59 protein-coding genes and 1 pseudogene are annotated in these 45,244 nt (G+C 38.2%); 44 read left to right on the forward strand and 16 right to left on the reverse strand.

All coding sequences use genetic code 11. From position 1 onward, the window contains the following. The 6 genes from O970_RS07470 to O970_RS07495 form a co-directional block, all read right to left on the reverse strand. On the reverse strand, window positions 1–546 hold a 546-nt coding region (locus O970_RS07470; RefSeq protein ID WP_036563037.1), incomplete at its 3' end, for a contractile injection system protein, VgrG/Pvc8 family. Between the two features lie 429 nt (window positions 547–975). Beyond that, window positions 976–2,421, reverse strand: coding sequence for a serine-type D-Ala-D-Ala carboxypeptidase (gene dacB / locus O970_RS07475; protein WP_130575735.1), 1,446 nt, complete (start codon window positions 2,419–2,421; stop codon window positions 976–978). A 254-nt stretch (window positions 2,422–2,675) separates the two neighbouring features. Then, window positions 2,676–3,983 (reverse strand): Na+/H+ antiporter family protein, encoded by a 1,308-nt coding sequence (locus O970_RS07480; RefSeq protein ID WP_024496497.1) that lies wholly within the window; start codon window positions 3,981–3,983, stop codon window positions 2,676–2,678. A 77-nt stretch (window positions 3,984–4,060) separates the two neighbouring features. Further along, on the reverse strand, window positions 4,061–5,335 hold the full coding sequence (gene rsmB / locus O970_RS07485; protein ID WP_024496498.1) for a 16S rRNA (cytosine(967)-C(5))-methyltransferase RsmB: 1,275 nt from the start codon (window positions 5,333–5,335) through the stop codon (window positions 4,061–4,063). A gap of 23 nt (window positions 5,336–5,358) precedes the next feature. Then, window positions 5,359–6,321 (reverse strand): methionyl-tRNA formyltransferase, encoded by a 963-nt coding sequence (gene fmt / locus O970_RS07490; RefSeq protein WP_024496499.1) that lies wholly within the window; start codon window positions 6,319–6,321, stop codon window positions 5,359–5,361. Between the two features lie 487 nt (window positions 6,322–6,808). Beyond that, a complete protein-coding gene (locus O970_RS07495; RefSeq protein ID WP_036563040.1) occupies window positions 6,809–7,462 on the reverse strand; it encodes a LexA family transcriptional regulator in 654 nt (217 codons plus the stop codon). Between the two features lie 68 nt (window positions 7,463–7,530). On the opposite strand from O970_RS07495, the gene O970_RS07500 reads away from it, so the two are divergent. From O970_RS07500 to rplQ, 31 genes are all read left to right on the forward strand, one after another. Beyond that, window positions 7,531–7,773, forward strand: a complete 243-nt coding sequence (locus tag O970_RS07500) for a transcriptional regulator (protein WP_024496500.1) — start codon at window positions 7,531–7,533, stop codon at window positions 7,771–7,773. Window positions 7,774–7,834: 61 nt separating this feature from the next. Next, the gene (locus tag O970_RS10205) at window positions 7,835–7,957 is read left to right on the forward strand and encodes a hypothetical protein (RefSeq protein WP_275055010.1); all 123 of its coding nucleotides are present in this window, start codon (window positions 7,835–7,837) and stop codon (window positions 7,955–7,957) included. 221 nt (window positions 7,958–8,178) lie between these two features. Next, window positions 8,179–8,328 carry a hypothetical protein gene (locus O970_RS10085; protein WP_202976372.1) on the forward strand — a complete coding sequence of 50 codons (150 nt, stop codon included), beginning with the start codon at window positions 8,179–8,181 and terminating at the stop codon, window positions 8,326–8,328. 689 nt (window positions 8,329–9,017) lie between these two features. Next, window positions 9,018–9,329 carry a 30S ribosomal protein S10 gene (gene rpsJ / locus O970_RS07510; RefSeq protein ID WP_001181005.1) on the forward strand — a complete coding sequence of 104 codons (312 nt, stop codon included), beginning with the start codon at window positions 9,018–9,020 and terminating at the stop codon, window positions 9,327–9,329. A 31-nt stretch (window positions 9,330–9,360) separates the two neighbouring features. After that, the gene (rplC, locus tag O970_RS07515; RefSeq protein WP_024496501.1) at window positions 9,361–9,987 is read left to right on the forward strand and encodes a 50S ribosomal protein L3; all 627 of its coding nucleotides are present in this window, start codon (window positions 9,361–9,363) and stop codon (window positions 9,985–9,987) included. 16 nt (window positions 9,988–10,003) lie between these two features. After that, on the forward strand, window positions 10,004–10,606 hold the full coding sequence (gene rplD / locus O970_RS07520) for a 50S ribosomal protein L4 (protein ID WP_024496502.1): 603 nt from the start codon (window positions 10,004–10,006) through the stop codon (window positions 10,604–10,606). Further along, the gene (gene rplW / locus O970_RS07525; protein ID WP_024496503.1) at window positions 10,603–10,905 is read left to right on the forward strand and encodes a 50S ribosomal protein L23; all 303 of its coding nucleotides are present in this window, start codon (window positions 10,603–10,605) and stop codon (window positions 10,903–10,905) included. Before rplD ends, rplW begins: the two co-directional genes overlap by 4 nt. An 18-nt stretch (window positions 10,906–10,923) precedes the next feature. Then, window positions 10,924–11,748, forward strand: a complete 825-nt coding sequence (gene rplB, locus O970_RS07530; protein WP_024496504.1) for a 50S ribosomal protein L2 — start codon at window positions 10,924–10,926, stop codon at window positions 11,746–11,748. Between the two features lie 17 nt (window positions 11,749–11,765). Beyond that, window positions 11,766–12,044, forward strand: coding sequence for a 30S ribosomal protein S19 (gene rpsS, locus O970_RS07535; RefSeq protein ID WP_024496505.1), 279 nt, complete (start codon window positions 11,766–11,768; stop codon window positions 12,042–12,044). 13 nt (window positions 12,045–12,057) lie between these two features. Next, window positions 12,058–12,390, forward strand: coding sequence for a 50S ribosomal protein L22 (gene rplV, locus O970_RS07540; RefSeq protein WP_024496506.1), 333 nt, complete (start codon window positions 12,058–12,060; stop codon window positions 12,388–12,390). A gap of 17 nt (window positions 12,391–12,407) precedes the next feature. Further along, on the forward strand, window positions 12,408–13,106 hold the full coding sequence (gene rpsC / locus O970_RS07545; protein ID WP_024496507.1) for a 30S ribosomal protein S3: 699 nt from the start codon (window positions 12,408–12,410) through the stop codon (window positions 13,104–13,106). 15 nt (window positions 13,107–13,121) lie between these two features. Beyond that, complete coding sequence (gene rplP / locus O970_RS07550; RefSeq protein WP_024496508.1) at window positions 13,122–13,532, forward strand: 50S ribosomal protein L16; 411 nt, start codon at window positions 13,122–13,124, stop codon at window positions 13,530–13,532. Beyond that, window positions 13,532–13,723 (forward strand): 50S ribosomal protein L29, encoded by a 192-nt coding sequence (gene rpmC / locus O970_RS07555; protein ID WP_024496509.1) that lies wholly within the window; start codon window positions 13,532–13,534, stop codon window positions 13,721–13,723. Before rplP ends, rpmC begins: the two co-directional genes overlap by 1 nt. Then, the gene (rpsQ, locus tag O970_RS07560) at window positions 13,723–13,977 is read left to right on the forward strand and encodes a 30S ribosomal protein S17 (protein WP_024496510.1); all 255 of its coding nucleotides are present in this window, start codon (window positions 13,723–13,725) and stop codon (window positions 13,975–13,977) included. Before rpmC ends, rpsQ begins: the two co-directional genes overlap by 1 nt. 178 nt (window positions 13,978–14,155) lie before the next feature. Continuing rightward, complete coding sequence (rplN, locus tag O970_RS07565; protein ID WP_024496511.1) at window positions 14,156–14,527, forward strand: 50S ribosomal protein L14; 372 nt, start codon at window positions 14,156–14,158, stop codon at window positions 14,525–14,527. A 10-nt stretch (window positions 14,528–14,537) separates the two neighbouring features. Continuing rightward, entirely contained in the window at window positions 14,538–14,849 is a 312-nt protein-coding gene (gene rplX / locus O970_RS07570; RefSeq protein ID WP_024496512.1) for a 50S ribosomal protein L24, read from the forward strand. A 17-nt stretch (window positions 14,850–14,866) separates the two neighbouring features. Continuing rightward, window positions 14,867–15,406, forward strand: a complete 540-nt coding sequence (gene rplE / locus O970_RS07575; RefSeq protein WP_024496513.1) for a 50S ribosomal protein L5 — start codon at window positions 14,867–14,869, stop codon at window positions 15,404–15,406. A 14-nt stretch (window positions 15,407–15,420) separates the two neighbouring features. Then, the gene (rpsN, locus tag O970_RS07580; RefSeq protein ID WP_024496514.1) at window positions 15,421–15,726 is read left to right on the forward strand and encodes a 30S ribosomal protein S14; all 306 of its coding nucleotides are present in this window, start codon (window positions 15,421–15,423) and stop codon (window positions 15,724–15,726) included. Window positions 15,727–15,744: 18 nt separating this feature from the next. After that, on the forward strand, window positions 15,745–16,137 hold the full coding sequence (rpsH, locus tag O970_RS07585) for a 30S ribosomal protein S8 (protein WP_024496515.1): 393 nt from the start codon (window positions 15,745–15,747) through the stop codon (window positions 16,135–16,137). A gap of 11 nt (window positions 16,138–16,148) precedes the next feature. Continuing rightward, on the forward strand, window positions 16,149–16,682 hold the full coding sequence (rplF, locus tag O970_RS07590) for a 50S ribosomal protein L6 (RefSeq protein ID WP_024496516.1): 534 nt from the start codon (window positions 16,149–16,151) through the stop codon (window positions 16,680–16,682). Between the two features lie 9 nt (window positions 16,683–16,691). Next, entirely contained in the window at window positions 16,692–17,045 is a 354-nt protein-coding gene (gene rplR / locus O970_RS07595) for a 50S ribosomal protein L18 (RefSeq protein WP_024496517.1), read from the forward strand. A 14-nt stretch (window positions 17,046–17,059) separates the two neighbouring features. Continuing rightward, window positions 17,060–17,560: a 30S ribosomal protein S5 gene (rpsE, locus tag O970_RS07600; protein WP_024496518.1), complete on the forward strand. Its 501-nt coding sequence runs from the start codon at window positions 17,060–17,062 to the stop codon at window positions 17,558–17,560. A 6-nt stretch (window positions 17,561–17,566) separates the two neighbouring features. Beyond that, the gene (gene rpmD / locus O970_RS07605) at window positions 17,567–17,746 is read left to right on the forward strand and encodes a 50S ribosomal protein L30 (RefSeq protein ID WP_024496519.1); all 180 of its coding nucleotides are present in this window, start codon (window positions 17,567–17,569) and stop codon (window positions 17,744–17,746) included. 3 nt (window positions 17,747–17,749) lie between these two features. Further along, on the forward strand, window positions 17,750–18,184 hold the full coding sequence (rplO, locus tag O970_RS07610) for a 50S ribosomal protein L15 (protein WP_024496520.1): 435 nt from the start codon (window positions 17,750–17,752) through the stop codon (window positions 18,182–18,184). Window positions 18,185–18,192: 8 nt separating this feature from the next. After that, on the forward strand, window positions 18,193–19,536 hold the full coding sequence (gene secY / locus O970_RS07615) for a preprotein translocase subunit SecY (protein WP_024496521.1): 1,344 nt from the start codon (window positions 18,193–18,195) through the stop codon (window positions 19,534–19,536). 28 nt (window positions 19,537–19,564) lie between these two features. Continuing rightward, the gene (gene rpmJ / locus O970_RS07620; protein WP_081685290.1) at window positions 19,565–19,678 is read left to right on the forward strand and encodes a 50S ribosomal protein L36; all 114 of its coding nucleotides are present in this window, start codon (window positions 19,565–19,567) and stop codon (window positions 19,676–19,678) included. Window positions 19,679–19,854: 176 nt separating this feature from the next. After that, window positions 19,855–20,211: a 30S ribosomal protein S13 gene (rpsM, locus tag O970_RS07625; RefSeq protein ID WP_024496522.1), complete on the forward strand. Its 357-nt coding sequence runs from the start codon at window positions 19,855–19,857 to the stop codon at window positions 20,209–20,211. 15 nt (window positions 20,212–20,226) lie between these two features. Then, a complete protein-coding gene (rpsK, locus tag O970_RS07630; RefSeq protein ID WP_024496523.1) occupies window positions 20,227–20,619 on the forward strand; it encodes a 30S ribosomal protein S11 in 393 nt (130 codons plus the stop codon). A 32-nt stretch (window positions 20,620–20,651) separates the two neighbouring features. Then, complete coding sequence (gene rpsD / locus O970_RS07635; RefSeq protein ID WP_024496524.1) at window positions 20,652–21,272, forward strand: 30S ribosomal protein S4; 621 nt, start codon at window positions 20,652–20,654, stop codon at window positions 21,270–21,272. A gap of 25 nt (window positions 21,273–21,297) precedes the next feature. Beyond that, window positions 21,298–22,287, forward strand: coding sequence for a DNA-directed RNA polymerase subunit alpha (locus tag O970_RS07640; RefSeq protein WP_024496525.1), 990 nt, complete (start codon window positions 21,298–21,300; stop codon window positions 22,285–22,287). A 31-nt stretch (window positions 22,288–22,318) separates the two neighbouring features. Further along, a complete protein-coding gene (rplQ, locus tag O970_RS07645; protein WP_024496526.1) occupies window positions 22,319–22,702 on the forward strand; it encodes a 50S ribosomal protein L17 in 384 nt (127 codons plus the stop codon). A 358-nt stretch (window positions 22,703–23,060) separates the two neighbouring features. On the opposite strand, the gene O970_RS07650 is transcribed toward rplQ, so the two are convergent. Then, window positions 23,061–23,285, reverse strand: coding sequence for a SlyX family protein (locus O970_RS07650; RefSeq protein WP_024496527.1), 225 nt, complete (start codon window positions 23,283–23,285; stop codon window positions 23,061–23,063). Window positions 23,286–23,332: 47 nt separating this feature from the next. Next, entirely contained in the window at window positions 23,333–24,004 is a 672-nt protein-coding gene (gene radC / locus O970_RS07655; protein WP_024496528.1) for a RadC family protein, read from the reverse strand. 219 nt (window positions 24,005–24,223) lie between these two features. Here radC and coaBC point away from each other — a divergent pair, with 219 nt between their 5' ends. The 3 genes from coaBC to slmA are packed head-to-tail and all read left to right on the forward strand — an operon-like array spanning window position 24,224 to window position 26,493. Continuing rightward, the gene (coaBC, locus tag O970_RS07660) at window positions 24,224–25,438 is read left to right on the forward strand and encodes a bifunctional phosphopantothenoylcysteine decarboxylase/phosphopantothenate--cysteine ligase CoaBC (RefSeq protein ID WP_024496529.1); all 1,215 of its coding nucleotides are present in this window, start codon (window positions 24,224–24,226) and stop codon (window positions 25,436–25,438) included. Beyond that, a complete protein-coding gene (gene dut / locus O970_RS07665; RefSeq protein WP_024496530.1) occupies window positions 25,422–25,880 on the forward strand; it encodes a dUTP diphosphatase in 459 nt (152 codons plus the stop codon). The genes coaBC and dut overlap by 17 nt, the downstream gene beginning before the upstream one ends. Before the next feature lie 25 nt (window positions 25,881–25,905). Beyond that, window positions 25,906–26,493, forward strand: coding sequence for a nucleoid occlusion factor SlmA (gene slmA / locus O970_RS07670; protein ID WP_024496531.1), 588 nt, complete (start codon window positions 25,906–25,908; stop codon window positions 26,491–26,493). 236 nt (window positions 26,494–26,729) lie between these two features. On the opposite strand, the gene gpsA is transcribed toward slmA, so the two are convergent. From gpsA to O970_RS07685, 3 genes are read right to left on the reverse strand one after another with little or no spacing between them, the layout of a single operon-like run. After that, complete coding sequence (gpsA, locus tag O970_RS07675) at window positions 26,730–27,749, reverse strand: NAD(P)H-dependent glycerol-3-phosphate dehydrogenase (protein ID WP_024496532.1); 1,020 nt, start codon at window positions 27,747–27,749, stop codon at window positions 26,730–26,732. A 7-nt stretch (window positions 27,750–27,756) separates the two neighbouring features. Beyond that, entirely contained in the window at window positions 27,757–28,242 is a 486-nt protein-coding gene (gene secB, locus O970_RS07680) for a protein-export chaperone SecB (RefSeq protein ID WP_024496533.1), read from the reverse strand. A 20-nt stretch (window positions 28,243–28,262) separates the two neighbouring features. Then, entirely contained in the window at window positions 28,263–28,697 is a 435-nt protein-coding gene (locus O970_RS07685) for a rhodanese-like domain-containing protein (RefSeq protein ID WP_051318616.1), read from the reverse strand. 490 nt (window positions 28,698–29,187) lie between these two features. Between O970_RS07685 and glnA the strand changes: the two genes are divergently transcribed. The 5 genes from glnA (at window position 29,188) to O970_RS07710 (ending at window position 34,886) form a co-directional block, all read left to right on the forward strand. Continuing rightward, complete coding sequence (gene glnA / locus O970_RS07690) at window positions 29,188–30,597, forward strand: glutamate--ammonia ligase (protein WP_024496535.1); 1,410 nt, start codon at window positions 29,188–29,190, stop codon at window positions 30,595–30,597. A gap of 69 nt (window positions 30,598–30,666) precedes the next feature. Continuing rightward, window positions 30,667–31,716, forward strand: coding sequence for a nitrogen regulation protein NR(II) (gene glnL, locus O970_RS07695; RefSeq protein ID WP_024496536.1), 1,050 nt, complete (start codon window positions 30,667–30,669; stop codon window positions 31,714–31,716). A gap of 9 nt (window positions 31,717–31,725) precedes the next feature. After that, on the forward strand, window positions 31,726–33,270 hold the full coding sequence (gene glnG / locus O970_RS07700; RefSeq protein WP_024496537.1) for a nitrogen regulation protein NR(I): 1,545 nt from the start codon (window positions 31,726–31,728) through the stop codon (window positions 33,268–33,270). A 453-nt stretch (window positions 33,271–33,723) separates the two neighbouring features. Then, window positions 33,724–34,248, forward strand: a complete 525-nt coding sequence (locus tag O970_RS07705; RefSeq protein WP_024496538.1) for a Dps family protein — start codon at window positions 33,724–33,726, stop codon at window positions 34,246–34,248. Window positions 34,249–34,337: 89 nt separating this feature from the next. Then, window positions 34,338–34,886 (forward strand): NADPH-dependent FMN reductase, encoded by a 549-nt coding sequence (locus O970_RS07710; protein ID WP_024496539.1) that lies wholly within the window; start codon window positions 34,338–34,340, stop codon window positions 34,884–34,886. Window positions 34,887–34,974: 88 nt separating this feature from the next. On the opposite strand, the gene O970_RS07715 is transcribed toward O970_RS07710, so the two are convergent. After that, window positions 34,975–35,760, reverse strand: coding sequence for a TerC family protein (locus O970_RS07715; protein WP_024496540.1), 786 nt, complete (start codon window positions 35,758–35,760; stop codon window positions 34,975–34,977). Window positions 35,761–35,880: 120 nt separating this feature from the next. Between O970_RS07715 and mutH the strand changes: the two genes are divergently transcribed. Beyond that, the gene (gene mutH, locus O970_RS07720) at window positions 35,881–36,573 is read left to right on the forward strand and encodes a DNA mismatch repair endonuclease MutH (RefSeq protein WP_024496541.1); all 693 of its coding nucleotides are present in this window, start codon (window positions 35,881–35,883) and stop codon (window positions 36,571–36,573) included. On the opposite strand, the gene argA is transcribed toward mutH, so the two are convergent. Beyond that, window positions 36,557–37,894: an amino-acid N-acetyltransferase gene (gene argA / locus O970_RS07725; protein WP_024496542.1), complete on the reverse strand. Its 1,338-nt coding sequence runs from the start codon at window positions 37,892–37,894 to the stop codon at window positions 36,557–36,559. The two genes, mutH and argA, sit on opposite strands and share 17 nt — an antisense overlap. A gap of 302 nt (window positions 37,895–38,196) precedes the next feature. Beyond that, a complete protein-coding gene (gene glmU, locus O970_RS07730) occupies window positions 38,197–39,561 on the reverse strand; it encodes a bifunctional UDP-N-acetylglucosamine diphosphorylase/glucosamine-1-phosphate N-acetyltransferase GlmU (protein ID WP_036563044.1) in 1,365 nt (454 codons plus the stop codon). Between the two features lie 485 nt (window positions 39,562–40,046). Here glmU and hemE point away from each other — a divergent pair, with 485 nt between their 5' ends. The 3 genes from hemE (at window position 40,047) to O970_RS07745 (ending at window position 42,166) form a co-directional block, all read left to right on the forward strand. Then, complete coding sequence (gene hemE / locus O970_RS07735; protein WP_024496544.1) at window positions 40,047–41,138, forward strand: uroporphyrinogen decarboxylase; 1,092 nt, start codon at window positions 40,047–40,049, stop codon at window positions 41,136–41,138. Then, window positions 41,135–41,725, forward strand: coding sequence for a YjaG family protein (locus tag O970_RS07740; RefSeq protein ID WP_024496545.1), 591 nt, complete (start codon window positions 41,135–41,137; stop codon window positions 41,723–41,725). The genes hemE and O970_RS07740 overlap by 4 nt, the downstream gene beginning before the upstream one ends. Before the next feature lie 168 nt (window positions 41,726–41,893). Next, the gene (locus O970_RS07745) at window positions 41,894–42,166 is read left to right on the forward strand and encodes an HU family DNA-binding protein (protein ID WP_024496546.1); all 273 of its coding nucleotides are present in this window, start codon (window positions 41,894–41,896) and stop codon (window positions 42,164–42,166) included. Window positions 42,167–42,430: 264 nt separating this feature from the next. Here O970_RS07745 and O970_RS07750 read toward each other — a convergent pair whose 3' ends face one another. After that, complete coding sequence (locus tag O970_RS07750; protein ID WP_024496547.1) at window positions 42,431–42,829, reverse strand: RnfABCDGE type electron transport complex subunit B; 399 nt, start codon at window positions 42,827–42,829, stop codon at window positions 42,431–42,433. Further along, window positions 42,829–44,538 (reverse strand): formate--tetrahydrofolate ligase, encoded by a 1,710-nt coding sequence (locus tag O970_RS07755; protein ID WP_024496548.1) that lies wholly within the window; start codon window positions 44,536–44,538, stop codon window positions 42,829–42,831. Before O970_RS07755 ends, O970_RS07750 begins: the two co-directional genes overlap by 1 nt. 140 nt (window positions 44,539–44,678) lie before the next feature. On the opposite strand from O970_RS07755, the pseudogene O970_RS07760 reads away from it, so the two are divergent. Next, window positions 44,679–45,244, forward strand: a pseudogene (locus tag O970_RS07760) (protease SohB); the annotation flags it as partial.

Genomic DNA, 45,244 nt, shown 5'->3' on the forward strand with positions numbered 1-45,244 from the left:
GTCGCTCTCTTGCCATTGGGTGATAAATTCACGCATTGGGTAGGTATTACGTAATTCTAAGCGGTAGTCAATGCCGGTAAAGCCGTGTTTACGTAATATCTGCTCCACCACTGCAATCACACTTTGATGTTGGTAAATGGCACTATAGCGATGTAAGCCCAGTAACGCTAGGCGCGGCGCTAAGATCACTTTATATTGCGCTTGCTGTTTATTGACTGATAGCTGACTAAATTCAGTTATCACCCCATGCAAAGTACGGGGTAAGGTGGGCAGCGTTAAAGTGCTAAGTTGCATAGATAAGAGATGATGGGGTTTTGGTTGAAAAGTAAGGCTGGCTTTTTGAGTGAGAATGGCATCTGTGGCTATCTGTTTGTCACTAGAGGTGAAAATAATTTCATATCGCCATGGTTTGTTTAGTGTTTCCTGTCCTGTTACGGTATGCATAAACAGTAAAGAAGTAATGCCATCTATCTGTAATGTGTAATTATTACTGTTAGTCAATTGCTGGTTAAGTAATTCCTGAGCAAGGTCAAATGGCGCAATCATATTACTGCCTTTTCTTTTTTACATAAAAATAATTATCTTTACATATTATGTAAAAAAGATAATCAAAACAAGTGATAAGTGAGGTGGTTTAAGCTACTTCTCGGCTAAAAAATATTTACCTGTTGATTTTATTGAATAAAGGTAAATTAGTGTTTGTAAAAATACGGTTAATTGTTATTGAAGGGTTAGGTTGGATTAGGTTGAGGGGATATAGTTTTACTTAATTAGCTAGCTATTGTATAAAATGCCAAATACCCTTTACGTAATAAGACATTAATAAGATATTGATTAGGTGAGGGTGCATGTTTATGACACGATTTTTTTCTAATAACCGTAAATAATACGAGCAAACGCTGTATTTAATTCATATAACCATATATACAACCAAATTCATTGTTGATAACGAATTTGGTTGTATAGTTTTATAGGTTAATTTATTTTATTCAGACATTGTGTATATAGTGATTCTTCAAATTTCATCACCGCTTCTTTTTTAGGTCTATTTTTATTTAACATTTGATAGCCAGTTAAAAACTGTACAAATGCAATATAACGATTTGATTTAGTTTTAATAAAACCAGCCAAATTATAAGAGCCCTCAAGGTGACCAGTTTTGGCAAATACTGTCTGTTTAAAAGGAACTTTATTTAAACTACGACGATATTGTAATGTGCCGTCAACACCCGCAATAGGGAACATATTAATCATATTTAGTTGTTTATCATGATTAGCAATAAATTGTAGAATTTTTAACATGGTTTCAGCATTTAATAGATTGAGTCTAGATAAGCCTGAACCATCGATAACGACATTATTTTTTAAATCAATATTAGCTTTTTTCTTTAAAATTTGTCTAACTGCATCGCTACTGTTTAGCCAAGTGCCTGGCATATTAAAATAATGGGCGCCAATGGTTCTAAAAACCGCATCAGCAATTAAATTATTAGAATTCTTTAACATGTCAGTTAGTAAAGACGAGAGTGGCGCGGAGGTATTCGTCGCTAATACTGTAACTTTATTGCTATTTATTGGATGTTTTGATTCTATAATTTTACCATTAAAAGTAATGCCTGCTTGTTTAAGATAATTACGTAATAGTTTGGCTACATAAAGCGAACCATCCATAACCGCAAAATGGAATGAGCGTTTTTTTTCTGTGATTTTCATGCAACCAGTTAATTGGTAATTATTATTATCTCTAACCAAAATATCTAAATTACAGTAGCGATTATCACTATCTTTTTTAGTTGTCATTACATGACTGTCAATTTGCACTGGATGTTGCGATGCGACGGTGGCAATGGCTGGTTTTCCTACTTGCGTTGCTGGCGTTAAAGTGGCATAAAAACAATTACCATCAATAATGCTTGCTGATGGCGCTGTATTATAACAGAATGTTAGGTTATTCCATGACCAGCCTTCGGCTTTATCATGACCTGAAAAAATACTGGTATCAATAACGATATTACCTGTTACATGACTGATTCCTTTTTGTTTTAATTTTGTTACCATAGCCGTTAGCTGTTGACGAGTGAAGGTTGGATCCCCATGCATTGATAAGATAAGATCGCCGTTTAGCGTGTCGTTAGTAATTGAGCCTTTGGTCATAAATTGGGTGGTGAAACGGTAATCAGGACCTAATTCCAACAAGGCGGCTAAAGCGGTAACAATTTTCTGCGTACTCGCTGGAATTCGAAGTTGCTTAGTTTGGTGTGATAATAGAACTTCTTGTTTGCCACTGGTATATTGGGCGAGTAAAGAAACATTGGTGCCTGGAGGCAGTAGACTAAAATCTGGGGTTATCTTAGCGATAGTTTCACTTGAGATACTACATAGCAGTATAATGGTCATCATGACACAAAGTATCCTTTTCACAATAATATATCCTTTATTTTTCTTAATTAGCAATAATGTTAATTTTTGTTACTACAAGATAATCAATAGTTATTAATACAAAATGACACAACATGCTGGCTATAAAATATAGTCATTTATCATTGAGATATTCTTAATCGTTTGAGAATAAACACCATAATTTTCTATCAACGCTAAATTATGGTGTTATATATCATATAACGTCATCTCTTTTATATAAATAAGCAGTTCAGTCTTAAAAGTGATAATTTCTTTTAAAGAATTAATGAGCCTACCCAACCAGCCAATAATAATGGAATATTGAAGTGAATAAAGGTTGGGATCACACTATCACGCATATGATCATGTTGACCATCGGCATTTAAACCAGCGGTTGTTGCGAGTATGGTATCAGATGGCGGAGAACCAGCATCGCCAATCGCGCCAGCCGCGCCGATTAGACAAACTGTTGCCATAGGAGAGAAACCTAATTCAACACAGAGAGGAACAAAAATAACGGCAATAATTGGCACGGTTGAAAATGATGAACCAATACCTAAAGTAATAATTAGACCAATGATCATTAATGCTAATGCTGCAATGGCTTTACTACCTGAAAATAATTTAGCACTATGTTGTACTAATGTCGCTATTTCATTCGTTTCTTTTAATACTTCAGCAAAACCTTGGGCTGTGATCATCACAAATCCGATCATTGCCATCATTTTTATGCCATCATTAAACACCGTATCGGCTTCATCCCATTTAACAACACCCGTTACGATAAAACAGATAAAGCCAATTAAAGCACCTAAAATCATCGATCCGGTATAGAGTTGAATACTAAAAGAGATCAGAATCGCACCTAATGAAATGATTAGTGAACGTTTAGTCATCTGTGGTGCATGTTTTTGTGTGATGATTTCTGCTTGGTAATGTCGAGGTTTACGATAGCTAAAAAAGATCGCTATTAATAGACCCGTAAACATCCCCGCTGCTGGAATAGCCATTGCTTCCATGACATTAATATGCTCAACATTTAAACCTGCGCTGGTAATATTTTTGAGCAAAATCTGTTTAAGGAAAATGTCGCCAAATCCAATAGGTAAAAACATATAAGGTGTCACTAAGCCAAAGGTAATAACACAAGCAATCATGCGGCGATCTAAATTTAATTTAGACATTACATATAATAAAGGTGGAATCAAAAGGGGAATAAATGCAATATGAATTGGAATCAGATTTTGCGATGATACGCTAACACAACCAATAATAATAATTAAAAACCACTTGATCCGAGTTTTATTATTTGGTTCTTCGAGTTGTTTAATGGCGATATCCGCAAGAGCTTGAGGTAGACCCGAGCGAGAAATTGCCACAGCAAAAGAACCTAATAAAGCATAAGATAAAGCAATTGAAGCACCATTTCTAATCCCAACATCAAAAGCATCAATAGTTTGTTTAAGCGATAAATCACTGCATAGGCCGCCGGCAAATGCACCGATAATAAGGCTGATTACTACATGAACTCTCATCAGTGAGAGTATCAACATAAGAAAGACAGCAACAAGAACAGCATTCATAATAAATATTATCTCTTATAATTTTTTACATTAATCGTTATTCATAAAATAAACTTAGTCTATTTAAGATTACTATATCAGGTTTCTTTTTTCAGTACAGCATAAAAGAATCCATCACCACCATTCTCACTTGGTAGCAGTTGTAACATGTCACTTTGCAATGTAGCGTTACTCACCGTATTTAAGAATTGTTGTATCTGTAATTTATTTTCTTCAGGTAAAATAGAACAAGTTGCATACACAAGGGTACCCCCAGGTTTTAAATGTGCCCAAATAGCAGATAATATTTGTTGCTGTAATATCGCCAATTCTTCAATATCGCTATGACGACGTAACCACTTAATATCTGGGTGGCGACGAATAACGCCAGTTGCTGAGCAGGGGGCATCAAGCAAAATACGATCAAACAATGTGTCTTGACACCAGATTTCGGGATAGCGACCATCTCCACTTTTAACTGTGGCAGATATATTTAAACGGGTCAAATTTTCCTTGAGTCTTTTTAATCGACTACTATCAATATCGACGGCCCAAACGTTGGCTTGAGGGGCTATTTCTAATATATGGGTTGTTTTTCCACCTGGTGCTGCACATAAATCTAATATGGTTTCGTTATCTTTTGGTGCAAGTAACGTGGCGGCATATTGTGCTGATAAATCTTGTACGGTAACCCAACCTTTATCAAAACCTGGTAGCTGATTGACCGATACGGGGGTAATAAGACGAATCGCCTCTTTTACCTGATCGCAATGAATGGCTTCAATATTATTTTTCGCTAATAACTGTAAATATTCCTTGGTTGAATGGTAGCGCTGGTTTACTCTTAACCACATTGGGGGTTTTTGATTATTCGCCGTCACTATAGCTTGCCAGTTATCTGGATAATACTGTTGCCACCGTTTTATTAACCATGTTGGATGAAGGTGAGTATTGCCTTGTTGGTCAAATTTCTGTTTTAAAGATAATTGTTGGCGTTGACATTCCCGTAATATAGCATTCACTAATCCTTTAAATGGGCGTTTAGCTAGACTGGATACCGCATTAACGGTTTCCGCTACCGCTGCATGAGCAGGAACCCGGGTATAAGTGAGTTGATAAATCCCTACCATTAACAAGTAATGGACAATGCGATTTTTTCCTGTCATCACTTTATCCATTAACTGCTGAATCATAAACTCTTGTTCAGGTAAAGTACGTAAGATACCAAAACAAATTTCAGCGGTTAATGCTTTATCTTTGTCATTTAATGGTGTTTGTAGCACAGGTAATACATTACTTAATGAACGCCCTTGTTCTACTACTTCATAAATAGCTTTTGCGGCAATTGCTCGCAGATTAATTATTTTTTTCATTAACTTACTCAATAGGAATTAAATTATTTGAGCATATTACCAATAGTAAACCAATCGCGGCGGGAATTCAGTAAATCTTGGGCAGACATTCTTTTCTTTCCCGCTGGTTGGAGACTTGTCATCACTAAGATACCTTCGCTCGTTGCAACGGCAATGCCATTTTTATCCGCACTGATGATGGTGCCTGGCAAAGCTGAGGTTTGTTTATCAATAACGTAACTTTGCCATACTTTTATTGGCTGCTCTGCTATTTCAAAATAGCTCACTGGCCAAGGGTTAAAGGCTCGAGTACAACGTTCAAGTTGCTTTGCTGATAACTGCCAATTTAAGCGCGCTTCTTGTTTGGTTAATTTGTGTGCATAAGTAACAAGATTTTCATTTTGTTTTTGTGGTGTTAATTGATGCTTAATAAGTAAAGATAACGTCTTTAATAAAGCTTCTGGTCCTAATACGGCTAATTTATCGTAAAGTGTCGCACTAGTATCTTCTGATGTTATTGGACAGGTTGCCTTGTAAAGCATATCACCCGTATCTAATCCCTCGTCCATTTGCATAATGGTTACCCCTGTTTCGGTATCGCCTGCCCAACAAGCACGTTGAATCGGTGCTGCACCACGCCAACGAGGTAATAAAGAACCATGGACATTAAAACACCCATATTTTGGCATTTCAAGTACTTCTTTAGGTAAAATCAAGCCATAAGCAACCACAATCATAATATCCGCTTTTAGATCGGCAATAATTTGTTGATACTCACCATGTTTTAAACTGGTGGGCTGAAAAACGGGAAGTTGATGTTGCTCAGCCAGTTCTTTTACAGGGCTAGCCGTCAATTTATTACCTCGACCAGCAGGACGATCAGGTTGTGTGAAAACGGCTACGATTTCATGCGGTGAGTCAATTAATGATTGTAAATGTTTAGCTGCAAAATCTGGCGTTCCAGCAAAAATTATTTTAAGCAATGTTTCAGGCGCAGTTGCTGACATAAATTACCTTATTAAATATTAAATACTTATTTGAATAAAATAATACTGTATATTTGTCGAATGATATAGATTCTTTTAAAAAGAAATTAACTTATTATGTTGATTGAGCTATTTATAAAAATGATAAGATATGGAGATAGAAAGTGAAATAATCATTATTAATTCGTTATAACAATATTGCTTAATTGTTTTGTTGTTTCGGTTGGTTTGTTTTGATGTGTGTAATGATAACCAAAGCTATCGAATTAGTTAATAACAAAAGTTTTCAAATTAAATGAAAAAATTATCTCGTTTATTTTTTAAGCAAAAAAGGCAATTTTAAAATCATTAAAATGGAACAAGAAAGAGTTAATTACTCTTATTATAGATAAACAGTTGAAATCAATTTGAAATTATCAGAAAAAATAAAGGAAGTTATAGCTAAATATTAGCGCATAACTTCCTTTTGATATAATTAGAGATAAAAGAATTATTTTAATGTTGATTGTTAATTTGTAACACTATTAACATCAATGTATCTTGATGATTTAACAATAGCCGAAACGTACATGACTTTATCAACCAGTTCGCTGGAAATTGTTATTGGCGGATGATCTTGGTTAATGCTTGTGAAGCGATATTCGCGATTGCGAAGGTACTCAAGTTTTTTAATCATATATCTTCCATCTTTTAATTTTACAAACACTTCATCTCCTGAAGCTGGTACGAGCTCTGGTTCAATCACAACAAATTCTCCGGAATTAATCCTAGGAAACATAGAATCCCCTTTTACACGTAAGCTAAAAGCTACAGGATCGTCGCTATAAAATTTCAAATATCCGCTTAAAGATTCATCCATTTCAAAAGCTCCATTAGCTCCCATTACTGCTTCTCCTTTTACTTTTACTGCTCTTGATTTAACCGCACCCATAAATTCAAATTGAGGAACGTCAAGACCTGAATCTCCTTGACCAGATGACAACCATTCAACATTAACTTTTAAGGCTTGAGCTAACTCAGATATTTTTCTAAAACTTTTTGTATCCCCAGCTACTAATTTTCTGATTGCTGGCTGAGAAACATTAACCGCTCTAGCTAAATCGTGTTGGGATAAACCAGATTTATTAAACGCAATTTTAAAACGATCATTAAATGTATTCATAAAAACTCCTCACGAATCAATTATATAACTTTAGTTATTATTATTAGTTTTAACTAATACGGAAAAAAATGAATTATTTGAAAAAGGCTATAAATAAAGTAGGAAGCCAAAAAGAGTTTGGACATATCTATGGCGTGAGTCAAGTAGCAGTAAGTAAATGGTTGAATGGTAATAAAATTGGTGAAGATAAGGCAATTTTAGTGGAGCAAGCTTTAAATGGATTTGTGACCTGCGAAGAGCTTCGTCCAGACGTCAACTGGTCTGTTGTGAGAAAAGGTGTGCCGCCAGTCGCTTTAAATGACAAGAAATAAGACTGGAAAAATAAACTCACCTGCGGTGCTTAGTGAGTTTAAAAATTGAAAGGAATAAAACATGAAACAAGATAAATCATATTGTAGAACCTGTCAACAGGAAGATGAGCCAACATCACAACAGGAGCCGGTAGTCGCAGTGTGCTGTGATGGTAAATATCGAACTTTAGACGATATACAGTGAGAGATTAAGGGGGTGCTTTAATCAATTTGATACTACACCAGCAATTAGCGCAAAACTGCGAGAAAAAGTTCGGTTATGCAAATATGGTTACGTGAAAGACAAGTATCACATACTCAATCAAAAAACCAAGAAAACTTGTTATTACTACACGCTAAAGAGAGTTACTAATGTGAGTAACATCTTTTATCAATAATTCAAAATGCATTGAATGGGGATTGAACATGCAACAAGGTGCGCTGTTTGATTTGATTAATCAGCTTCACTGCTGGGCTGAGCCGATTTCCATTGACGGTGAAATTTATTACTGGGCGTCAAAGCAAATGATTTGCAATGAAATTCCGCTTGCTTACAGCAAAGTTGACACTTTTTAGCGCGCATTGAAAACGTTATGCGAAAGAGGATTAATTAATTACAAAAAACATGGTGAAAAAGACTGCATTTCGCTAACTGCAAAAGGTAAAGAATGGAACTCGGAAACAAATCCGGAAGTCGGAAATAAATCCGAGGAAACTCGGAAATAAATCCGAAAAACCTCGGAAATAGATCCGACATATAAGAATACTAAGATCAATAATACTAAGATCAATAATAATAAAAAAATAAATAAAAAAAGATTTAGATTTATCGGTATTCATTCAGCAACCAACTGAGCAGGTTTGGAATGATTATCTTGAGCACAGGAAAAACAAAAAAGCGAAGTTAACATAATATAATATATTTATTAAGTCATATAGTGGCGCAGCTTTTGATAATGCGCAGCTAGGTATATTTCACTCAATGCCATTATCAGAATGATAGCAAATAGAGTAACGCACAATATTATCCATTTTAAATAGGACATCGTGATAATAAACCCTTGCTTAAGTAGCAAATTTGCGTATAATATGCACTACTTTGCCAATTAGGTAAGGATTAACGGCGTTAAAGATTTGAAGTGACGCTCACAATACTCCCGATCTGGGGGTTATGATAAAGAACGGATTACCCTCTCCTGTCAATCGAAACAGGGAAAGAGGAGTGGTCTTTTGTTATAACTTTTTTATAGTGGAGCTCTGGTCTCATGCAGAACCAAAGAATCCGTATCCGTCTAAAAGCGTTTGATCATCGTTTAATTGATCAATCAACTGCGGAAATCGTAGAAACTGCGAAGCGTACTGGTGCGCAAGTTCGCGGTCCTATCCCATTACCGACGCGTAAAGAGCGTTTCACAGTATTGATTTCACCACATGTTAATAAAGATGCGCGTGATCAATATGAGATTCGTACTCATAAACGTCTAGTTGACATCGTAGAACCAACTGAGAAAACAGTTGATGCATTGATGCGTCTAGATCTTGCTGCCGGTGTTGATGTGCAGATCAGCTTAGGTTAAGCCTAGGCTGAATGATTGAGAGGTCGAAACAATGATTGGTTTAGTCGGTCGTAAAGTAGGAATGACGCGTATCTTCACTGAAGACGGCGTTTCAGTTCCTGTCACCGTAATTGAAATTCAAGAAAACCGTGTTACTCAAATTAAGACAATTGAGAACGACGGTTATCAAGCTATTCAGGTTACTACTGGCAGCAAAAAAGCAAGCCACGTAACTAAACCTGAAGCAGGTCATTTTGCTAAGGCTGGTGTTGAAGCTGGTCGTGGTTTATGGGAATTCCGTTTTGAAGAAGGCGAATTCACTGTAGGTCAAAGCATTAACGTTGATTTATTCACTGACGTTAAGAAAGTTGATGTAATTGGTACATCTAAAGGTAAAGGTTTTGCTGGTGTAACTAAACGCTGGAATTTCCGTACTCAAGATGCTACACATGGTAACTCTTTGGCGCACCGTGGTCACGGTTCTATCGGTCAGAACCAGACTCCAGGTAAAGTGTTCAAAGGTCGTAAAATGGCAGGTCACTTAGGTAATGAACGCGTAACTGTTCAAAGCCTTGAAGTTGTGCGTGTAGATGCAGAGCGTAAACTTTTATTAGTTAAAGGTGCTGTACCTGGTGCAACGAACAGTGATGTAATTGTTAAACCAGCTATTAAGGCTTAACGTCAAGGAGATAGAAATGGAATTAGTAGTAAAAGACGCGCAAGCGCTCTCTGTTTCCGAAACTACCTTCGGACGTGAATTTAACGAAGCATTAGTTCATCAAGTTGTTGTTGCTTATGCAGCAGGTGCTCGTCAAGGAACTCGTGCTCAAAAAACTCGTGCTGAAGTTGCTGGTTCAGGTAAAAAACCATGGCGTCAAAAAGGAACTGGTCGAGCTCGTTCTGGTTCAGTAAAAAGCCCAATTTGGCGTAGTGGTGGTGTTACATTTGCGGCTCGTCCACAAGATCATAGCCAAAAAGTTAACCGTAAAATGTATCGTGGTGCGTTAAAAAGTATTTTTTCTGAATTAGTGCGTCAAGATCGTTTAGTGGTTGTTGAAAAATTTACTGTAGATGCACCAAAAACTAAGTTATTAACTCAAAAGTTAAAAGAGATGAATCTTGAAGATGTATTAATTATTACATCTGAATTAGATGAAAATCTTTTCTTAGCTGCGCGTAACTTATATAAAGTTGATGTGCGTGATGTAGCAGGTATTGATCCAGTAAGTTTAATTGCATTCGAAAAAGTAGTAATCACTGTTGATGCAGTTAAGCAAGTAGAGGAGATGTTAGCATGATTCGTGAAGAGCGTCTGCTGAAGGTCCTGCGTGCACCGCATGTTTCTGAGAAAGCATCAATTTCCATGGAAAAACACAATACATTAGTATTGAAAGTTGCTAAAGATGCTACTAAAAAAGAAATCAAAGCCGCAGTTGAACAACTATTTGAAGTTAAGGTAGACGATGTGAATACTTTAGTTGTTAAAGGTAAAGTAAAACGTCGTGGTCAACAAATCGGTCGTCGTAGCGACTGGAAAAAAGCTTACGTTACTTTAGCTGAAGGTCAAAATTTAGACCTTGCTGGCGTCGCTGAGTAATTCGGAGGAGTAAGAACAATGGCAGTTGTTAAGTGTAAACCTACATCTCCGGGTCGTCGCCACGTTGTTAAAGTGGTTAACCCAGAGCTGCATACCGGGAAACCTTATGCACCGTTGCTTGATTCAAAAAGCAAAACTGGTGGTCGTAATAATAATGGTCGTATTACTACTCGTCATATTGGCGGTGGTCATAAACAACATTATCGTTTAGTTGATTTTAAACGTAACAAAGATGGAATTCCTGCAATTGTTGAACGTTTAGAGTATGATCCAAATCGTTCAGCTAATATTGCTTTAGTTTTATATAAAGACGGTGAACGTCGTTATATTTTAGCTCCAAAAGGTTTAAAAGCCGGAGATCAGATCCAATCTGGTGTTGATGCATCAATTAAAACAGGTAACTGTTTACCTATGCGTAACATTCCAGTTGGTTCTACCGTGCACAATGTTGAAATGAAACCAGGTAAAGGTGGCCAAATGGCTCGTTCTGCCGGTAGTTATGTTCAAATCGTCGCACGTGAAGGTTCTTATGTTACCCTACGTCTTCGTTCTGGCGAAATGCGTAAAGTGTTAGCGGATTGCCGCGCCACTATTGGTGAAGTTGGTAATTCAGAGCATATGCTTCGCGTATTAGGTAAAGCTGGTGCAAGTCGTTGGCGTGGTATTCGCCCAACCGTTCGCGGTACGGCAATGAACCCAGTAGATCACCCACATGGTGGTGGTGAAGGTCGTAACTTTGGTAAACATCCTGTGTCTCCATGGGGTCAAAAAGCCAAAGGATTGAAAACGCGTAGCAACAAACGTACTGATAAGTACATTGTTCGCCGTCGCAATAAGAAATAATAAATAGAGGATAAGCTATGCCACGTTCTCTCAAGAAGGGTCCTTTTATTGACCTACACTTGCTGAAGAAGGTAGAGAAAGCGGTGGAAAGCGGTGACAAGAAGCCTATTCGCACTTGGTCCCGTCGTTCAACGATCTTTCCTAACATGATCGGATTGACCATCGCTGTCCATAATGGTCGTCAGCACGTACCTGTTTATGTATCAGATGAAATGGTTGGACATAAATTAGGTGAATTCGCGCCGACTCGTACTTATCGCGGCCATGCGGCTGATAAGAAAGCTAAAAAGAAATAAGTAGGAGATAGAGATGGAAACTGTAGCAAAATATCGCCACGCTCGTTCTTCTGCACAAAAAGTTCGCTTAGTAGCTGATCTTATTCGCGGTAAGAATGTGTCTCAGGCTTTAGATATTTTAACGTACACCAATAAAAAAGCGGCTGTATTGGTTAAGAAGGTGCTTGAGTCTGCCATTGCTAATGCAGAACATAACGACGGTGCTGATATTGATGATCTGAAAGTTGCGAAAATTTTCGTAGACGAAGGTCCTAGCATGAAACGTATTATGCCTCGTGCTAAAGGTCGTGCAGATCGAATCTTGAAGCGTACCAGCCACATCACTGTGATTGTGTCTGATCGCTAAGGCTCTGGAGAATTGCAATGGGTCAAAAAGTAAATCCAAATGGTATCCGATTAGGTATTGTCAAACCTTGGGCATCTACCTGGTATGCAGATACAAAAGAGTTCGCTGATAATTTAGATGGCGATCATAAAGTTCGCAAATTCTTGACTAAAGAATTAGCACAAGCTTCGATTTCTAAAATCGTGATCGAGCGTCCGGCTAAAAGCATTCGTGTTACTATCCACACTGCACGTCCGGGTATCGTTATCGGTAAGAAAGGCGAAGATGTAGAAAAATTACGTAATGCCGTAGCAAACATTGCAGGTGTTCCAGCCCAAATTAACATTGCTGAAGTTCGTAAGCCTGAACTCGATGCTAAGTTAGTTGCTGATAGCATCACTTCGCAATTAGAACGTCGTGTTATGTTCCGTCGTGCGATGAAACGTGCGGTACAAAATGCAATGAAAGCAGGTGCTAAAGGTATCAAAGTTGAAGTTAGTGGGCGTTTAGGCGGTGCCGAAATCGCTCGTAGCGAGTGGTATCGTGAAGGTCGTGTACCTCTACATACTTTACGTGCTGATATTGACTATGCAACTTCTGAAGCACATACAACATATGGTGTTATTGGTGTTAAGGTGTGGATCTTCAAAGGGGAGATCCTTGGTGGTATGGCTGCCGTTGAACAACCGGAAAAACCGGCTGCTCAACCTAAAAAGCAGCGTAAAGGCCGAAAATAATAAGGAGCGTCGCTGATGTTACAGCCAAAGCGTACAAAATTCCGTAAAATGCATAAAGGCCGCAACCGTGGTCTGGCTGCAGGTGCTGACGTTAGCTTCGGTACTTTCGGTCTGAAAGCTGTTGGTCGTGGTCGTTTGACTGCGCGCCAAATCGAAGCGGCACGTCGTGCTATGACTCGTGCAGTTAAACGTCAAGGTAAAATCTGGATTCGTGTTTTCCCTGATAAACCAATCACAGAAAAACCACTTGAAGTGCGTATGGGTAAAGGTAAGGGTAACGTAGAATACTGGGTTGCTCTTATTCAACCAGGTAAAGTTCTCTATGAAATGGATGGCGTACCTGAAGAAGTTGCCCGTGAAGCATTTGCATTGGCAGCAGCAAAACTGCCGATTAAGACCACCTTTGTAACTAAGACGGTGATGTAATGAAAGCAAAAGAGCTGCGTGAAAAAAGCATTGAAGAGCTGAACGCTGAACTTCTTAATTTATTACGTGAGCAATTTAACTTACGTATGCAATTAGCTGGAGGTCAGTTACAACAGCCTCATTTAGTTAAACAAGTGCGTCGTGATATCGCACGTGTTAAAACTTTATTGACTGAGAAGGCGGGTGCGTAATGACAACTAATATTCGTACTCAACAAGGTCGTGTAATTAGTGACAAAATGGATAAATCTATTACTGTTGCTATCGAACGTAAAGTGAAACATCCATTATATGGTAAATTCATTAAACGTACGACTAAATTACATGTACATGATGAGAATAATGAGTGTGGTATTGGTGATACTGTTGAAATTAAAGAGTGTCGTCCATTATCTAAGACTAAGTCTTGGACTCTAGTTCGAATCGTAGAAAAAGCAGTTATTTAATCTAACAGGTTAAAATCTGCACAGAAAGATAATAAATGGCTAGTTTAGCCATTTATTTTTATACTACCCATTTTATTTGAGAGATGTTATACTATACACCCCTCAAATAGATGGGGTTTTTCGGTTGTCTTTTTCATTGTGAATTAGACAAGACTATTGATAATTGCGGAGCATTAAGATGATCCAAGAACAGACTATGCTGGATGTTGCCGATAACTCTGGCGCACGTAGCGTAATGTGTATCAAGGTTCTCGGTGGATCGCACCGCCGTTATGCCGCTGTTGGTGACATCATTAAAATTACCATTAAAGAAGCAATTCCTCGTGGTAAAGTAAAAAAAGGTGATGTGCTAAAAGCTGTTGTGGTGCGCACCAAGAAGGGTGTTCGTCGCCCAGATGGATCTGTTATCCGTTTCGATCGTAACGCTTGTGTATTACTAAACAATAATAGCGAGCAACCGATCGGTACGCGTATTTTTGGACCGGTCACTCGTGAACTTCGTTCAGAGAAGTTTATGAAGATCATTTCATTAGCACCAGAAGTACTGTAAGGAGCGGGTAATGGCAGCGAAAATCCGTCGCGATGACGAAGTGATCGTGTTAACCGGTAAAGATAAAGGTAAACGCGGTAAAGTAAAAAGTGTTTTGACTAACGGCAAATTGGTTATTGAAGGTATCAATCTGGTAAAAAAACATCAGAAACCAGTACCAGCATTAAACCAAGAAGGCGGTATTATTGAAAAAGAAGCTGCAATCGATGCATCGAATGTCGCTATTTTCAATAATGCAACAGGCAAAGCTGACCGTGTAGGCTTCCGTGTAGAAGATGGCAAAAAAGTCCGCTTCTTCAAGTCTACGAATGAAATTATTTAAGTAATTTGGAGTATACGATGGCGAAACTGCATGATTACTACAAAGCACAGGTAGTAAATAAACTGCAAGACCAGTTTGGCTACAAATCTGTCATGCAAGTCCCTCGGATCGAAAAGATCACCTTGAATATGGGTGTGGGTGAAGCGATTACTGATAAGAAATTATTAGATAACGCGGTTGCAGATTTAGCTGCAATCAGTGGTCAAAAACCATTTGTCACTAAAGCACGCAAATCAGTTGCTGGTTTTAAAATCCGTCAAGGGTATCCTATTGGTTGTAAAGTCACCCTACGTGGCGAACGTATGTGGGAATTCTTTGAGCGCTTAGTCTATATTGCTCTACCTCGTACTCGAGATTTTCGTGGTTTAAGCGCGAAATCTTTTGATGGTCGTGGTAACTATAGTATGGGTGTTCGTGAACAAATCATTTTCCCTGAAATTGATTATGACAAAGTAGATCGTGTTCGTGGTTTAGATATAACTATCACAACTACAGCGCAATCTGACGAAGAAGGCCGAGCATTACTTTCAGCCTTTAACTTCCCATTTCGCAAGTAAGGTAGGGGCATCTAATGGCTAAACAATCAATGATTGAACGCGATAAAAAACGCGTTAAATTAGCAAATAAATATTTTGCTAAACGTCAAGAATTAAAAGCGATTATTTCTGATGTCAATGCATCAGATGAAGACCGTTGGAATGCAGTGCTGAAACTACAGACACTTCCTCGAGATTCAAGCCCATCACGTCAACGTAATCGTTGTCGTCAAACTGGTCGTCCACATGGCGTCCTTCGTAAGTTTGGTTTAAGCCGTATTAAGGTTCGCGAATCCGCCATGCGTGGTGAAATTCCAGGTCTTAAGAAAGCAAGTTGGTAAATCCGGGGAGTATTATAGATGAGCATGCAAGATCCAATCGCAGATATGTTGACCCGCATTCGCAATGGTCAAGCTGCGAATAAAGTTGCGGTCACCATGCCTTCCTCTAAGCTGAAAGTGGCAATTGCTAAAGTGCTGAAGGAAGAAGGTTATATCGAAGATTATAAAGTGGTAGGTGACACTAAGCCTGAATTGGAAATCACTTTAAAATATTTCCAGGGTAAAGCAGTTGTAGAAAGTATTCAACGTGTAAGCCGTCCAGGTCTACGTATTTATAAACGTAAAGACGAATTACCAAAAGTAATGGCTGGATTAGGTGTTGCTGTGGTTTCTACATCTAAAGGTGTTATGACCGATCGTGCAGCCCGCCAAGCAGGTCTTGGTGGTGAAATTATCTGCTACGTAGCTTAAGGGAGAATAAAATGTCTCGTGTTGCAAAAGCACCTGTCGTTATTCCTGCTGGCGTAGAGGTAAAACTCGATGGTCAGGTAATTTCGATTAAAGGTAAAAATGGCGAGTTATCTCGCACTATTCACGACGCTGTTATCGTTAAGTTTGAAGATAATGAAGTAACCTTCAATCCACGCGAAGGCGCAGCGAATGCTTGGGCCCAAGCAGGTACAGCTCGTGCGTTGATTAATTCAATGGTTATTGGTGTTACAACTGGCTTCACCAAAAAACTACAGTTAGTTGGTGTTGGTTATCGTGCCCAAATGAAAGGCAACGTTGTTGGTCTTTCTCTTGGATATTCACATCCTATTGAACATCAACTACCGGCAGGCGTTACCGCTGAATGTCCTACTCAAACTGAAATCGTACTAAAAAGTGCTGATAAACAGTTAATTGGACAAGTTGCAGCAGATATTCGCGCTTATCGTCGTCCTGAACCGTATAAAGGTAAAGGTGTCCGTTACGCAGACGAAGTCGTGCGTACTAAAGAAGCTAAGAAGAAGTAAGGTAACACTATGGATAAGAAATCAGCTCGTATCCGTCGTGCAACCAAAGCGCGTCGTAAAATGCAAGAATTATGTGCGACACGCTTGGTGGTTCACCGTACTCCGCGTCATATTTATGCGCAGATTATCGCACCGAACGGATCAGAGGTACTGGCAGCTGCTTCAACTTTAGAAAAAGCTATCAGTGAAAGTTTAAAATATACTGGAAACAAAGATGCGGCGACCGCAGTTGGTAAAGCGATTGCAGAACGTGCATTGGCAAAAGAGATTAAATCTGTATCTTTTGACCGTTCAGGTTTCCAATATCATGGTCGAGTCCAGGCGCTAGCAGATGCTGCTCGCGAAGCTGGCCTTCAGTTCTAAGGTAGGAGTTACAGATGTCAAACATCGAAAAACAAGCTGGCGAACTGCAGGAAAAATTAATCGCAGTGAACCGTGTTTCTAAAACTGTAAAAGGTGGTCGTATTTTCAGCTTTTCCGCATTAACTGTGGTTGGTGATGGTAACGGTCGCGTTGGTTTTGGTTATGGTAAAGCGCGTGAAGTTCCAGCAGCGATCCAAAAAGCGATGGAAAAAGCGCGACGCAATATGATTCATGTTGCATTAAATAACGACACGCTACAACATCCGGTAAAAGGTGTTCATACTGGCTCTCGTGTCTTTATGCAGCCTGCTTCTGAAGGTACGGGTATTATTGCCGGTGGTGCAATGCGTGCTGTTTTAGAAGTAGCTGGTGTGCGTAACGTATTATCAAAAGCATATGGTTCAACAAACCCAATTAACGTGGTGCGTGCGACTATTGATGCACTTGAAAATATGAAATCACCAGAAATGGTTGCTGCTAAGCGTGGTAAAACCGTCGAAGAAATTTTGGGGTAATAAGCCATGGCAAAGACAATTAAAATTACACAGACTCGTAGTTCTATTGGCCGTATTCCGAAGCATAAAGCGACGTTACGTGGTCTAGGATTACGTCGTATTGGTCATACCGTTGAGCGTGAAGATACGCCAGCAATTCGTGGTATGGTTAACCAAGTTTCTTACATGGTTAAAGTGGAGGGGTAAGTAATGCATTTAAATACTTTAACTCCTGCAGCAGGTTCTAAACATGCATCTAAACGTGTAGGTCGTGGTATTGGTTCTGGTTTAGGTAAAACTGGTACTCGTGGTGTTAAAGGTCAAACTTCTCGTTCAGGTGGCGGCGTACGTCGTGGCTTCGAAGGTGGTCAAATGCCTTTATATCGTCGTTTACCGAAGTTTGGTTTTACTTCACGTAAATCAATGATCACTGCTCAAGTACGTCTTGCAGACATTGCACGTGTTAACGGTGATGTTGTTGATCTTAATAGCTTAAAAGCGGCAAAATTAGTTGGTACACAAATTGAATATGTGAAAATTATGCTTGCAGGTGAAATTTCTAAACCTGTAACTGTTCGCGGTATTCGTGTAACTAAAGGCGCTAAAGCTGCGATTGAAGCTGCTGGCGGAAAAATTGAGGAATAGTTAGAAAGATGGCAAAGCAACCAGGATTAGATTTTCAAAGTGCAAAAGGTGGCGTAGGTGAGTTAAAAAGACGTTTGTTATTTGTTCTTTTAGCTCTAATCGTTTTCCGTATTGGATCTTTTATTCCGGTTCCTGGTATTAATGCTGGCGAGCTTTCTGCGTTGCTTAAACAAGCTGCGAGTGATAATGGCATTATCAGTATGTTTAATATGTTTTCTGGTGGTGCATTGAGTCGAGCTTCAATTTTTGCCTTAGGTATTATGCCTTATATTTCTGCATCTATTATTGTGCAGTTATTGACAGCTATTAATCCAACATTAGCGGAATTGAAGAAAGAAGGGGAATCTGGTAGACGTAAAATTAGTCAATATACTCGTTATGGAACATTAGCGCTTGCAATTGTTCAGGCGATAGGTATTGCAACAGGTCTACCGAATATACCTGGTTTTGGTCATGTGGTGGTAAATCCTGGCTTCTCATTCTACTTTATTGCTACAGTTAGCTTAGTCACAGGAACAATGTTCTTAATGTGGTTAGGTGAGCAAATTACAGAAAGAGGTGTTGGTAACGGCATCTCTATCATTATTTTTGCCGGTATCGTAGCAGGTTTACCTGTTGCTATCGGTGAAACGATTGAACAAGCTCGTTCAGGTGTTTTACATCCGTTGCTGTTATTAGTTGTTGCAGCACTCGTATTCGGTATTACCTATTTTGTTGTATTTGTTGAGCGTGGACAACGTCGTATTGTTGTTAATTATGCTCAGCGTCAGCAAGGACGCCGTATATATGCAGCACAAAGTTCACATTTACCGTTAAAAATAAATATGGCAGGAGTGATTCCAGCAATATTTGCTTCAACGATAATAATGCTTCCTGCGATGCTTGCATCTTGGTTGCAGGGTGATGGACAGGGTTGGCGATATATTTTTGTGTTGATTAAACAATATTTATCGCAAGAACAACCACTTTACATTGTACTTTATGCAGCAGCTATTATTTTCTTCTGTTTCTTCTATACTGCGTTAGTTTTCAATCCTAGAGAGACAGCGGATCAGCTAAAGAAATCTGGTGCATTTATACCCGGGATACGTCCAGGGGAACAAACAGCGAAGTATATTGATAAAGTAATGACACGTTTGACTTTAATCGGCGCTTTATATATTACTTTTGTTTGTTTAGTCCCAATGTTTATGACATCAGCAATGAAAGTTTCGTTCTATTTTGGTGGAACATCGTTACTTATCGTTGTTGTCGTTATTATGGACTTTATGGCTCAAATTCAGACTCTAATGATGCCAAATCGTTATGAGTCAGTATTAAAAAAAGCAAATCTTAAAGGCTACGGTCGTTAAGATTGTTTAGGAAGTTACGGAGACAAAAATGAAAGTTCGTGCTTCAGTCAAGAGACTATGTCGCAATTGCAAAATTATTAAGCGTAACGGTGTTGTGCGAGTAATTTGCGTTGAACCAAAACATAAACAACGTCAAGGTTAATTTTTAAATTACCGTAAAGTTGCTAACGTTTTGCATATTTTTCTTGCAAAAGTGTGGTATTGCTGGCTAGAATAGCCAGCCTATTATTTTTTTACGTGATAGCCTCTATATGAGTATCCTGAAAACGGGCTTTTCAGCATAGAGGTTGTCTTTTTATTATATTATAGGAGTGCATAGTGGCCCGTATCGCAGGCATTAACATTCCTGATCAAAAACATACAGTTATTGCGTTACAAGCAATATATGGTATCGGTAATACACGCGCTAAAGCAATTTGTGAAGCAGCGGGTATTCCTGAACATGTTAAGATCAGAGAACTATCTGAAGATCAAATTGAAACTTTACGTGAACAAGTTGCTAAATACACTGTAGAAGGTGACTTACGTCGTGAAGTAACTATGAGTATCAAGCGTTTAATGGACCTTGGTTGTTATCGTGGTATACGTCATCGCCGTGGATTACCAGTCCGTGGTCAACGTACAAAGACTAACGCACGTACCCGTAAGGGACCGCGTAAGCCTATCAAGAAATAATCGGGGTAATTAAGAATGGCAAAGACACCTGTTCGTAGTACACGTAAACGTGTGAAAAAACAAGTTTCTGATGGTATCGCTCATATTCATGCTTCTTTTAACAATACAATCGTAACCATTACCGATCGTCAGGGTAACGCGTTAGGTTGGGCAACCGCTGGTGGTTCTGGTTTCCGTGGATCGCGTAAATCTACCCCGTTCGCAGCTCAGGTTGCAGCAGAACGTTGTGCTGAAGCTGTAAAAGATTACGGAATTAAGAATCTGGAAGTTATGGTGAAAGGACCTGGTCCTGGTCGTGAGTCAACTATTCGTGCATTAAATGCTGCGGGTTTCCGTATTACGAATATTACTGATGTGACTCCGATTCCTCATAACGGTTGTCGTCCACCGAAAAAACGTCGTATTTAATTTAGACGTTTTAGGATTATTGGAGAAAAAAAATGGCAAGATATTTGGGACCTAAGCTAAAGCTTAGCCGTCGTGAAGGTACCGATTTATTCCTTAAATCTGGTGTTCGTGCGATTGATACCAAGTGTAAATTAGAACAAGCTCCTGGTCAGCATGGTGCGCGTAAACCGCGTTTATCTGACTATGGCGTTCAATTACGTGAAAAACAAAAAGTTCGTCGTATTTATGGGATTTTAGAGCGTCAATTCCGTAATTATTATAAAGAAGCCGCTCGCTTAAAAGGTAACACAGGTGAAAACCTACTTACTCTTTTAGAAAGTCGTTTAGATAACGTGGTTTATCGTATGGGATTTGGTGCAACTCGTGCTGAAGCTCGTCAGTTAGTAAGCCATAAAGCAGTTTTAGTAAATGGTCGCGTAGTCAACATTGCATCTTACAAGGTTTCGCCTGAAGATGTAATCAGTGTTCGTGAAAAAGCGAAGAAACAAGCGCGTGTTAAAGCAGCTTTAGAATTAGCAGAACAACGTGAAAAACCAGTTTGGTTAGAAGTTGATGCTACAAAGATGGAAGGTGTTTTCAAACGCTTACCTGAACGTTCGGATTTATCCGCTGACATCAATGAACATTTGATCGTCGAACTTTACTCTAAGTAAAGTCTAGTATTTAAGAGAGGACACAATGCAGGGTTCTGTAACAGAGTTTTTAAAACCTCACCTAGTTGATATTGAGCAATATAGTTCTACTCATGCAAAGGTGACTCTTGAGCCACTTGAGCGTGGTTTTGGTCATACTCTAGGTAATGCACTGCGCCGTATTTTATTGTCATCAATGCCGGGATGCGCTGTAACTGAAGTAGAGATTGATGGTGTTCTTCATGAGTACAGCACTAAAGAAGGTGTTCAAGAAGATGTACTGGATATTTTACTCAACTTGAAAAAGTTAGCAGTGAAAGTACATGGTAAAGATGATGTCATGGTAACGTTGAATAAATCTGGAGTTGGTCCTGTCACTGCCTCTGATATTGTTCACGATGCGGATGTCGAAATTGTGAATCCAGATCATGTCATTTGTCATCTTACTGATGCTAATGCTTCGATTAGTATGCGTATTCGTGTACAGCGTGGTCGTGGTTATGTCCCTGCTTCTGCTCGCGTTCAGTCAGAAGACGACGAGCGTCCTATCGGTCGCTTGTTAGTTGACGCGTGTTATAGCCCAGTTGAGCGAATTGCTTATACTGTTGAGGCAGCTCGCGTCGAACAGCGTACAGACTTAGATAAATTAGTTATTGATATGGAAACTAACGGTACAATTGATCCAGAAGAATCAATTCGCCGTGCGTCTACCATTTTGGCTGAACAGCTTGAAGCTTTTGTTGACTTACGTGATGTACGTCAGCCTGAAGTGAAAGAAGATAAACCAGAATTTGATCCAATTCTACTCCGTCCAGTAGATGATTTAGAATTGACAGTTCGGTCGGCAAATTGCTTAAAAGCAGAAGCAGTTCATTATATTGGTGATTTAGTTCAGCGTACTGAAGTTGAGTTATTAAAAACGCCAAATCTTGGTAAGAAATCACTTACTGAAATTAAGGACGTACTCGCTTCACGTGGTTTATCTTTAGGTATGCGCCTAGAGAATTGGCCACCTGCAAGTATTGTTGAAGACTAATAACTTGAAAGTTTTATAGAAGGATAAAGTTATGCGCCATCGTAAAAGTGGTCGTCAACTGAATCGTAATAGCAGTCATCGTCAAGCTATGTTTCGTAACATGGCAAGTTCGCTAGTAGAGCACGAAATTATTAAGACAACTCTGCCTAAAGCGAAAGAGCTGCGTCGAGTCGTTGAACCATTAATTACTTTAGCCAAGAACGATAGTGTTGCTAATCGTCGTTTGGCTTTTGCACGTACTCGTGATAACGATACTGTTAAAAAATTATTTACGGATTTAGGTCCTCGTTTTGCTAATCGCGCTGGTGGTTATACGCGAATTATGAAATGTGGCTTCCGTGCTGGTGATAATGCGCCAATGGCTTATATTGAATTGGTAAATCGCCCAGTAGCAGCTGAACAAGCAGCAGAATAAGATATTTTGATTAGTTTAAAACTATGATAAATAAAAAGCCGGTCTTATGACCGGTTTTTTATTAGATAATTAGTTGTTTATTTTTAATTATTATATTAATTAAGGGTATCTGTGGAGGTGCTTAATCAAAGTATAACTCATTTCAAACTTTTTAAATTAAAGTAGTTAATTCAGTATATCGTTTATAAAAATTGTTTAAATTTAATTAGTTATTCTAGTCATAAACCATCTAATCGTTTTTTATATAATCAATATTTATATTAATCTGGGCTGCGGAAACAAGTTTATTTCTTATTTCTGCTAATAGTAATTACATTAGCTTAGCTAACTGTTAGGCTGATTAACTAATTGGTCCTAATTAATAATGGGGAGGAGGAATCTCTTCAGATAAACTTGCTATATTGGATAGTTGACCTGTTTTAATCTTTTCAGATAATAACCGCAATTTTTCACTTAAACTTGCGGATTCATGTTGCAAAATGATTACCATTTGATTTAATTGTTCAATAGTTACTTCCTGAAAAGCGAGTTTGGTTTCAAGCATTTCAATACGTTGTTGTAAATTAATATTAGCATTAGTCATAAGATGATATGTTACAATTGTTATTATTGATCGTTTACATGATAGTATCAAATCCATCCGCGTTCAGCAAAGGAAACATATTCGCCTTTCCCAATAATAATATGATCAATAACACGAATATCGATCAAATCACACGCTTGTTCTATTTGTTTCGTCACTTTCCGATCGGCTTGGCTTGGTTCGGCTAATCCTGATGGATGATTATGTGCTAATATTAAGCCTGCTGCATTATACTTTAGCGCTCGGCGAATAATTTCACGCGGATGAACTTCAACACAGTTATAAGTACCGACAAACATCTCATCTGAGGTAATAACTCTATTCTGATTATCTAAAAATAACACTAAAAAAATTTCTCTTTCTTCCTTTGCTAAGCGGCTCGCTAAAAAATGATGGGTTAATTCGGGGCTAGTAAGTAAATGTTCATTTAATATTTTTTCTTTTAAATAACGATGGGAGAGTTCGATTACTGCTTGCAATTGGGTATATTTAACTACACCTAAACCGTGATATCGTTCAAATTCAGCTTGGCTAGCATTAATAAGTTGGTAAACAGAACCAAATTCTGTGAGTAAATGGTTGGCAAGCGCCAATACATTTAATTTTTTTGTGCCGGTGCGGAGAAAAATAGCTAAAAGTTCGGCATCGGATAACTGTTGTGGACCAAAACGAAGCAGTTTTTCTCTAGGCAATAAAGGATGATTTTTGTTTGTTAACATATCTATTTTCCTCAATAATCAAAATAAAAACTTTACTCATGATTGAAATAGGAAAAAATCTAAAAGATTTAATGTTAGATTTAATAAGCAAAATTTAATAAATATATTTCATCTTTCAAATTTTCCCCCCTTTTTGTTATTTAGGTAAAAAAGGGAAAAGTTTTTTAGCCCTATTTTCTATGTTATTATGAGCGCCTATAATTTATTATTGATGAGTTGATAATGCATTTATTGGGTAAAAAAATCTTACTAGGCATTTGTGGTGGCATTGCGGCGTACAAATGTCCGGAACTGATTCGTCAGTTAAAAAAACAAGGTGCAGAAGTTCGGGTTGTGTTGACTCAAGCTGCTAGCCAATTTGTCACACCTTTAACCCTACAAGCTGTTTCAGGTCATTCTGTCAATAATCAATTGTTTGATGTACAAGCTGAACTATCGATGAGTCATATAGCGTTAGCAAAATGGGCGGACTTAATATTGATAGCTCCAGCGACGGCTAATATTATTGCCAAATTAACCAATGGAATTGCTGATGATTTGTTAACTACGCTTTGTTTAGCGACAGAAGCCCCTATTGCGATTGCGCCAGCAATGAACCAGCAAATGTATCACGCCCAGATTACGCAACAAAATTTAGCGAATTTAGCCATTCGCGACAATGTTATGATTTGGGGACCGGCTCAAGGTGAACAAGCCTGTGGTGATGTTGGTCTTGGACGCATGCTTGAACCAGCGCAACTGGTTGCGCATATTCGACAATGGTGGACGACCGCATCTAACGTTAAAGATATACATATTGTGATTACCGCGGGTCCAACGCAAGAAGCCTTAGATCCTGTACGTTACTTGACTAACCATAGTTCTGGAAAAATGGGGTTTGCTTTAGCCAAAGCTGCAGTGAAATTAGGTGCTGAAGTTACATTAATTACCGGCCCCGTTTCTTTATCAACACCAAAGGGGGTTAAGCGTATTGATGTGATTAGTGCTTTAGATATGCAAGCCGCCGTAATGGATAATATTGCTAATTGTGATATTTTTATTGGTTGTGCTGCTGTAGCGGATTATCGTCCAGCTAATATAGCCGTACAAAAAATAAAAAAACAGGGTGATGAAATTCAATTATTATTAGTAAAAAATCCAGACATTGTGGCTTCGGTTGCGGGATTATCTAAAGATGAGCGCCCATTTGTGGTAGGATTTGCTGCGGAAACACAAGATGTTGCAAAATATGCATACCAAAAGTTAATCAATAAAAAATTAGATTTAATTTGTGCCAATGACGTCTCTTTACCTGAACAAGGCTTTAATACGGATACTAATGCGATTACTATTTATGGCAAAGACTTTAAACAGACACTGCCAGTAATGGATAAACAAACGTTAGCTGAAAAAATACTTATTGAAATTGTGACACATTATGAAGAAAAAAATTGATATTAAAATATTAGATAACCGTTTAGGCAATGTATTTCCTTTACCAACTTATGCGACTATTGGTTCAGCAGGTATTGATCTGCGTGCTATGTTTACAGAAACGCAAGTCATTGAGCCAGGGCAAACTGTTTTAACGCCGACTGGGTTAGCTATGTATATTGAGGACCCAAGTTTAGCGGCCTTAGTTTTACCTCGTTCTGGATTAGGCTCTAAACATGGTATTGTTTTAAGCAATTTGGTTGGTCTTATTGACTCCGATTATCAAGGACAACTTTTTGTACCGATTTGGAATCGTAGTCAAGAGCGTTTTACTATTGAACCTGGCGATAGAATTGCTCAGTTGGTGATTGTACCTGTTGTACAAGCTCAATTTAATATTGTTGATGAGTTTACTACAACTGAACGCGGTGAAGGTGGTTTTGGGCATTCTGGATGTAAATAATTGTGTTAATTTAAAAGGTTGACATGTGACAACAAAAATAAATAATAGAAAAGAACAGATACTTCAAGCTTTAGCAGAAATGCTTGAGTCAAATCAAGGTACGCAGCGCATCACTACTGCGAAACTCGCTTCCGTTGTTGGTGTTTCTGAAGCCGCGTTGTATCGACATTTTCCCAGTAAAAAAGATATGTTTGAGAATTTGATTGATTATATTGAACATATTTTACTTAGCCGAATTAACCTTATCTTACAAGATGAAAAAGACACGCTACAGCGAATCTATTTAATTTTAGCGTTACTTTTAGGATTTAGTGAGAAAAATCCAGGTTTAACTCGTATTATGACTGGTCATGCATTAATGTTTGAACAACGTCAATTACAATTACGTATTAGTCAATTATTTGAACGAATTGAAACACATATAAGGCAAGTTCTGAGGGAAAGAAAAATCCGCGAAGGAACGAGTTTTACTTACGATGAGCGTATATTAGCTAGTCAATTATGTGCGTTTTGTGAAGGTTCGATGTTACGTTATGTCCGCTCTGGATTTGCGTATCTCCCTACCTCTGATTTTGAAGCGAAATGGTCTTTATTACTAAAACAGCTTTACTAATTATCGTAAAATAGACTTTACTTTACGATGGATTTTGCCAAGGACGGCTTAAGCTATTTTAATTAACCGTAACCAATTAATATAGATTGTCTATCCCTAGTTGGTTATGTGTCATAATTTGATGCGATATTCTAACAAGCCCAAATAACGCCACAAAAAAACTTAGGTTATCTTTGTTACGATTAAATAAAACAAAAATAACCTAGAGATTTATAGTATCGATTTCATGCTATTTACTAAGCGCTCGTTAACTCACGTTTCTGTTCTCGACTGAGTAAATCTCTTGCGGCTTGTTGAGGATCCTTACCACAATATAAAATTTGGTAAATTTGATCAACAATAGGCATTTCGACATGATATTTTTGTGCTAATAACCATACTTCTTTGGTATTACGATAACCTTCAACAACTTGTTGAATCTTCGCTTGTGCTTCGTCAATACTTTTATTCTGGCCCAGTAAAAGACCAAAGCGTCGATTGCGTGATTGGTTATCCGTACAGGTTAACACTAAGTCACCTAAACCTGCCATTCCCATAAATGTCACAGGATCTGCACCCAATACTACGCCTAGTCGCATTAACTCAGCTAAACCACGAGTAATTAGCGCCGTACGAGAGTTAGCACCAAATCCTAGACCATCGGACAAACCAGCTCCAATTGCAATAACGTTTTTAACCGCGCCACCTAATTGTACACCGACTAAATCGGTACTACTATAGACACGAAAGCGTTTACTACAATGAAAAAGAGTCTGTAATTGTTTGAGAAATTCTGGATCGGTTGAGGCTACAGTGACAGCAGTTGGTAAACCTGCGGCTACTTCTTTGGCAAAGGTAGGACCAGAGATGACAGCTAATGGAACATTATCCCCCAAAATATCTCTGGCAACATCCTGTAACAAACGACCCGTGTCCGTTTCAAGCCCCTTTGTTGCCCAAACAATTTTACTGTTTTGATTCAAATAAGGCTTAATGTTAGTTAATACTTCACCAAAAACATGGCTAGGAACCACAACCAACAAAATTTCGACATTTTTCGTTGCTTTCTCTAAATCACTTTCTAACGACAGTAATTCAGGAAAATCAATATCGGGCAAAAATTGTTGATTTTTACGTTCACGTTGATATTGAGCTATCTTTTGTTGATCGTTTCCCCATAGAGTCACTTCATGCCCATTGCGTGCCAATAAAATAGCTAACGCCGTGCCATAAGATCCTGCACCTAAAACAGTAATTGTTGGTTGTTTATCTATCATGATCTTATTATTGAATACTGGTATTGGTATCGTTAGCTGCACCATTATTTTGAGCTTGCTGTTGCATATAATTCATGAAAACGGCATCAAAATTAACCGGCTCAAGATTCACAACAGGGAACGTTCCCTTATTGACTAAACTCGCCACCAGTTCACGTGCGTATGGGAATAAGATATTAGGACAATAAGCGCCTAAACAGTGAGCAAGCTGATTTCCTTCTAAACCAATAATTGAGAAAATACCAGCTTGTGTTACTTCGCAAATATAAGCGATTTCATCATTAGATTTCGTCGTCAGCGTAATCCGCAATGCAACCTCATAAATATTTTCATCAATTTGGTGGGACGATGAATTAAGTTCTAAATTAACTTCAGGTTTCCACTCTTTGGGAAAAATATGGGGAGAATTAGGCGTTTCAAAGGAGATATCTTTAACATAGATACGCTGAATTGCAAAAACACTTTCTGATTGTGGATGAGTTGATTCTGTCATGTTATTAACCTATTTAAAATTTATTTTCTGACTAATGGTAAATTTTCACTATTCCAACCAGTAATACCATCTGTTAATGTATAGACGTGGCTAAAACCTGCCTTGATTAATTTATCACCGGATCTTAAGGCAGCACCGATATCAGTCACAACAATGATAGGATTATCCTTAAATTTTTCTATTGCTTTAATACTACCATTTTGAATATCAATAGGTAAAATATTATAGGAATCCGTGATGTGACCTCGTTTAAAATCATCATTACTACGAACATCAACAACGATAGCATTTTCATTGTTAATCAACTGTATTGCTTGCCCATTAGTAACAATTTTAACTTTTGATAGTTTTGTTCTAAGAGTTAAATTAATTACCATGATCAAAAGTACAGCCCAAGATATTGATAAAATAGGATGATTGCCTACAAAATGCCTTATTTCATTTATGAATTCCATAAAGTTGTTAACCTAATTAAAAAGTATTATCAATTTAAGCATCCGATTATAACGATATTGTAGTTTGAAATACAGCATTGATTAATTAAACGGTATCAGATTTATCTGATTACTTGTTTATAGACTAAATCTTAACATTAATATTGCTAAGCAAAACAATTCTATTTTTTTACTTAATTGAAGTATATTCACTTAATTATAATAGTGATTTTGACAGTAGTTAGTTATATTCGAATTTCCACTCAAATTAATTACATTGATTGCACTAAAACAGTGCTTTTGTATACTATTGGTGCATAAAAACGTTGGTAATAAAACACAGACTAACTTTATAGTGAGATGAAATAAAAAATTAATACAAGGAAATATAAAAAGAATGATATAAAAAAATACTTGTTTAAAATTGGCATTAATTTTGCTTGTATTAATAATATATTGGAACAATCGTTCTATCATAATCTTCTTTTTAGCCATATTTTGGAGAAAACACATGTCTATACAACAAGTTTTAGCGATGATAAAAGAAAATGACGTGAAGTTTATAGATTTACGTTTTACTGATACAAAAGGTAAAGAACAGCATATCACCATCCCTGCAGGTCAAGTTGACGAAGATTTCTTTGAAGAAGGAAAAATGTTTGATGGATCATCAATTGCTGGCTGGAAAGGGATTAATGAATCAGATATGGTATTAATGCCAGATATCACTACCGCCGTCATCGATCCTTTTTATGAAGAAACCACGGTAAATATTCGCTGTGATATTCTGGAACCAGCGACGCTACAAGGTTATGATCGTGATCCTCGTTCAATAGCAAAACGTGCTGAAGAGTACTTGCGATCTACTGGTATAGCAGATACCGTTATTTTTGGTCCAGAGCCAGAATTCTTTTTATTTGATGATGTCCGTTTTGGTTCGCCAATGTCAGGGAGTTATGTGCATATTGATGACATCGAAGCCGCTTGGAATTCGGGTAAAAAATATGACGGTGGTAATAAAGGGCATCGCCCTGGTGTAAAAGGTGGCTATTTTCCAGTGCCACCCGTTGATTCATCGCAAGATCTGCGTTCGACCATGTGTTTAATTATGGAACAACTGGGCTTAGTGGTTGAAGCTCACCATCATGAAGTAGCAACAGCAGGACAAAACGAGATTGCTTGTCGATTCAATACCTTGACAGCTAAAGCTGATGAAGTTCAAATCTACAAATATGTGGTCCATAATGTTGCACATGCCTATGGTAAAACAGCGACATTCATGCCAAAACCGATGTTTGGTGATAATGGTTCAGGCATGCATTGCCATCAATCGCTTGCTAAAGATGGTATCAACTTATTTGCGGGTGATAAATATGCAGGTCTTTCTGAACTAGCCCTATTCTATATCGGCGGTATTATCAAACATGCAAAAGCGATCAATGCGTTTACCAATCCAGCGACTAATTCTTACAAACGTTTAGTTCCTGGTTATGAAGCGCCAGTTATGTTAGCTTACTCAGCGCGTAACCGATCGGCGTCTATTCGTATTCCAGTTGTCTCTAGCCATAAAGCACGTCGTATTGAAGTCCGTTTCCCTGATCCAGTATGTAATCCATATTTAGGTTTCTCAGCGCAATTAATGGCTGGTCTTGATGGTATTATGAATAAAATTCATCCTGGTGAAGCAATGGACAAAAATCTTTATGATTTACCGCCAGAAGAATCTAAAGCCATTCCAACGGTTGCCGATTCATTAGAAGCAGCATTAGCTGCGCTTGATACAGATCGTGAATTTTTAACGCGTGGAAATGTTTTCACCAATGAAACCATAGATGCTTATATCGCCTTAAAACGTCAAGAAATTGACCGTGTACGTATGACACCACATCCAGTGGAATTTGAGTTATACTATAGCTGCTAATATCGATAAATCCTTGGTACCTTAAAATAAGGTGTCAAGGATCTTACCATTGAGGAAAGGAAGGAGATGATATTGAGCAAACAAATATCAAATGCTGACATTATCCTTAATTCAATTTTAACGCACATTATCATTCTTGATAAAGAGCTGCACATCTTATATGCCAATGCCGCTGCACAGCAATTGTTAACTCGTTGTTCTCGAAAATTTCAAGGTAGCTATTTTGTTGATCTTTTTGACTATCTGTCATTAGATGTTGAGTTAATGCAAGCAACCATTAATCAAGGACAAGGTTTTACCGATAATGAAGTCAATTTAGTGATTAATGAACAACTATTTATTGTATCACTCACTGCCCAGTCTATTAATCAAGCCAATATTTTGCTTGAAATGACACCCTTAGATAATCAAAAAAAATTGAGTCAGGAACAATTACAGCAAGCACAACAAATAGCAGCTAGAGACTTGGTCCGTGGTTTGGCACATGAAATCAAAAATCCTTTAAGTGGTCTTCGTGGTGCTGCTCAACTTTTAGCCCATGAATTGCCAAATCAACATCTAAAAGAATATACTCAAATTATTATTGAACAATCGGATCGCTTACGTCATTTAGTGGATAAATTATTGGGACCACAACAAGTAGCTCAGCAAAAAGTTGCCAATATACATCAAGCGATAGAAAACGTATACAAATTACTTACTTTTGAGAAAAATAATAATGTAAACATTATACGTGATTATGATCCTAGCTTACCTGAATTTCAACATGACGCAGATCAGATTGAACAAGTTATATTAAATATTTGTCGTAATGCGTTACAGGCCCTAGACGATTCAGGCGGAACCATCACCATTAAAACCCGTACCGCATTTCAAGTCACGTTAAAGGGAAAACGTTATCGCCTATGTGCTCAAATCGATATTGAGGATACAGGTACTGGCATTCCAGCTTCCTTACAAGATATTTTATTTTATCCAATGGTAAGTGGACGTGAGAGTGGATCGGGATTAGGTCTTTCTATCGCTAGACATTTAATTGATCAACATTATGGTAAAATTGAATTTAACAGTTGGCCCGGTCATACTGTGTTCACAATCTATTTGCCTATTCGGCAATGAGGTAAATAAATGTCGAAACATTATACGACTAAAGATAATTTGATAACCACATCCGCGCCCGAAAACAGTGATCAACATGCTAATCAAGTTTGGATTATTGATGATGATAGCTCAATACGCTGGGTACTTGAACGTGCATTAATGCGAGCGGGTTTTGCCTGTACTAGTTTTGCACAAGGTGCTGATTTATTACAAGCGCTGACATTTAAACAATCCAAACCAGCGGTATTAATTTCTGATATTCGTATGCCGAATATCGACGGTTTTAGCTTGCTAAAACAGATAAAACAGGATTCGCCGTCATTACCAGTGATCATTATGACCGCACATTCAGATTTAGACGCCGCAGTTAGTGCGTATCAAAAAGGTGCTTTTGATTATATCCCTAAACCCTTTGATATTGATGAAATGATTGATTTAGTTAAACGAGCAATTCAACATCACGAACAGCAAAAAACCATACAAACCACCAATACGACTCCCCATTCTGGTATTATCGGTGAAGCGGCTGCAATGCAAGAGGTTTTTCGTATTATTGGACGACTATCAAAATCCTCAATTAACGTTTTAATTAATGGCGAATCAGGTACAGGTAAAGAATTAGTCGCGAAAGCACTCCACCAGCACAGCCCGCGCACCAAGGGACCATTTATTGCCTTGAATATGGCCGCGATCCCCAAAGATTTAATTGAGTCTGAACTATTTGGGCATGAAAAAGGCGCATTCACTGGCGCGAATCAAGTAAGACAAGGCCGCTTTGAACAGGCGAATAACGGCACATTATTTTTGGATGAAATAGGCGATATGCCATTAGATGTACAAACTCGCTTATTACGTGTATTAGCCGATGGACAATTTTATCGCGTAGGCGGACACTCGCCGATTAAAGTCAATGTTAGAATCATTGCTGCCACGCACCAAAATCTAGAAAACCGTGTTAAGCAAGACCATTTTCGTGAAGATCTGTTCCATCGCTTAAATGTCATTAGAATTGTTCTACCGCCACTACGCGAACGAGCAGAAGATATTCCAAGTTTAGCCGTCCATTTTTTACAGACAACGGCCACGGAACTTGGGGTTGAGCCGAAGGTATTTAGCCAAGAGGCGCTCGCCTTATTATGTGACTTTTCATGGCCGGGTAATGTACGTCAATTAGAAAATAGTTGCCGTTATGCGACTGTTATGTCGGCCAGTCAACAGATCCAAGTCCAAGATCTTCCTGCTGAAATCTATCAATCAAAACCGAAGAGTGAACATCACCCAGAAGCCGTCGTTTCATCAAAGCCATTAAGCTTGGAGACTAACCTAGTCAACCAAGAAAATATACCGCCTAAATGGCAAGATTTATTAAAATTAGCCACAGAACAAGCGTTAGGTGATGGTGATAAGAATATTTTATCAACGGTGGTCAATGATGTAGAACGCATTCTTATTGAGTGTGCCCTGAACTTTACCCATGGACATAAACAGGAAGCAGCAAAATTATTGGGGTGGGGGCGTAATACACTAACGCGCAAACTTAAAGAGCAACAAAAGAATCCTTCCTCCGAATAAAATAAAGGTGCAATAAAGGTGTTAGTTAATAGCATCTTTATTTCGCCATCACCTCTTGTTATATATGAGTTACAAGTCTTTTAACCATTACGACGGCTTAAATCAAGCCACAGTTCAGTATTACTTATGCGCATTGTCATCAATTTAATCATTTATTACCACGGTAAAACATCAAAAATCCCCTCATTTTCTCAGCTGAATTCATCATAAATAATTTAATTTCAAATAGTTTGTAAAAATAGCAACAATAAATAAAAATTTTGTTATATAACTAGACAGGGGAGCTAAATAGTTGGATGATATTTGAACAATATCTCATCATTGTTAATCACCGTAATCAATAAAAAGGCGATTTAATAAAAAGGCAATCAAGTTTTAAGGAGAAAAACGATGGCTAAAGTTGCAACTAAAGCAAAAAGTTCTACAACAGGAAGTACCGCGAAAAGCGCCACTATGACTCACGCAAAAACATTACAAAAGGCACCACTTAACTTTTCAACTGATTTAACCCCTGAAGCAACTAAAGATATTTCAGGTGTACTTAATTCTATCTTAGCCGATGTATTTGCCCTGTACTTAAAAACTAAAAATTTTCATTGGCATTTAAGTGGTCCCCATTTTAGAGATTACCATTTAATGTTTGATGAGCATGCTGAGCAAATTTTTAATATGGTTGACGGCATTGCCGAACGTGTACGTAAAGTTGGCGGGACGACTATCCGCTCTATTCATCATATTGCACAGCTACAAACCCTAACTGACAATAATGCAGATTATGTTGAGCCTTCTGATATGGTAGCGGAACTGTGCCAAGATAATATTACGTTATTAAAACGATTACGTGCGGCGCATGATACGTGCGATGAGCATAATGATAGTGCTACCGCCAGCTTAATTGAAGAGTGGATTGACGAAACAGAACGTCGTTCTTGGTTCTTATTTGAAACAGGACGTAAACCAGATTCTAGTGGACGTTAATTATTAATCTCTATCGCGATAAAAAGGTAACAAAGGTTACCTTTTTATCTTTTTGTTCTACCCTAAATGGTATGTATGGGAGTAACAACATGAAAAAAAATATTGCAGTGCTGGTTGGCAGTCTTAGAAAAGCGTCATATAACCTTAAAGTAGCAAAAGTATTACAGCAACTTGCGCCTGATGCCTTAAACTTAACTATTATTGAGATTGGTGATCTACCGCTATATAATGAAGATATTGATGGCGATAATCCGCCTGCTGCTTATCGTCGTTTTCGTCAGCAAATCGCCGATTCTGCTGGGGTTATTATTGTTTCACCGGAATACAATCGTTCCTTACCTGCGACCATTAAAAATGCCCTCGATGTTGGGTCACGTCCTTATGGTAAAAGTGTCTGGAGTAAAAAACCTGTTGCGACGATTACGGTCTCTCAAGGCGCAGTTGGCGGCTTTGGTGCCAATCAACATATTCGACAAACCTATGTTTTTCTCGATATGCAGCCGTTACAACAACCCGAAGCCTACTTGGGTAATATAGCCAGTTCATTTGATGAAAATGGGCATATTTCTGAAAAAACGAAGCAATTTTTACAGCATATTATCGATGCTTATGCGGAATTAGTAGCTAAATTTAGCTAAGTTGTTTAATAGCTAAGAATCCAACCAAATCTAGTTGAATTCTTAGCTATGATTTTACCCATGAGTTGACGCGTTTATATCCATTCTTTTAGCTAACTGTTTTTGACAACGTTTTATTTCTTAATAAATTTAACATTTCTACCATCAGAGAGAAGAACAACGCAAAATAGAGGTAACCTTTTGGCACTGCAATATGTAAACTTTCTGTTGTTAAAACCATCCCAACTAAAATTAAAAAACATAATGCCAACATTTTTATCGTTGGATGATTTTCAACAAAATCACCAATGGGCTTAGCAGCAAACATCATTAATAATACAGAGATAATAACGGCGGCGATCATAATCAATAAATGTCCAGATAAGCCCACAGCGGTAATCACTGAATCCAAGCTAAAAACAATATCAATGAGCATAATTTCAATAATAGCGTGCCATAATGAGATAGATTTCTTTTGCTGCTCACTCTCATCTTTGACATTAAACATTTGTTTAACTTCACGTATTCCTTTCCAAATAAGAAATAGCCCCCCAAGAAACAATACTAAATCACGCATCGATACTGCGAGTAGTAACGTAGAGGCTGGGTGAGTTAAGGATAAAGCATCGGGTGATAATAGACTTAATTTATCGGTATAAATATAAAATAAGGGATGTTGTAATCGAACGATCGACGCTAACGAGGTTAATAATGCGATCCGCATTAGCATTGCGCCACCAAGTCCTAATTTACGCGCCATATTTTGTTGGTGCTTAGGAACTTTAGCCACGATTAAAGATAAAAATATGATATTATCAATTCCTAGAATTATTTCGAGGATAATCAACGTAATTAACGCCAACCAAGCGTTAGGATCGGATAACCATTCAAGCATAATATTACATCCCTTCAATATAACAATATAAATCATGTCTATTATACGAATGGATCATCACATTTACCTATATATAATTGACTCTATAGATTAGAAAGACTCAGGATAGATAAAAAGATAGTGAACATTTTACCACCTAAAACAGAACAACAACTGCTTGCTAGAGCTAATCATATCGCTGGTTATACACTGGCAGAGATCGCTAATTGCTTAAATATTCGTGTTCCTAATGATTTAAAACGTGATAAAGGTTGGGTTGGACTATTATTAGAAACGTATCTTGGCGCTAAAGCGGGCAGTAAGCCCGAACAAGATTTTGCAGACTTAGGTATTGAACTAAAGACGATTCCAGTTAATGAACACGGTTATCCGCTAGAAACCACCTTTGTCTGTATTGCGCCATTAGTTTCTAATTATGGGATTACTTGGCAAACTAGTCATGTACGTTATAAATTACAAAAAGTATTATGGATCCCCGTTGAAGGATCGAGAACCATCGCCCTAGCTAAAAGAAGGGTAGGCGTGCCTATTCTATGGACGCCGACTTATGAAGAAGATCATCAACTTGAACAAGACTGGTGTGAATTAATGGATATGATTGCCTTAGGACAAATTGAAAAATTGACGGCTAGACAAGGTATATACCTACAAATACGCCCAAAAGCCGCCAATGGAAAAGCATTGACCGAGGCGATCGACGAACATGGCAACCTCATTTTAACACGGCCACGTGGTTTTTATCTTAAAAAAGAATTTACGGCACAAATATTGCGTCGTCATCTTTTACACTTAACCTCTAACGCCAATCGGTAATATCTAAGATCAAAATTTTCGAATTACGTTGATAATTGTACAGCACTTTCTTCTTCATCGGTAAATCATCAATATTAGCAGGGACAAAACCGCGCTCCTGAAACCAATGGATACTGCGAGTAGTTAAGACAAATAGTTGCTCAAGTCCCAATTTCTTGGCTTGTGAAATGATCTTTTGCAATAGTATATCTCCACGTGAAGAACGACGATAATTAGGATGAATGGCAACGCAAGCCATTTCGCCCATTCGTTCTTCGTTAAAAGGATAGAGTGCCGCGCAACCAATGGTCATATTATCCCGTTCAATCACGATAAATTGAGCTATTTCTATTTCCAACTGTTCGCGTGAACGTCGGACTAAAATACCTTGCTGCTCCATGGGACGAATCAATGCCAAAATGCCCCCAATGTCATCAATGGTTGCGGATCTAAACTGTTCTGAGTGTGCCATTGCCACTTGCGTCCCGATACCGTCACGGGAAAAAAGCTCCTGCAATAAGGAACCATCAATTTGGTAGCTAATTAAATGACAACGTTTAACACCATGTTGACATACTTCCGCTGCCGCATGTAAAAAACGGGCTTCACTCGATAACGGTAGATTATGGGCTAGTTTATAATTAATATATTGTTGCGCATCACTAGGATAAAGATCGGTGATCACATGCCCCGCTTCATCCAATGCCCCTTGTTCCGCACAAAAACTAATTAATTTGTCAGCCTTAAGTTGAATTGCTACTTCCGCAGCAATATCTTCCGAACAAAGATTAAAATTTTCGCCAGTTACGGATGCGGCAATCGGCCCTAATAACACAATAGCACGTTGTGCCAATTGTTCTCGCATTGCCTGAACATTAACTCGTCGCACTTTACCGGTATGGCAATAATCAATCCCTTCATCCACCCCTAATGGTTGTCCAATAATAAAGTTACCGCTAACTACATTTAAATGAGCACCTTGTAATGGGGTATTATTTAAACACATGGATAAACGAGCCGTAATATCCAACTGTAATAATCCCGCAACTTGTTTTACTACGGTCAAGGTAGATTGATTACTAATACGAATATTTTTATGATAAACAGGAGAAATATGGTTGGCTTTTAACGCTTCATCGATCTGATTTCTAGCGCCATAAACGATAACTAATTGAATACCTAAACTATGTAACAGTCCAATATCATTAATAATATTTGCATAATTATGACTATTAATGGTCGTTCCTGTTAACAAAATCACAAATGTTTTACCATGATGTGAATTAATGTATGGAACGGAATGTCTCAAGCTCTCGACTAATTCTGTGGTTCGTACTTTCATTATCACACCCAAAGAATAAATATTCATTATTATTGTATTTTTATTCATTTATTAAGGAATGGCAAGTGATTTATACATAATCGATTCATTTTTTACATAGTATAGTGTCGTGCTTAAGATACGCATAAGCTTTGATTATTAGCAAAAACTATAATAAGCAATATAACTAAGTATTTAAACTATATAAATAAGCCGCTAATCATTAAAAAAGAGAGGTGTTATTTCAAGTAAATGACACCTCTCTCCAATTCTATTTCTATAATATCAAAAGCGAATAACTATCACTCAGGTATTGATTAATACTACTTATTTTTTGTTGGACGTTGCCAGCCCTGAATATGGCGTTGTTTAATTCGGCTCAGTACTAGCTCATTTTCGGCAATATTTTTGGTTACTGTGGTACCCGCACCAATCGTAGCGCCTTTAGCGACCGTCACCGGTGCCACTAATTGTGTATCTGAGCCAACAAATACATCATTTTCAATAATGGTTTTAAATTTATTCGCACCATCATAATTACACGTAATGGTCCCAGCACCAATATTCACATTATCGCCAATATCGCTATCCCCTAAATAAGATAAATGTCCCGCTTTCGAGCCCCGTCCTAATTTGGTCTGTTTTAACTCAACAAAATTACCGACATGGGCATTTTCGGCTAATTCAGCACCAGGACGCAAACGAGCAAATGGACCAACCGTACAACCTTTACCTAAATGGGCATTTTCAACAACCGTATAAGGGCTAATCACACAACCATCATCAATAACACAATCTTTCAAAATACAGCCGCTGCCGATAATCACTTGATTACCTAATTTAACCTGACCCTCAATAATAACGTTGGTATCAATACTCACATCTTTACCATGCTCCAATTGACCACGTAAATCGAAACGAGCGGGATCATGTAAAGTGACGCCAGCTAATAATAACTGTTGTGCTTGATGTTGCTGATATAAACGTTCAAGTGTCGCTAATTGTAATCGATTATTGACGCCTTCCGCTTCAAAGGCGGCTAAAGGATGACTTGCTGCTACCTTAAATCCATCTGCATGAGCCATACCAATAATATCAGTAAGATAATACTCATTCTGCGCATTATGATTGCTTAAACGCGCCAACCACGCTTTTAACTGTTTACCAGGAACTAACATAATGCCTGTATTCACTTCATCAATTAATTGTTGGGCTTCACTCGCATCTTTTTGTTCGACGATACCAATAATATCCCCATTTTGACGAACAATACGCCCATAACCCGTCGGATCGGCTAATTTAACGGTTAATAATGCCAAACCTTGCTCAGGTTTACTGGCGATTAACTGGGTTAACGTTCGGCTAGAAATCAATGGTGTATCGGCATATAAGATTAAAACATCTTCATCATCTTGTAAGTAAGGAACGGTTTGTAACACGGCATGACCTGTACCTAACTGCTGCTCTTGTAACACTAACTGAACCGATTGACCTGCTAAGGCCTGTTCAAGTTGTTGTTTACCATGACCATAAATGACATAAATATTATCGACAGATAAAGTTGAAACGGTATCAATCACATGTTGGATTAACGTCTTACCGCCTAATTGATGTAATACTTTCGGTAAATGCGAATACATACGAGTTCCTTTACCGGCAGCGAGGATAACGACACTTAATTTTGACATAAGTAAACCTGAATAATGTTAAGGATAAAGTTAGAGGCTATAATCAAACATAGCCACAGAAACCATACTCAAACATTGATTATAAGCCAAATAGAATAAAAATAGGATGATCTATTTAAAAACACTTTCATAACCCTATCCTTATTATTAGAAAACATAACAATCCCCTATTTTTGCTTAGGCAATGCTTTGTTATTGAAACATTTCCCCTTTGCTCGCATAATTATATAACTCACTTTTTAGCTTAAGGCGAGTTCCAGACTAAAATAGTGTTAGATATTTATCAATGAGAGGATAATTAATGGACTATTACGTTGGTTGCGAACAGCATCAAATAAATCAATATGATATAAACCCAATGTAAACAATTAATATAGCTAATCCAAACAGACAATACACACCAAATAGTCATTGAGAATAACCCTTATCGTTACTATAATTATGCTCAATTAGAAAGAGAAGCGGACTAAAGTTAGGAAATCAATATGACAATGTTACAAAACGATCGTTATTTGCGCGCGTTGCGCTGTCAAATAGTGGATCGCACACCGATTTGGATGATGAGACAAGCCGGACGTTATTTACCAGAATATCGTGCACTACGTGCTCAAGCGGGCAGTTTTATGAATCTATGCCAACATCCAGAACTTACTTGTGAAGTAACATTACAGCCATTACGCCGTTTCCCTTTAGATGCAGCAATTATTTTTTCCGATATATTGACCATTCCCGATGCGATGGGATTAGGATTGACCTTTACCGCAGGCGAAGGCCCCCATTTTGCGCGACCTATCACTTCAGCGCGCGATATTCAAGCGTTGCCTATTCCAGACCCTGAGCTTGAGCTAACTTATGTCATGGATGCAATACGGACGACACGTCGAGCATTACAAGGACAAGTGCCATTAATTGGTTTTTCGGGTAGCCCTTGGACACTCGCAACGTATATGATCGAAGGTGGCAGTAGTAAAACCTTTAGCAAAATCAAAAAGTTAATGTACGCAGAACCAGCGCAATTACATCAATTGTTAGCTAAATTAGCACAAAGTGTCACCCTCTATCTGAATGCCCAAATTCAAGCGGGTGCACAATCTATTATGATATTTGATACGTGGGGCGGTTTACTTAGTCATGAAAGTTATCGTCAATTTTCATTAGCTTATATGCAACAAATTATTGATGGTTTAACGCGTGGTAACCCAGACTCAACACAAATTACTGACTATACGCCAGTCACGCTCTTTACTAAAGGTGGCGGATTATGGTTACCGCAGCTAGCAGCAACAGGTTGTGATGCGATTGGTGTTGATTGGACGGTCGATTTAACTCAGGCACGAGCCACGTTAGCGCAAGTAGATAAACCAATCGCATTACAAGGTAATTTAGATCCGGCGGTCCTATATGCCACGCCTGATGTCATTGACCAGCAGGTAGATAAGGTATTAGCTGAATATGGTTACGGAAGTGGTCATGTATTTAATCTTGGACACGGAATTATGCAAGATGCTCCGATTGAGCATGTCAAACATCTTGTTGATACGGTTCAACAAAAGTCAAAAAGGTATCATCAATCATGATCAAAAACCCAATTCAACTCAGATTAGAAAAACTCAGCAACTGGCAACATCATACCTTTATGGCATGTCTTTGCGAACGGATGTACCCTAATTATGCGTTTTTCTGTCAACAAACCCAATTTGGTGATGCGGCTAAATATAAACAATTACTTGATTTAGTTTGGGAAACATTATCTGTCAAAAGCGCTAAAATCAATTTTGAGAGTCAACTCGATAAGCTAGAATCTATTATTCCTGAAATTGAGCAATATGATTGCTATAGCGTCTATCCCGCGGTTGATGCTTGTCGTGCATTAGGGGAATTATTACATGCACAACTCACCACCGATACAGCGGAACATGCGGTTAAAGTCAGCAATATATCGTTAACGACTATCGCAACGTTGGAAATGTCACAAGCCCAACAGCCAATGAGTGAAGAAACGTTAAAATCTTTACCAATGATTATTGATGAATTAGACCTACATTGGCAAATTTATCGACTATTAAAATCCGTGCCTGAGCCTGATATTGGCCTTATTAAAGGGTTAAGACAAGAAATACGCGACGCAAAAACCAGTAATATAGGTGTTTTTTTGGACTATTAAATAAATTAATACACTTTATTTTTCTATTTTACTTAAATTTTACTTTAATCTTGATCAAATATAGTCTACATTTATAAGCCTTAAAGGCGGTTCTCGGGAGGGGTAAGTGACTAATATCGCTTAGCTTTCCGGTTTTAATATTTAATACTTACTGTAAGGATAGATCAAATGAACAAGACTGAACTTGTAGATGCGATTGCAAGCAAAGCAGATATTACAAAAGTGGCAGCTAAAACAGCATTGGAAGCGACCTTAGCCGCGATAACTGAATCTCTACAAAAAGGTGAATCAGTACAATTAGTCGGTTTTGGTACTTTCAAAGTTAATGACCGTAAAGCGCGTACTGGTCGTAACCCGAAAACAGGTAAAGAGATCAAAATTGAAGCAACCAAAGTACCCGCATTCGTAGCAGGTAAAGGTTTAAAAGATTCTATTAAATAATTGAATTTTCTATTAAAAATATAAGACCCTGTATTAACAGGGTTTTATATTTTTTACTATTCACCAATCACATCACGATTTAAATCGTACATCAACAAAACTTATCCTCGCTCTGTATGACGACATCTCATTAGCTTGATAAACGTTGTAACGCGTTATGCTGCCAATAAAAGGTTTAATAACACCAACTCCATTACTTATATTAACTCAACGTAATGAGACCATAGCTAGGCTACCAATAGCACAATCACTATAAAACATACATTACTCTTTTAGTTGTTGTGCTTGTTTACGCGCTCTAGCACGTGCAATAGCATCAGCAACACTACGTTTCCGTTCATCAAGGGAAGCACTAGGTGACGTTGACACGGGTGCTGGGCTAAAAATATTCACCACATGATGAGCTTGTTGGCGTAACGTTTTACGTTCTGATAATCGGATTTCCTCAATTAACGGCAACGGATCCCCGCGGGTTGCTAAAGTAATACAATTGGTTGGACAAGCTTGCATACAATCACCACAGCTAGTACATAGCGCGGGTAAGACGGTATGCAACACCTTTTTCGCCCCAACAATCGCATCAGTTGGACAAACTCGAACACATTTACTACAACCAATACAGTTGTATTCATCAATTAAGGCTTTTAATACTAAATCTGACATTAACTTAATCCAATAATATTTCCATCCGCATCAATATCAATATGACGGTATGCCGGTAATGTTCCTAATCCTGGCATCGTCATCACATTACCCGCATAAACGCGAATAAAGCCAGCACCTGCTGAAACCTGTAAATGAGTGATATCAATATCAAAATTGGTGGGTACATTTTTAAGATTCGCATCGGCGCTAATGGACATCGGCGTTTTTACCATACAAAGAGGCAAATGATCGAGCTTTATCTTGGCAAGCGCTTCTATATCTTTTAACGCTTGCTCCGATAATACCGCTTGGTTTGCACCATATTTTTTTGCCATCACTTGAATTTTATCCATCAATGGCATGTCATTAGTATAAGGTAATACAACTTGACTTGGTTGTTGGCAAGCATTAACAACATGCTCAGCCAAGGCTTGAGTGCCTTCTCCGCCTTTAGCAAAAGCCTCACTGACTTCACAAGCAAACGCGCCATTTTCCAACGCATACTGCTTAACAAAATCTAATTCGTCTTGATGATCATAAGGAAAGCGATTAATCGCAACAATCACAGGCAAGCCATAACTTTTAGCATTCTGGATATGCCAACCCAAATTAGCACTACCAATCGCTAATAAAGGTAAATTTGATTCCGTGACCTCTTTTGGTAAAGGTTGCCCCGGCTTAATATTAAATTTACCACTATTGGATTTTAAACTACGCACCGTTGCCACTAATACTACGCAAGAAGGGGCTACACCAGTTTGTCGATATTTAATGTTAAAGAATTTTTCCATGCCCATATCAGAACCAAAACCGGCCTCGGTAACCACATAATCTGCTACCTGTAGACCAACGACATCAGCGATAACCGATGAATTACCGTGCGCAATATTTGCAAAAGGTCCAGCATGAATTAATACCGGAGTATGCTCAGCAGTCTGCATTAAATTTGGATTGATAGCTTCTTTTAATAATACGGTCATTGCCCCAGCAACTTGCAAGTGTTCAGCGGTAATAGGCTCACCGTGGGTATTATAAGCAAGAATAATGCGACCAATACGTTGACGCATATCTTGTAAATCTGTGGCCAAAGCTAAAATAGCCATTAACTCCGAAGCCGCGGAGATTTCAAAACCATCTTCACGTTCAACACCATTAACACCGCCACCTAAACCGACGGTAATTCGACGTAGTGCGCGATCGTTATGATCAAGGACCCGTTTCCAGACAATACGCTGTTTATCGATATCTAAACGTGGTAAACCCGTCTGCTCAGTAAATTTATCACCTAACTGTTGTTCGTGATATAAACGCGCATCCAACGCTGCCGACGCCAGATCATGGGCGGCGGTAATGGCATGAATATCCCCTGTTAAATGTAAATTCAGTTTTTCCATCGGTAACACTTCCGCTTTACCGCCACCAGCCGCCCCGCCTTTCACCCCAAATACAGGACCAAGGCTAGGTTGACGAATACAAGCGATAGCAGAGTGACCCATATAGTTAAGACCTTGGCTTAACCCGATGGTCGTCACCGTTTTGCCTTCACCTAAGGGGGTTGGCGTAATCGCAGAGACTAACACTAACTTACCCTTTGGCGTTCCTTTTTTGATTAGGTTAAGATCAATCTTTGCAACGTCTTGTCCATAATTGATCACACATTTTGGATCGATCCCACATTGCTTGGCAATTTCTGTGATTGGTCGTAATGGTATGGCGTGAGTAGACATAATAGACACTCCTAAAATCGAATATAGATTATTATTTATAAAAAGCATAGTTACACTGGCAACTGATTAATATAACACAAAACGCATGGGTTATCTGTTATTATAAAACAGATCTAAAACCAACATATAAAGGCGGTAAAATGAATTTATTTTTTGAATATTTACTTTTCTTAGCAAAAAGCCTCACTATTCTTATGGCACTATTGGTACTACTGATATTTATTTTTAGTCAACGCAAAAAAGCGCCCGCAGGCGGTTTAGTTATTGAAGACTTAAGTGATAACTACAAAAAAATCAAAGAAACCATGTTATCTCACTCCATGGAGCAAGAACAGGCGAAAGCGTGGCAAAAAGCTGAACAAAAACGAGAAAAATTAGCTCGCAAACAGGCTAAACAGCAGCGTAAACAAAATAAAAAATCGGCAGAAACCGCAGAGGATAGCCAACCAGACAGCGCCAATGAAAAAGCAAAATTATATGTCCTTGCTTTTAATGGCAGTGTTGATGCGCATGAAGTTGAGGATTTACGACACGAAGTCACCGCGGTTCTCTCGATTATTCAGCCACAAGATAAAGTGTTGATCAAACTCGAAAGCCCAGGCGGTGTCGTACACGGTTATGGATTAGCTGCCTCACAGTTAATGCGCTTTAGACAACGCAATATAGCGTTTACAGCGGTCGTGGATAAAGTGGCAGCGAGCGGCGG

The organism is Candidatus Schmidhempelia bombi str. Bimp (assembly GCF_000471645.3).
Taxonomy (GTDB): domain Bacteria; phylum Pseudomonadota; class Gammaproteobacteria; order Enterobacterales; family Orbaceae; genus Utexia; species Utexia bombi.

Coding starts and splice junctions, on each gene's coding strand:
- O970_RS07480 (WP_024496497.1), bottom strand. CDS start 3,983: ATGAATGCTGTTCTTGTTGCTGTCTTTCTTATGTTGATACTCTCACTG.
- rsmB (WP_024496498.1), bottom strand. CDS start 5,335: ATGAAAAAAATAATTAATCTGCGAGCAATTGCCGCAAAAGCTATTTAT.
- fmt (WP_024496499.1), bottom strand. CDS start 6,321: ATGTCAGCAACTGCGCCTGAAACATTGCTTAAAATAATTTTTGCTGGA.
- O970_RS07495 (WP_036563040.1), bottom strand. CDS start 7,462: ATGAATACATTTAATGATCGTTTTAAAATTGCGTTTAATAAATCTGGT.
- O970_RS07500 (WP_024496500.1), top strand. CDS start 7,531: ATGAATTATTTGAAAAAGGCTATAAATAAAGTAGGAAGCCAAAAAGAG.
- O970_RS10205 (WP_275055010.1), top strand. CDS start 7,835: ATGAAACAAGATAAATCATATTGTAGAACCTGTCAACAGGAAGATGAG.
- O970_RS10085 (WP_202976372.1), top strand. CDS start 8,179: ATGCAACAAGGTGCGCTGTTTGATTTGATTAATCAGCTTCACTGCTGG.
- rpsJ (WP_001181005.1), top strand. CDS start 9,018: ATGCAGAACCAAAGAATCCGTATCCGTCTAAAAGCGTTTGATCATCGT.
- rplC (WP_024496501.1), top strand. CDS start 9,361: ATGATTGGTTTAGTCGGTCGTAAAGTAGGAATGACGCGTATCTTCACT.
- rplD (WP_024496502.1), top strand. CDS start 10,004: ATGGAATTAGTAGTAAAAGACGCGCAAGCGCTCTCTGTTTCCGAAACT.
- rplW (WP_024496503.1), top strand. CDS start 10,603: ATGATTCGTGAAGAGCGTCTGCTGAAGGTCCTGCGTGCACCGCATGTT.
- rplB (WP_024496504.1), top strand. CDS start 10,924: ATGGCAGTTGTTAAGTGTAAACCTACATCTCCGGGTCGTCGCCACGTT.
- rpsS (WP_024496505.1), top strand. CDS start 11,766: ATGCCACGTTCTCTCAAGAAGGGTCCTTTTATTGACCTACACTTGCTG.
- rplV (WP_024496506.1), top strand. CDS start 12,058: ATGGAAACTGTAGCAAAATATCGCCACGCTCGTTCTTCTGCACAAAAA.
- rpsC (WP_024496507.1), top strand. CDS start 12,408: ATGGGTCAAAAAGTAAATCCAAATGGTATCCGATTAGGTATTGTCAAA.
- rplP (WP_024496508.1), top strand. CDS start 13,122: ATGTTACAGCCAAAGCGTACAAAATTCCGTAAAATGCATAAAGGCCGC.
- rpmC (WP_024496509.1), top strand. CDS start 13,532: ATGAAAGCAAAAGAGCTGCGTGAAAAAAGCATTGAAGAGCTGAACGCT.
- rpsQ (WP_024496510.1), top strand. CDS start 13,723: ATGACAACTAATATTCGTACTCAACAAGGTCGTGTAATTAGTGACAAA.
- rplN (WP_024496511.1), top strand. CDS start 14,156: ATGATCCAAGAACAGACTATGCTGGATGTTGCCGATAACTCTGGCGCA.
- rplX (WP_024496512.1), top strand. CDS start 14,538: ATGGCAGCGAAAATCCGTCGCGATGACGAAGTGATCGTGTTAACCGGT.
- rplE (WP_024496513.1), top strand. CDS start 14,867: ATGGCGAAACTGCATGATTACTACAAAGCACAGGTAGTAAATAAACTG.
- rpsN (WP_024496514.1), top strand. CDS start 15,421: ATGGCTAAACAATCAATGATTGAACGCGATAAAAAACGCGTTAAATTA.
- rpsH (WP_024496515.1), top strand. CDS start 15,745: ATGAGCATGCAAGATCCAATCGCAGATATGTTGACCCGCATTCGCAAT.
- rplF (WP_024496516.1), top strand. CDS start 16,149: ATGTCTCGTGTTGCAAAAGCACCTGTCGTTATTCCTGCTGGCGTAGAG.
- rplR (WP_024496517.1), top strand. CDS start 16,692: ATGGATAAGAAATCAGCTCGTATCCGTCGTGCAACCAAAGCGCGTCGT.
- rpsE (WP_024496518.1), top strand. CDS start 17,060: ATGTCAAACATCGAAAAACAAGCTGGCGAACTGCAGGAAAAATTAATC.
- rpmD (WP_024496519.1), top strand. CDS start 17,567: ATGGCAAAGACAATTAAAATTACACAGACTCGTAGTTCTATTGGCCGT.
- rplO (WP_024496520.1), top strand. CDS start 17,750: ATGCATTTAAATACTTTAACTCCTGCAGCAGGTTCTAAACATGCATCT.
- secY (WP_024496521.1), top strand. CDS start 18,193: ATGGCAAAGCAACCAGGATTAGATTTTCAAAGTGCAAAAGGTGGCGTA.
- rpmJ (WP_081685290.1), top strand. CDS start 19,565: ATGAAAGTTCGTGCTTCAGTCAAGAGACTATGTCGCAATTGCAAAATT.
- rpsK (WP_024496523.1), top strand. CDS start 20,227: ATGGCAAAGACACCTGTTCGTAGTACACGTAAACGTGTGAAAAAACAA.
- rpsD (WP_024496524.1), top strand. CDS start 20,652: ATGGCAAGATATTTGGGACCTAAGCTAAAGCTTAGCCGTCGTGAAGGT.
- O970_RS07640 (WP_024496525.1), top strand. CDS start 21,298: ATGCAGGGTTCTGTAACAGAGTTTTTAAAACCTCACCTAGTTGATATT.
- rplQ (WP_024496526.1), top strand. CDS start 22,319: ATGCGCCATCGTAAAAGTGGTCGTCAACTGAATCGTAATAGCAGTCAT.
- O970_RS07650 (WP_024496527.1), bottom strand. CDS start 23,285: ATGACTAATGCTAATATTAATTTACAACAACGTATTGAAATGCTTGAA.
- radC (WP_024496528.1), bottom strand. CDS start 24,004: ATGTTAACAAACAAAAATCATCCTTTATTGCCTAGAGAAAAACTGCTT.
- dut (WP_024496530.1), top strand. CDS start 25,422: ATGAAGAAAAAAATTGATATTAAAATATTAGATAACCGTTTAGGCAAT.
- gpsA (WP_024496532.1), bottom strand. CDS start 27,749: ATGATAGATAAACAACCAACAATTACTGTTTTAGGTGCAGGATCTTAT.
- secB (WP_024496533.1), bottom strand. CDS start 28,242: ATGACAGAATCAACTCATCCACAATCAGAAAGTGTTTTTGCAATTCAG.
- O970_RS07685 (WP_051318616.1), bottom strand. CDS start 28,697: ATGGAATTCATAAATGAAATAAGGCATTTTGTAGGCAATCATCCTATT.
- glnA (WP_024496535.1), top strand. CDS start 29,188: ATGTCTATACAACAAGTTTTAGCGATGATAAAAGAAAATGACGTGAAG.
- glnG (WP_024496537.1), top strand. CDS start 31,726: ATGTCGAAACATTATACGACTAAAGATAATTTGATAACCACATCCGCG.
- O970_RS07705 (WP_024496538.1), top strand. CDS start 33,724: ATGACTCACGCAAAAACATTACAAAAGGCACCACTTAACTTTTCAACT.
- O970_RS07710 (WP_024496539.1), top strand. CDS start 34,338: ATGAAAAAAAATATTGCAGTGCTGGTTGGCAGTCTTAGAAAAGCGTCA.
- O970_RS07715 (WP_024496540.1), bottom strand. CDS start 35,760: ATGCTTGAATGGTTATCCGATCCTAACGCTTGGTTGGCGTTAATTACG.
- argA (WP_024496542.1), bottom strand. CDS start 37,894: ATGAAAGTACGAACCACAGAATTAGTCGAGAGCTTGAGACATTCCGTT.
- glmU (WP_036563044.1), bottom strand. CDS start 39,561: ATGTCAAAATTAAGTGTCGTTATCCTCGCTGCCGGTAAAGGAACTCGT.
- hemE (WP_024496544.1), top strand. CDS start 40,047: ATGACAATGTTACAAAACGATCGTTATTTGCGCGCGTTGCGCTGTCAA.
- O970_RS07740 (WP_024496545.1), top strand. CDS start 41,135: ATGATCAAAAACCCAATTCAACTCAGATTAGAAAAACTCAGCAACTGG.
- O970_RS07745 (WP_024496546.1), top strand. CDS start 41,894: ATGAACAAGACTGAACTTGTAGATGCGATTGCAAGCAAAGCAGATATT.
- O970_RS07750 (WP_024496547.1), bottom strand. CDS start 42,829: ATGTCAGATTTAGTATTAAAAGCCTTAATTGATGAATACAACTGTATT.
- O970_RS07755 (WP_024496548.1), bottom strand. CDS start 44,538: ATGTCTACTCACGCCATACCATTACGACCAATCACAGAAATTGCCAAG.